The sequence below is a fragment of the Gilliamella sp. B14384G12 genome (assembly GCF_016101825.1).
Taxonomy (GTDB): domain Bacteria; phylum Pseudomonadota; class Gammaproteobacteria; order Enterobacterales; family Orbaceae; genus Gilliamella; species Gilliamella apicola_N.
In genome coordinates this window covers 230,687-288,357 of record NZ_JACFPU010000002.1, presented here as the reverse complement: position 1 = coordinate 288,357, position 57,671 = coordinate 230,687, and the positions used below count along the sequence as shown (strand labels likewise).

Annotated in this window: 47 protein-coding genes and 1 tRNA gene (2 of these 48 running past the window's edge); 30 read left to right on the top strand and 18 right to left on the bottom strand. The window is 32.5% G+C overall.

Going from position 1 to position 57,671, the window contains the following annotated elements; all coding sequences use genetic code 11:
- Both H3S73_RS03880 and H3S73_RS03875 read left to right on the top strand, forming a co-directional pair.
- Window positions 1-390, top strand: the 3' portion of a protein-coding gene (locus H3S73_RS03880) for a Bax inhibitor-1/YccA family protein (RefSeq protein ID WP_198235627.1). The gene continues 309 nt to the left of window position 1, outside the view; the window shows 390 of its 699 coding nt (coding positions 310-699); its start codon lies beyond the left edge, outside the window; the stop codon is at window positions 388-390.
- Between the two features lie 175 nt (window positions 391-565).
- On the top strand, window positions 566-2,392 hold the full coding sequence (locus tag H3S73_RS03875; RefSeq protein ID WP_198235626.1) for a sulfatase-like hydrolase/transferase: 1,827 nt from the start codon (window positions 566-568) through the stop codon (window positions 2,390-2,392).
- Window positions 2,393-2,465: 73 nt separating this feature from the next.
- Here H3S73_RS03875 and sppA read toward each other — a convergent pair whose 3' ends face one another.
- From sppA to pcnB, 6 genes are all read right to left on the bottom strand, one after another.
- Entirely contained in the window at window positions 2,466-4,301 is a 1,836-nt protein-coding gene (gene sppA / locus H3S73_RS03870) for a signal peptide peptidase SppA (RefSeq protein WP_039128182.1), read from the bottom strand.
- 27 nt (window positions 4,302-4,328) lie between these two features.
- Complete coding sequence (gene apaH, locus H3S73_RS03865; RefSeq protein WP_198235625.1) at window positions 4,329-5,147, bottom strand: bis(5'-nucleosyl)-tetraphosphatase (symmetrical) ApaH; 819 nt, start codon at window positions 5,145-5,147, stop codon at window positions 4,329-4,331.
- A gap of 4 nt (window positions 5,148-5,151) precedes the next feature.
- Window positions 5,152-5,949 carry a 16S rRNA (adenine(1518)-N(6)/adenine(1519)-N(6))-dimethyltransferase RsmA gene (rsmA, locus tag H3S73_RS03860; protein WP_198235624.1) on the bottom strand — a complete coding sequence of 266 codons (798 nt, stop codon included), beginning with the start codon at window positions 5,947-5,949 and terminating at the stop codon, window positions 5,152-5,154.
- Window positions 5,942-7,255 carry a peptidylprolyl isomerase SurA gene (gene surA, locus H3S73_RS03855; RefSeq protein WP_198235623.1) on the bottom strand — a complete coding sequence of 438 codons (1,314 nt, stop codon included), beginning with the start codon at window positions 7,253-7,255 and terminating at the stop codon, window positions 5,942-5,944. The genes rsmA and surA overlap by 8 nt, the downstream gene beginning before the upstream one ends.
- Window positions 7,256-7,340: 85 nt before the next feature.
- Window positions 7,341-9,698 (bottom strand): LPS assembly protein LptD, encoded by a 2,358-nt coding sequence (lptD, locus tag H3S73_RS03850; RefSeq protein WP_198235622.1) that lies wholly within the window; start codon window positions 9,696-9,698, stop codon window positions 7,341-7,343.
- Between the two features lie 74 nt (window positions 9,699-9,772).
- Window positions 9,773-11,107 (bottom strand): polynucleotide adenylyltransferase PcnB, encoded by a 1,335-nt coding sequence (gene pcnB / locus H3S73_RS03845; RefSeq protein WP_370528777.1) that lies wholly within the window; start codon window positions 11,105-11,107, stop codon window positions 9,773-9,775.
- Window positions 11,108-11,544: 437 nt separating this feature from the next.
- Here pcnB and oxyR point away from each other — a divergent pair, with 437 nt between their 5' ends.
- The 3 genes from oxyR (at window position 11,545) to H3S73_RS03830 (ending at window position 14,350) form a co-directional block, all read left to right on the top strand.
- Window positions 11,545-12,477 carry a DNA-binding transcriptional regulator OxyR gene (oxyR, locus tag H3S73_RS03840; RefSeq protein ID WP_198235621.1) on the top strand — a complete coding sequence of 311 codons (933 nt, stop codon included), beginning with the start codon at window positions 11,545-11,547 and terminating at the stop codon, window positions 12,475-12,477.
- Window positions 12,474-13,118, top strand: coding sequence for an HTH-type transcriptional repressor FabR (gene fabR / locus H3S73_RS03835; protein ID WP_198235620.1), 645 nt, complete (start codon window positions 12,474-12,476; stop codon window positions 13,116-13,118). Before oxyR ends, fabR begins: the two co-directional genes overlap by 4 nt.
- 194 nt (window positions 13,119-13,312) lie before the next feature.
- The gene (locus H3S73_RS03830; protein WP_198235619.1) at window positions 13,313-14,350 is read left to right on the top strand and encodes a hypothetical protein; all 1,038 of its coding nucleotides are present in this window, start codon (window positions 13,313-13,315) and stop codon (window positions 14,348-14,350) included.
- Window positions 14,351-14,410: 60 nt separating this feature from the next.
- On the opposite strand, the gene pntB is transcribed toward H3S73_RS03830, so the two are convergent.
- Together pntB and pntA are read right to left on the bottom strand one after the other, a co-directional pair.
- Window positions 14,411-15,799 (bottom strand): Re/Si-specific NAD(P)(+) transhydrogenase subunit beta, encoded by a 1,389-nt coding sequence (pntB, locus tag H3S73_RS03825; RefSeq protein WP_065737752.1) that lies wholly within the window; start codon window positions 15,797-15,799, stop codon window positions 14,411-14,413.
- Between the two features lie 15 nt (window positions 15,800-15,814).
- Complete coding sequence (gene pntA, locus H3S73_RS03820; RefSeq protein ID WP_086308484.1) at window positions 15,815-17,347, bottom strand: Re/Si-specific NAD(P)(+) transhydrogenase subunit alpha; 1,533 nt, start codon at window positions 17,345-17,347, stop codon at window positions 15,815-15,817.
- Between the two features lie 1,289 nt (window positions 17,348-18,636).
- Between pntA and H3S73_RS03815 the strand changes: the two genes are divergently transcribed.
- Together H3S73_RS03815 and H3S73_RS03810 are read left to right on the top strand one after the other, a co-directional pair.
- On the top strand, window positions 18,637-18,906 hold the full coding sequence (locus H3S73_RS03815; RefSeq protein WP_198235618.1) for a hypothetical protein: 270 nt from the start codon (window positions 18,637-18,639) through the stop codon (window positions 18,904-18,906).
- The gene (locus H3S73_RS03810) at window positions 18,900-20,288 is read left to right on the top strand and encodes an MFS transporter (RefSeq protein WP_198235617.1); all 1,389 of its coding nucleotides are present in this window, start codon (window positions 18,900-18,902) and stop codon (window positions 20,286-20,288) included. Before H3S73_RS03815 ends, H3S73_RS03810 begins: the two co-directional genes overlap by 7 nt.
- A 313-nt stretch (window positions 20,289-20,601) precedes the next feature.
- On the opposite strand, the gene H3S73_RS03805 is transcribed toward H3S73_RS03810, so the two are convergent.
- Together H3S73_RS03805 and H3S73_RS03800 are read right to left on the bottom strand one after the other, a co-directional pair.
- Window positions 20,602-20,808: a hypothetical protein gene (locus tag H3S73_RS03805; RefSeq protein WP_198235616.1), complete on the bottom strand. Its 207-nt coding sequence runs from the start codon at window positions 20,806-20,808 to the stop codon at window positions 20,602-20,604.
- A 30-nt stretch (window positions 20,809-20,838) separates the two neighbouring features.
- Window positions 20,839-21,135, bottom strand: a complete 297-nt coding sequence (locus tag H3S73_RS03800) for a hypothetical protein (protein ID WP_198235615.1) — start codon at window positions 21,133-21,135, stop codon at window positions 20,839-20,841.
- A 320-nt stretch (window positions 21,136-21,455) separates the two neighbouring features.
- On the opposite strand from H3S73_RS03800, the gene mukF reads away from it, so the two are divergent.
- The 7 genes from mukF (at window position 21,456) to H3S73_RS03765 (ending at window position 33,062) form a co-directional block, all read left to right on the top strand.
- Window positions 21,456-22,778 (top strand): chromosome partition protein MukF, encoded by a 1,323-nt coding sequence (mukF, locus tag H3S73_RS03795; RefSeq protein ID WP_198226354.1) that lies wholly within the window; start codon window positions 21,456-21,458, stop codon window positions 22,776-22,778.
- Between the two features lie 43 nt (window positions 22,779-22,821).
- Window positions 22,822-23,544, top strand: coding sequence for a chromosome partition protein MukE (gene mukE, locus H3S73_RS03790; protein ID WP_198235689.1), 723 nt, complete (start codon window positions 22,822-22,824; stop codon window positions 23,542-23,544).
- 2 nt (window positions 23,545-23,546) lie between these two features.
- Window positions 23,547-27,965: a chromosome partition protein MukB gene (gene mukB / locus H3S73_RS03785; protein ID WP_198235614.1), complete on the top strand. Its 4,419-nt coding sequence runs from the start codon at window positions 23,547-23,549 to the stop codon at window positions 27,963-27,965.
- Between the two features lie 376 nt (window positions 27,966-28,341).
- Entirely contained in the window at window positions 28,342-28,560 is a 219-nt protein-coding gene (locus H3S73_RS03780) for a hypothetical protein (protein ID WP_086326965.1), read from the top strand.
- Window positions 28,561-29,133: 573 nt separating this feature from the next.
- Window positions 29,134-29,355, top strand: a complete 222-nt coding sequence (locus H3S73_RS03775) for a hypothetical protein (protein WP_198235613.1) — start codon at window positions 29,134-29,136, stop codon at window positions 29,353-29,355.
- A gap of 310 nt (window positions 29,356-29,665) precedes the next feature.
- A complete protein-coding gene (locus H3S73_RS03770) occupies window positions 29,666-30,958 on the top strand; it encodes an HlyD family secretion protein (protein WP_198226360.1) in 1,293 nt (430 codons plus the stop codon).
- Window positions 30,951-33,062 (top strand): peptidase domain-containing ABC transporter, encoded by a 2,112-nt coding sequence (locus tag H3S73_RS03765; protein WP_232352922.1) that lies wholly within the window; start codon window positions 30,951-30,953, stop codon window positions 33,060-33,062. The genes H3S73_RS03770 and H3S73_RS03765 overlap by 8 nt, the downstream gene beginning before the upstream one ends.
- Before the next feature lie 667 nt (window positions 33,063-33,729).
- On the opposite strand, the gene lepA is transcribed toward H3S73_RS03765, so the two are convergent.
- Entirely contained in the window at window positions 33,730-35,526 is a 1,797-nt protein-coding gene (gene lepA / locus H3S73_RS03760; RefSeq protein WP_232352921.1) for a translation elongation factor 4, read from the bottom strand.
- Between the two features lie 132 nt (window positions 35,527-35,658).
- Here lepA and H3S73_RS03755 point away from each other — a divergent pair, with 132 nt between their 5' ends.
- Window positions 35,659-36,084 carry a MerR family transcriptional regulator gene (locus H3S73_RS03755; RefSeq protein WP_172397822.1) on the top strand — a complete coding sequence of 142 codons (426 nt, stop codon included), beginning with the start codon at window positions 35,659-35,661 and terminating at the stop codon, window positions 36,082-36,084.
- A gap of 207 nt (window positions 36,085-36,291) precedes the next feature.
- On the opposite strand, the gene H3S73_RS03750 is transcribed toward H3S73_RS03755, so the two are convergent.
- The 3 genes from H3S73_RS03750 to secG all read right to left on the bottom strand — a co-directional run bounded on the left by H3S73_RS03750 (window position 36,292) and on the right by secG (window position 37,873).
- The gene (locus H3S73_RS03750) at window positions 36,292-36,780 is read right to left on the bottom strand and encodes a hypothetical protein (RefSeq protein ID WP_198235610.1); all 489 of its coding nucleotides are present in this window, start codon (window positions 36,778-36,780) and stop codon (window positions 36,292-36,294) included.
- A 625-nt stretch (window positions 36,781-37,405) separates the two neighbouring features.
- Window positions 37,406-37,491: transfer RNA gene (locus H3S73_RS03745), tRNA-Leu, on the bottom strand.
- A 7-nt stretch (window positions 37,492-37,498) separates the two neighbouring features.
- The gene (gene secG / locus H3S73_RS03740; RefSeq protein WP_086326976.1) at window positions 37,499-37,873 is read right to left on the bottom strand and encodes a preprotein translocase subunit SecG; all 375 of its coding nucleotides are present in this window, start codon (window positions 37,871-37,873) and stop codon (window positions 37,499-37,501) included.
- A gap of 425 nt (window positions 37,874-38,298) precedes the next feature.
- Here secG and thiI point away from each other — a divergent pair, with 425 nt between their 5' ends.
- From thiI to trmL, 4 genes are all read left to right on the top strand, one after another.
- Window positions 38,299-39,750 (top strand): tRNA uracil 4-sulfurtransferase ThiI, encoded by a 1,452-nt coding sequence (gene thiI, locus H3S73_RS03735; RefSeq protein WP_198235609.1) that lies wholly within the window; start codon window positions 38,299-38,301, stop codon window positions 39,748-39,750.
- Window positions 39,751-39,881: 131 nt separating this feature from the next.
- Window positions 39,882-40,592 carry a response regulator gene (locus tag H3S73_RS03730; protein ID WP_198226372.1) on the top strand — a complete coding sequence of 237 codons (711 nt, stop codon included), beginning with the start codon at window positions 39,882-39,884 and terminating at the stop codon, window positions 40,590-40,592.
- A gap of 41 nt (window positions 40,593-40,633) precedes the next feature.
- Entirely contained in the window at window positions 40,634-42,013 is a 1,380-nt protein-coding gene (cpxA, locus tag H3S73_RS03725; protein WP_198226714.1) for an envelope stress sensor histidine kinase CpxA, read from the top strand.
- Between the two features lie 22 nt (window positions 42,014-42,035).
- Complete coding sequence (gene trmL, locus H3S73_RS03720; protein ID WP_198235688.1) at window positions 42,036-42,521, top strand: tRNA (uridine(34)/cytosine(34)/5-carboxymethylaminomethyluridine(34)-2'-O)-methyltransferase TrmL; 486 nt, start codon at window positions 42,036-42,038, stop codon at window positions 42,519-42,521.
- 154 nt (window positions 42,522-42,675) lie between these two features.
- Here trmL and efp read toward each other — a convergent pair whose 3' ends face one another.
- Window positions 42,676-43,242, bottom strand: a complete 567-nt coding sequence (efp, locus tag H3S73_RS03715; RefSeq protein ID WP_034882790.1) for an elongation factor P — start codon at window positions 43,240-43,242, stop codon at window positions 42,676-42,678.
- Between the two features lie 32 nt (window positions 43,243-43,274).
- Between efp and epmB the strand changes: the two genes are divergently transcribed.
- The 6 genes from epmB to nudC all read left to right on the top strand — a co-directional run bounded on the left by epmB (window position 43,275) and on the right by nudC (window position 47,922).
- The gene (gene epmB / locus H3S73_RS03710) at window positions 43,275-44,303 is read left to right on the top strand and encodes an EF-P beta-lysylation protein EpmB (RefSeq protein ID WP_198235608.1); all 1,029 of its coding nucleotides are present in this window, start codon (window positions 43,275-43,277) and stop codon (window positions 44,301-44,303) included.
- A 330-nt stretch (window positions 44,304-44,633) separates the two neighbouring features.
- A complete protein-coding gene (gene rpmH, locus H3S73_RS03705; protein WP_025314679.1) occupies window positions 44,634-44,774 on the top strand; it encodes a 50S ribosomal protein L34 in 141 nt (46 codons plus the stop codon).
- A gap of 11 nt (window positions 44,775-44,785) precedes the next feature.
- Window positions 44,786-45,142: a ribonuclease P protein component gene (rnpA, locus tag H3S73_RS03700; RefSeq protein WP_198226376.1), complete on the top strand. Its 357-nt coding sequence runs from the start codon at window positions 44,786-44,788 to the stop codon at window positions 45,140-45,142.
- Window positions 45,143-45,156: 14 nt separating this feature from the next.
- A complete protein-coding gene (gene yidD, locus H3S73_RS03695) occupies window positions 45,157-45,432 on the top strand; it encodes a membrane protein insertion efficiency factor YidD (RefSeq protein ID WP_198235607.1) in 276 nt (91 codons plus the stop codon).
- Window positions 45,432-47,060 (top strand): membrane protein insertase YidC, encoded by a 1,629-nt coding sequence (gene yidC / locus H3S73_RS03690; RefSeq protein ID WP_198235606.1) that lies wholly within the window; start codon window positions 45,432-45,434, stop codon window positions 47,058-47,060. Before yidD ends, yidC begins: the two co-directional genes overlap by 1 nt.
- A 58-nt stretch (window positions 47,061-47,118) precedes the next feature.
- Window positions 47,119-47,922: an NAD(+) diphosphatase gene (nudC, locus tag H3S73_RS03685; RefSeq protein ID WP_198226380.1), complete on the top strand. Its 804-nt coding sequence runs from the start codon at window positions 47,119-47,121 to the stop codon at window positions 47,920-47,922.
- 37 nt (window positions 47,923-47,959) lie between these two features.
- Here nudC and H3S73_RS03680 read toward each other — a convergent pair whose 3' ends face one another.
- The 3 genes from H3S73_RS03680 to hemB form a co-directional block, all read right to left on the bottom strand.
- On the bottom strand, window positions 47,960-48,760 hold the full coding sequence (locus tag H3S73_RS03680) for a hypothetical protein (RefSeq protein WP_198226382.1): 801 nt from the start codon (window positions 48,758-48,760) through the stop codon (window positions 47,960-47,962).
- Window positions 48,761-48,847: 87 nt separating this feature from the next.
- Window positions 48,848-49,618, bottom strand: a complete 771-nt coding sequence (locus H3S73_RS03675) for an IS1 family transposase (protein ID WP_198235605.1) — start codon at window positions 49,616-49,618, stop codon at window positions 48,848-48,850.
- A 382-nt stretch (window positions 49,619-50,000) separates the two neighbouring features.
- Entirely contained in the window at window positions 50,001-51,014 is a 1,014-nt protein-coding gene (hemB, locus tag H3S73_RS03670) for a porphobilinogen synthase (RefSeq protein WP_086327644.1), read from the bottom strand.
- A gap of 184 nt (window positions 51,015-51,198) precedes the next feature.
- Between hemB and rpsU the strand changes: the two genes are divergently transcribed.
- The 5 genes from rpsU to pitA form a co-directional block, all read left to right on the top strand.
- Window positions 51,199-51,414 (top strand): 30S ribosomal protein S21, encoded by a 216-nt coding sequence (rpsU, locus tag H3S73_RS03665; protein WP_034882800.1) that lies wholly within the window; start codon window positions 51,199-51,201, stop codon window positions 51,412-51,414.
- A gap of 130 nt (window positions 51,415-51,544) precedes the next feature.
- Window positions 51,545-53,326: a DNA primase gene (dnaG, locus tag H3S73_RS03660; protein WP_198235604.1), complete on the top strand. Its 1,782-nt coding sequence runs from the start codon at window positions 51,545-51,547 to the stop codon at window positions 53,324-53,326.
- Window positions 53,327-53,410: 84 nt separating this feature from the next.
- Window positions 53,411-55,252 (top strand): RNA polymerase sigma factor RpoD, encoded by a 1,842-nt coding sequence (gene rpoD / locus H3S73_RS03655; RefSeq protein ID WP_065737728.1) that lies wholly within the window; start codon window positions 53,411-53,413, stop codon window positions 55,250-55,252.
- A 67-nt stretch (window positions 55,253-55,319) separates the two neighbouring features.
- Window positions 55,320-56,291 (top strand): bile acid:sodium symporter family protein, encoded by a 972-nt coding sequence (locus H3S73_RS03650; RefSeq protein WP_198235603.1) that lies wholly within the window; start codon window positions 55,320-55,322, stop codon window positions 56,289-56,291.
- A gap of 69 nt (window positions 56,292-56,360) precedes the next feature.
- Window positions 56,361-57,671, top strand: the 5' portion of a protein-coding gene (gene pitA / locus H3S73_RS03645) for an inorganic phosphate transporter PitA (RefSeq protein WP_065737726.1). 204 nt of this gene lie beyond the right edge of the window; the window shows 1,311 of its 1,515 coding nt (coding positions 1-1,311); its start codon is at window positions 56,361-56,363; its stop codon lies beyond the right edge, outside the window.

Below are 57,671 nucleotides of genomic sequence, written 5' to 3'. Positions count from 1 at the left end.
GTTTATACTTCATCGTCAATAGCAAGTGTATTTTTTATTACCGCAGGTATGTTTGGAGCTTTGGCTTTTTACGGTTATACTACAAAGAGAGATTTGTCTGGCTTTGGTCGTTTCTTATTTATGGGTTTAATTGGATTAGTTATTGCGTCATTAGTGAATATGTTTACGCATAGCGATCCATTGATGTGGGCTATTACCTATATTGGTGTATTTGTTTTTGCAGGATTAACTGCTTACGATACTCAAAAATTGAAAGAATTAGGTGACGGTTTACCTCAAGACGATCAGAATATATTTAGACGTTATGTTATTTTAGGTGCATTACAACTTTATCTTGATTTTATCAATTTATTTATTATGTTATTAAGAATTTTTGCCGATAGACGATAATGATTTGAATCTAGAAAAAGGGCTCAATTAGAGCCCTTTTTTGTTAATATTTTATTAGTATTTATCTAGATAATGCTAACTTGTTAAAAAGTTTCAGGAAAGCACTACGTTTCAGTATAAAATACTGTAAGATTCTTTTGATGTTAAGTGAATGGATGGTCTACTAGTGAGTACTATGAAAAAATTATACTGTTTTGTTTTAATAAATATCTTCATTTCATCTCTTATTGCAGTACGTTTCTTTCTGGTTCCTGATGTAGCGTTTTCTTGGCTTGGTAGCACATTTTCAGTGTTTGCTGTACTTGGACATTTTTTTTCATTATATATATTGTTTTTTTTAATCTGTATACCAACCCTGTGGTTAAGAAAATATTTATGTTATGCCATTCTTGCTATTTTATTTAGTTTTATTCAAATAACATTATATGTTGATACAATTGTTTTTCAGCAATATCGATTCCATATTAATGAATCTGTTTTATCAATGGTATTATCAGGTCAAGTTGTTGATTTTTCTATAACAACGTATTTGTTAATGCTGGCGCTTATTATCGTTTCATTTTGTGTTGAATATCTTATTATCTATATTATTGATTTCCAAGTATCTAAACCTCATAATAAATCGAAAGTAATTTTATTATCCACACTGCTATTAATTGCTTCTTTATTTATTAGCCAGTTTGGACATATGGTTGGTTTTTATTATGCTTATTCTCCAATAATGGTTGTGAAAGAATATATTCCGCTTTATCGTCCATTGACTTCAAAAAAAATCATGAGTATTTTTGATAAGGAAGGTGCACGAAAAGTTGTTTATGATAAAGATAATATTAATGCAACTGTCGATTATCCTAAAAATCCGTTAGTGATTAACCCAGAAAATAAAAAACTTAAAAATATAATATTTATTGTTTTAGATTCATGGCGATATGATACTTTTAGTAAAGAAATCTCACCAAATACTTTTCAGTTTGTTAAGAATAATAATGGCATGATCTTTAATAATCATTATTCGACAGGTAATGCAACGCGTACCGGTATTTTTGGACTTTTTTATGGTATTCCAGGTACTTACTGGGATTCATTTTTACGTGGTAGCATTCCGTCCGTATTTATTACAACTTTACAGAAAGAAAATTATAATATTGGTATTTTTACATCAGCTAAAGTAACTGCACCTGAATTTGATCGAACTGCGTTTGTTACTATTGAAAACTTAAGAATCAGTAGTAAAGATGGCTCAGCATCTAAACGGGATAAACAAATCACTGATGATTGGTTAGCATGGTATAAATCGCGAGATATTTCAAGACCAACGTTTTCTTTTTTATTTTATGATGCGCCTCATGCGTATGATTTCCCAGATGATTTTTCAGTTAAGTTCAAACCTATTGGCGATCTTAACTATATGACATTGAACAATGATACAGATCCTTTGCCGATTTTTAATCGTTACAAACAAAGTGTCTATTATGATGATTATTTATTACAAAATATTTATGATGAACTTATTAAATCAGACTCTTTAAATGATACATTGTTAATTATAACAGGTGATCATAGTCAAGAAATGAATGATAATAAACTAGGTTTTTGGGGGCATAATGGTAATTATACTGATGCACAAACTAAGGTACCTTTTATTATTGTTGGTGCGACAGAGTTAGGTAATTTGATAAATAACAGTAATAAATTAACTAACCATGAAGATGTTGTCCCAACCCTAATGAAGCATTATTTATATGTTGAAAATGATATAAAGGATTATTCTACTGGATATGATTTATTCAAACCTATAACTGATCGTAATTGGTTATTAATGTCTAACTACAGTTCTTATGCTGTTAGAACACCAGATAATATCTATTTTGTTAATAGAATTGGTATTAGTCGTTATATGGATATACATAATCGTGAGGTTAACGAGGTACCAAATTACCAAAATATTCAAGAAGCGATGAAAAATATGAGTTATTTTTTCAGTCAAAGAAAAAATCATTAACATATTAGAACGGAATATCTAGCAACAAATGAAAAATTTTATCCGCCATATTCATGGCGGATAGTGATAAAAATTAACGAACATCAGCACAATTTAAGCAATAAATATAACGATTTTGGGTGTCGTTAAAATTATTCCATAAAGAGATATGTTGTTTTAGCTGTTTTGCTTCAGGAAGATGTTCAAATAATATCTCAGCTGTTGATTGCGGTAAGATAGCTATCATATCTGAATATAATGCATTAAACCAATTTACTTCAGATTTTGGCCAGTCAATTTTATAATCAGTTAAATTTGCTAATGTTGCAGCTATTTCAACGGCATCATCAAAATCACCTAACTTATCAATAAGCCCTATTTTGTCTGCTTCTGCTCCTAACCAGACTTGACCTTGTCCAATTTTATCTACTTGTTCCGTTGTCATTTTTCGCGCTTTTGCTACTAGCGAAATAAATGTTTGGTAGCCATTGTTGATGTTCATTTGAATTAATTGGTTTGTTTCTTCAGGCAAGTTTTTAGTTAAATTATTGCCTGCCAATGGTGATGTACTTACTCCATCACTATAAACACCAATATGAGATAAAGAGTTTTCAAATGTTGAAATAATACCAAAAATACCAATAGAGCCTGTAATTGTGTTTGGACTTGCAACAATATAATCAGATTCAGTTGAGATCCAGTATCCACCTGATGCAGCCATTCCGCCCATAGAAACAACGACAGGAATTTGATAACTACGTAAAGCTTCTAATTCACTACGAATCGCTTCAGATGCATCAACACTACCCCCAGGGCTATTTACTCGTAATACTACAGCTTGTATATTTTGCTTATCTAGGTTCTTACGAATTTCTTTAAGTTGCTGAACAATGTCTTCGCTTCCTGCTACATTATTGCTATTTTCACCATTGGTGATCGTACCATTGACAAATACAACAGCGATAAGTGGAGTATTACTCTTATTATTATCACCAACTAATTGTTCATTTTCTGATTTAAGTTGATAATCGTAAATACTAACTTCATGTTGATCAGTGAATTCTAATTCATATTGATGACTTGAAGCAATAACATCAACTAAGCCATTAGATAAAGCATATTGAGCCATATTACCATTAGCAGCTCTTAATTCTGATAGCATTGTTTCAGGTGCAGGGACTAATTGTGAATTGGCTTTTTTTCGTTGTGTTGAGATATCATTAAGGTAATTATCCCACATATGGGTTAACCAACGAGTTGTATTATTTCTCGCATCTTCCGACATGTCATCACGAATAAATGGCTCAATGGCAGATTTATACGTTCCTACTCTGAAAACATGTGTATTAACTTTTAAATTATCAAGTAGGGTTTTATAGTATAAGTTGTTTGCAGCTAATCCATATACGTTGACTGAGCCAAGAGGTGTTAGATAGATTTTATTAGCATAACTTGCTAAATAATATTGGCTCTGATTATAACTTGTTCCAAAGGCATAAATTGGTTTTTTAGCTTCTTTAAATTTGGTTAAATACTTGCCCACATATTGTAAAGAGCTCAGATCGGCACCAACAAAATTATCTAATTTTAAAATAATGCTTTTAATATTTGGATCGGTGGTTGCTTGGGCAATTTTTTGCGTTAATATAAACAAACTATTTTCGCGGGAAGTATTTACTTTTTTACCATAAATTTTATTTTGTAGTGCATAGATTTCATCATTGTAATTCGTGTTATCAACAATAACACCTTCAAGATCTAAAACCAATGAACCATATTGAGGAACTGTATCTTGCTTTTGAGCTTCATTTATTAAGCCAATACCGCCGAAGATAAGCAGAATAATAACTAAGAATATCAAATTAAGAAACGTTTCTCTTATTACATTAATCACTTTCCAAATAGATTTTATGACAGATAATGCAGACATAATAATAAGTCCTTGTTAATAATAACTTTAATTTTTCGTTTCAATATTACGTTTTTTGAAATATTTTTTATCTTCAAATCGTAAACATGTCAGTTTTCCTCCCCAACAACATCCAGTATCAAGTGCATAAATATTTTCTGGTGTACCTTTACCATTTAATGCAGCCCAATGCCCGAAAGCAATACTATATTGTGCGGGTATTTTACTTGGCAATAAAAACCAAGGTTTAAGTTTTATTGGTGCTTGTTCAGGTGATTTTTTAAAATAAAAATCTAACCGGCCATCTCCATAACAAAAACGCATACGTGTTAGCGCATTGGCAATATAACGTAGGCGATCCAATCCTTGTAAATCTGATGACCATTCATCAGGAAAGTTACCATACATTTTATCTAAAAATAAGGGATATGAATCACTAGATAGCATAACATTCAGATCGTGAGCGCATTTTTTTAGTAATTCAAGATCCCATTGTGGTGAAATACCCGCATGGGTCATGATTAATTTTAATGATTCATCAATTTGAACCAATGGCTGTTTACGTAGCCAGTTCATAAGTTCATCATAATCGGGAGCATTGATGACTTCATCTAAATTATCTTTCTTTTTAACAAGTGTAACACCAGCATATACTGATAATAAGTGCAAATCATGATTACCCAAAACCATACGAATTTTCTGACTATTTTGCTTAACAAATCGTAAAACATCTAATGATTTAGGTCCTCGGGCAACCAGATCCCCTGTTAACCATAAAGTATCTGAAGATGAGAATTTTGCTTTTTCAAGTAATCGCATGAATTCATCATAACAACCATGAATATCACCAATGAGTAAATTTGCCATAATATTATTTCCATGCATTTGCAAGTTGGCAATATTGTTGAACAGTTAGATTTTCAGCGCGTAAATTTGGATCAATATTGAGTTCAACTAATTGTTCGGCTGTAAACATATTGCCTAAACTGTTACGGATCGTTTTTCGGCGTTGATTAAATGCTTCAGTTGTTACACGAGAAAGTATTTTGACATCATTTACTTGATAAGGTTTTTCTTTATATGGAATCAACTTTACAACCGCAGAATCAACTTTTGGTGCTGGTTTAAATGATGTTGGAGGTACTTCTAATACTGGAATAATTTGGCAAAAATATTGTGCCATTACACTTAATCTACCATAGTCTTTACTATTAGGTGCGGCGACAAGTCGAGTTACTACTTCTTTTTGTAACATAAAATGCATATCAGTAATGATATTGGCATATTCAAATAAATGGAACATCAACGGTGTAGAGATATTATAGGGTAAGTTACCAAATACTCTTAATGGTTTACCTAATTGTTGCTTTAATTCATTAAAGTCAAATGTCAGAGCATCTTGTTCAATAACTGTCAATTTATCACTTAATAAAGGATTATCAATCAATCTACTGGCTAAATCTCTATCAATTTCTACAACCGTCAAATGGTCAACGTATTTACTAACTGGAACAGTTAATGCAGCTAGTCCAGGACCAATTTCTACTAGAGCTTGATCTGCTTTAGGCTGTATAGCTGCAACAATGCTTTCAATAATATAGTCATCGTGTAAAAAATTTTGTCCGAATCGTTTACGGGCGAAATGCCCTTGGTGTACACGATTATTCATGCTTATCTTCACCTGTAATGTTAATGTAGGCATCGCCTTTTAATTCTTGAATCCACACTTGTGCTTCCTCACTAAATTTACGATTAAATATCAATCGGTAAGCCCGATCTTGTTTAACTGCATTTGTGCCATCAGTTTGTTTGGTATCGAGTAATTGAATCAAATGCCAACCGAAAGATGATTTAACTGGCTGGCTGATTTCACCTTTTTTTAACCGAACTAGGGCATTTCTAAATCCACTGTCATAGACATCTGGGCGACTCCAACCTAAATTTCCTCCATTTTCGGCTGAGCCAGGATCTTCTGAATTAGCCTTTGCGGCTGCTTCAAAACTTATTGCACCACTGATTATTGATTTGCGAATATCATTCAATTTTTGTTTAGCTATTTCGTCTGTCACCAATACATTTGTTTTAATTAAAATATGGCGAGCATTCATTTCTTCAATAGTATATTTTTTGGGAGCTTCTGTGCGGGTATCATCTACTTTCAAAATATGTAATCCAACGCCAGAACGAATTGGGCCAATAATACTGCCTTTTGGTGCTCTAATGAGCCGTTCTTCAAAGATAGTTGGTAGCTCGTTGAGTTTATTCCAACCCATATTACCGCCTTTTAAAGCGTAATCATCATTTGAATATGTCGCTGCTAATTTTGCAAAATTTTCACCTTTTTGTGCCCGATTAAGGATATCATTTGCTTTGTTAATTGCATTATCAATTTGTTGTTTAGACGCTTTTTCTGGTACTGATATTAAAATATGACTAATTTTGACATCTTTATTGTTGGCTGGTTGTTCAGCAAGATTTTTAGTCAATGTTTCAACTTCTTTTTCTGAGATTTTAATTCTAGGTCTAACCTCATTCATTCTGGTCTGTTCAATTAACATGTCATTATGAATTCGCTCCCGATAACTGCTATAACTAATACCCATTATCGAAAGTTGACTTCTGAGTTCATCAATCGTCATACCGTTTTGATCTGCAATTCTGGCAATAGCATTGGTGACATCATCATCATTGATTGTGATCTTGGCTTTCGCTGCTTTTTGTAAAATTAAATTTTCAATAATTAAGCGATCCAGAATTTGTTCTCTTAATACTTTATCATTAGGTAGATTGCTCGCATCTGTACTGGCCTTAATAGATTTTAACATGTCGTTAATATCACTTTCCAAAATGACATTATTATTAACTACTGCAGCTACTCGTTCAATAACCTTAGGTGCGGCAACGGTTGATAATGGAGTAAGTAGTCCTATGGTTAAACTTAAATTTAAAGTAATCAATAGTTTTGTTAGTTTCATATTTGCGCTACTCATATTGTTTGTTACAGTATAAATATTACTGTATTAATTTAATTAGTTATATTAAGTAAAATTAATATATTCATTAAAATGTTGTTGTGTATGGTAGTTTACCAAAGTTTAACATTTTTGCTTTCGCATCACGGTTACGCCCTAAACCTTGTAATTCAAAATTAACCGAGAGTTTATTTTCGTATTTACTACTACGCGTAATTGAGTCCCAATCTGTTAACTTCCGCCCATATTGTATGGTCATTCCCCAGCAACAATCACTGTAATGTAACCCTATTGAGCTATCGGCCGTTTGCCCTAAATTGATGTCGTAATAGTATGAACCTACTGCATTGATGGTTTGTGACAATGGCCACGCCGTAACAAATCCAGCTTGTGAGATATCTTGTTTATAATTCTTATATAAAGAGTTTAAATCAACCGTATTGATATAATTATGGTTAGCATAACGATAAGATAGTTGTAATAATTTTTCACTTGATGGGCGATATTCAAATATTGCATTAGCTAAGGATACGGTATCAATTCGAGTATCATACTGTATCCCACTTCTGAAAATCATATCATTAGTAATCCGCCAAAAATTATCTGAAGCCCAAGTGATACTACCAGTATCCGAATTCTCGTCTAATCCAGTATTATGTTCACTGGTTTTTGATTTAGTAAAATAAGTAATCTGTCCTATGGATAAATTAAACTTCTCAACTTTATTGTTATCGTAAAAACGAGTTGTTACCCCTGTGGCTATATTATTAGCAGAAGCAATTCGATCTAATCCACTGTATGGTTGATCTCTAAACAGACCTACATAATCAAATTGTAATAAGGTGGAATCATAAGTTCCTATATTAGACTGATTTCGGTATGGAATATAGATATATTTTACGCGCGGTTCTAATGTCTGGGTATAACCATTAATGAAATTGAAGTCACGTTCAAATATAATTTTACCGTCAATACTAAATTTAGGTATAAAGCGGTTTACATTTTTATCTAACTGTTTATATCGATCAATATTTCTTTTTATATTATCTTGATTATAATGGGTTGCCATTATACCGGCTGAAGTTGTTAATATTGTCCAAGAATTAGTTAAAGTATAATTAATTGATGGCTCAATATGAGTGCGCCAAGCTTTAGGATTATTCTTTCCAGAGCTTATAAAATGAGATACTTGGGAAAATGTTTTAAATTTTAGCGGTCCAAAATCATAATTATAATAATTAATATTTAGTTGTGGTTGAGTTTGATACAATGAATCTTTCACGCCATCTTGAAAGGCTTGAAAATGTCTATAGCCCAAGGTAATATCCCAGTTAGGATCATTATAACCCAGTTTATAAAACTGAGTGAGATATCCTGCTGTTTGGGATGTATATCTAGAATCTAAATCTGCTAAATATTGATTATCACTTACACGTGTCGAATCAACAGTAAAACGCCAATTGTAATTAATTAATTCATCGTTTTTCCAATAGAATAACCAGCGATGACGATTGTCGTCATAGTTATCACCGTTTAATAACCTATCCCTATCTTCATCATATTTTGCATCATGTTGTAACCAATCGAATGCAAGTGTACCCAAACCAAGCTCATTTAAATAACGGAATTCAGTTTGCAATTGAATACCTCGACGTTGCAATACCCTTGGAGTGAATGTAACATCATAATTAGGTGCAATATTCCAATAAATAGGTAAAGCAAAATCAATACCACTGACGCTGTCATAACTTATATTAGGAATTAATAAACCAGAGCGACGCTTATTGCCTGTGGGTAATTGTAAGTAAGGTGAATAGAGTACAGGTACTTTACCTATACGAAATACTGCATTCCATACTTCAAGTAATTGTTCTTCATTATCGTGAATAATCGTTGAACCTTTAACACTCCAAGTACTGTCATCGACAGGACATGAGGTAAAACTGCCATTTTTTAGAATAATCAATCGATTTTTCTCAAGTTTCATCTCATCAGCATCACCGCGACCAAGTCGATTGACTAGATGATACTCCCCAGGACTAATTTGAGTATCGTTATTATTAAGATTCATTGATGCAGTATTGCCTTTTATATTGATCAAATTATCTTGATAATTAATATTGCCTTGTAAGATCGCCATACGGTTATTTTTATTCGTTGAGTCAATTGTGACTTTATTCGCTTGTACTCTGCGGTTTCCTTGTTCTATTGAAACATCACCTTGATAAATGACTGTATTTGGATAAATAGCCTCAAATTGGTTTGCTTCGGCATTAACTGGTAATGTGTTAATATCACCTTTAACTAAAGGCCGATCAAATTTAGGAACATTGGCAAGACATTGTGGATTATTACTTTCAGCTTTAGGTAAACCTATAGCGTAACAGCTATTAGACAATGAAAGGGTAACGGTAATTGCAATAAATGACGGCGTTAATTTTTTCATCAATGATTAAAGGTAGTTATGATTATTATATGCTAAACATTATAACGATTATTTACAAAAGTGCGAACGAAAAATTAATGTTTGGCTCTTCGCTTATTTGTTTTACTCAATTGCTTAACCATTGCTATTCTTTTGTCAACCGAAGTATGCTGAAATTCATCCCACCATTTAGCCAGAGCTAAAAGCTCACCTTTTTCGATGGATGCACGCATTTCTAATAAGTCATAAGCTGCACGGAATTTAGGATGTTCCAAAATTGCAAATGCACGTTTGCCTTCACGTTTTTTCATTCGTAATTGTAAACGCCAGATATCACCCATTATTGTTGTCAATCTTTTAGGTATTGCAATAATTCGGCATTGTTCACTTAGCACATCATTAATAGCCATTGAAAATGCATCATGAAATAATAAACCACTTTCAACACAAGTTAATTGTGTCTGTTCAATAATTGGATACCAAAAAAAAGCAGCAAATAAAAATGCTGGATTAATACGTTGCTTATTAGCTATGCGATAATCAGTATTTTTTAAAACTTGCTCAACCATTCTTTCTAAATAGCTATTATTATTTTGAGTAAATAGCCGTTCAATGACTGGAAATAGCTGCTCAAAAAGATGGTACTTTTTTAATAATAGATAAGTGTTATATCCGTTGCCTGATTGTAATAATTTCAGCGATTCATCAAAAAGTCTTGCTGACGGTATATTTTTTAACAAAGGTGCAAGAAGTTTAATTGGTTCAGCGGTTGTAGGTTCAATTTGCATATCAAGCTTAGCGGCAAAACGAATCGTTCTTAACATTCTAACTGGATCTTCTCGATAACGAATTTTGGGATCACCAATCAAGCGAATGATTCCATTTTGTAAATCTTTTAAGCCACCACAATAATCACGTAATGTAAAATCTTTTATACTATAATAAAAAGCGTTCATTGTGAAATCACGACGAACGGCATCTTGTTCAATTGTTCCGTATACATTATCACGCAGTAACATTCCCGATTGGGAACGTTTGGCGATATTGTTTTGTTCATCTTGGTTGCTGTGTTCACCACGAAAGGTTGCTACTTCAATAATCTCTTTACCAAACATAATGTGTGCCAAACGAAACCGTTTTCCCACTAAACGGCAATTGCGGAATGTTTTTTGCACTTGTTCTGGTGTCGCATTGGTTGCGATATCAAAATCTTTGGGTGTTTTACCAAGTAAAAGATCACGAATACACCCACCAACTAAGTAAGCTTCATACCCTTGTTTGTTTAATCTATAAAGAACTTTTAATGCATTTTCACTAATATCTTTACGTGAAATATTATGTTCATTGCGAGAAATGGAAATATACCGAGATTTTTTTTGTTCTTCAATGTGAAACATTTTACGGCAAAAGCGAGAGACATGTTTAAAAATAGTGCACCTCTGAAAGTGTATTTACTCAAGTGATATTGCGCGAAATTATATCTCAATTACTTATAACTTTCCATTTTTCTTCATTTGTTAACTTTAACTATAGTAAAATTAAATATTTTATGATTTTAGTTTAATATTGTATTTAAATTTTTAAACATAATTATCAACAATAGCACTTTATATAGTACAATTAGCAATATTGCTGTAGAAAGCAACATTATCTATTTACATGTATTTTATGTGTAATTTTACTATCTAATTATGATTAACTAACCTATATTCAAAGATTTTTAATTTATTGAAAGAAATAGTTTGTATAAATAACATGATAAATATGTGAGTTATATTTTTAATATGTTAATTTTTTCAAAACAGAATTAGTCAATAAAAATCGTTTGAGTATATACCATTAACTGATAACTTATTTTGGGGACATTATGAATATTCGTGATTTGGAATATTTTGTTTCGTTAGCTGAATTTCGTCATTTTCGTAAAGCTGCTGATGCTTGCAACGTGAGTCAACCAACTTTAAGTGGGCAAATCAGAAAATTGGAAGATGAACTAGGCGTAATGTTACTAGAACGTACTAGTCGCAAAGTTTTATTTACTCAAACAGGAATGATGCTTGTTGAGCAAGCAAAAGAGATATTACGCAATATTCAAATCCTTAAAGAGATGGCTAGCCGCCAAGGTGAAGAGATGTCTGGGCCGATGCATATCGGTTTAATACCAACTATTGCCCCTTATTTATTACCACATGTAATAACGGTACTACATGAATCTTTTCCTCAACTAGAGCTTTATTTACATGAAGCACAGACTGCTAATATTGTCGCTCAACTTGAAAGTGGTAAGTTGGATTGTGCGATAATTGCGCAAGTAAAAGAAACAGCGCAATTTATAGAATTACCGTTATTTAATGAGCCAATGTTTTTAGCTGTTCCAGCAAATAATGAGTTAGCAAATAAACAAACAGTTAAACTCTCTAATTTAAAAGGTGAAAAATTCTTAATGTTAGAAGATGGGCACTGTTTACGTGAACATGCTATGGGATATTGTTTTCAAGTAGGAATTGACGAAGATAAACAATTTAAAGCAACCAGTTTAGAAACCTTGCGTAGTATGATTTCTGCTGGTCGAGGAATAACCTTGTTTCCTGAGCTAGCGGCTCCAAATGAAAGAATACGAGATAATATTTGCTATATTCCATGTACTGACCCTGTCCCAGTACGTAGTATTGCTTTGATTTATAGACCTGGTTCACCTTTGCGTTCACGATATGAAACAATTGCAAAAACGATTCGTGAACATATGCCAAAAGTATTTGCTGAAAAAGAACGTTTATTAACATCAACAAATTTAAAATGAAAAATATTAAAACAAATGGTGTACGCGCACAACAGAAACAGAGAACTCGTCGGTCATTAATTGATGCAGCTTTTAATCAATTGAATGCAGAGCAGGGGTTTGCTAGTTTGAGTTTGCGTGAAGTTGCGCGGGAAGCTGGTATTGCGGCAACATCTTTTTATCGACATTTCCGCGATATGGATGAATTAGGTTTAGCAATGGTGGATGAAAGTGGTTTAACCCTTCGCCAATTGCTGCGCCAAGCACGAAAACGTATTGAAAAAGGTGGTAGCGTGTTGCGTACTTCAGTAACAACGTTTATTGAGTTTATAGATAAAAATCCCAAAGTTTTTTTACTATTACTTCGTGAAAAAGCTGGGACTTCATCGGCCTTTCGGTCAGCCATTGCGCGTGAAATTCAACATTTTATTGAAGAATTGGTTGACTATTTGGATAATGCTAACCAAATGCCTCATCATTATAACGTAGCACAAGCAGAAGCAATGGTAACCATTGCTTTTAATGCAGGAGCAGAAGCGATTGATTTTGATATCATTCAACGTCAAAAATTAATCGAAGATCTTATTTTCCAGCTTCGAATGGTTTCACGTGGTGCCTATTATCTTTATCACAAAGAATTAATTAAAGAAGGAAAATTTTAATTATAAGTTTTTATACTCAAACGTATAGTTAACCTGAAACTTTTTGACAAGAATTAAATTACCATTCTGTTTATTCATTGCGTAGCCTAATAAAATAAACTATTGATTAACAATTTGTTAAATTTATTATATCGTTAATTAAGCGTAATTGTTAAAGTTAAAAATAGCTGCATATTTTAATAGGAATTAATTTAATGGTTAAACTATACTTTTTGCTTAATTTTCTTATTTTATTTTTTCCATTTATCTGTTCTGCATCAGAAAATATAGGTTTTAAGAAAATTCATTATGATAAACAAGATGGTAGACCTATAGATATTGCCGTTTGGTATCCTACTAACAATAACCATGGCGCTGTTACTATAGCTGAAAATGCTATTTTTTATGGTCATGAAGTTATTCCTGATGCTGTACCGAAAATCAGTACGACTAAATATCCATTAGCTTTGCTTTCACATGGTTATGGTGGAAGTTGGCAAAATCTAAGCTGGCTTGCTAATGAACTTGCTTTAAAAGGTTATATTGTTGCTGCTCCCAATCATCCAGGAACAACAATATTTGATCGCAATATTGAACAATCATCTAAACTATGGTTACGTCCACAAGATTTAAGTAAAACAATTGATGCTTTAATTAGCAATCAAACATTTTCAAATATTGTTAATTTTAATCAGATTGCCGCTATAGGGCATTCTCTCGGTGGTTGGTCTGTAATAGCGCTTTCTGGCGCTAGATTTTCGACTAATTCCTTTAATCAGGATTGTAAGATACATTCTTATTTGAAAGGTTGTCATTTGCTATCTGAACTTGGTTTAGCAAATTCAGAGCTGAATAAAAGTATGTTAGACCCAAGAATAAAAGCTTTCATATCTTTAGATGCTGGTTTGACAAGAGGATTTACAATTGAAAGCTTGCAAGAAATTAAAATACCTTCACTTATTATTGGTGCAGGCGTTGATCTAGATGATACAAATGCTCAACTTGAATCGGGCTACTTTCAACAATTTTTAGTAAAGTCATCTTCCACTTATATTACTATTCCGGATGCAATGCATTTTAGTTTTATCCAAATGTGTAAAACTAATGCAATAGAGATATTAAACCAAGAAAAACATGGTGAAGGAATTATTTGTAAAGATGGAGGAATTCGCCAAAGAAGTGAAATACATAGTGAAATCACACGTCTTGTAGTTAACTTTTTGTCAGATATATTTTCAAATAATAAAAATTAATGCTCAAAAAAACTGCGACAAAAGTCGCAGTTCATTTAGCATGTTTATAATAGTTAATTATTATAAATTTTGTAATACTTTCTCAACACTATCTTTGGCATCGCCAAATAACATATAGCTATTTTCTTTAAAGAATAGTGGGTTTTGCACGCCAGCATAGCCGGTATTCATTGAGCGTTTAGAAATAATCACTGTTTTTGCTTTCCAAACTTCAAGAACAGGCATACCTGCTATAGGGCTATTAGGATCTTCTTCAGCCGCTGGATTAACAGTATCATTTGCACCAATAACCCACACAACATCGGTATCAGGGAAGTCGTCATTGATTTCATCCATTTCAAGAACGATGTCATAAGGTACTTTTGCTTCTGCTAATAATACATTCATATGACCCGGTAAACGACCAGCAACAGGATGGATACCAAATCTTACTTCAATACCCATTGCACGCAATTTTTCAGTAATATTACTTACTGCACCTTGTGCTTGAGCTACAGCCATACCATAGCCAGGAACGATGATAACAGAACGGGCTTCTTTTAATGTTTGTGCAACTTCAGCAGGTTGCATTTCACGATACTCACCTTGTTCTTCATCAGATGAACTCGCTGCGCTACCATCGCTCCCAAATCCACCAGCGATAACACTGATAAATGAACGATTCATTGCTTTACACATGATATAAGAAAGAATTGCACCAGAAGAACCCACTAACGCACCAGTTACAATTAGAAGATCGTTTTGTAACATAAAGCCTGCCGCTGCTGCCGCCCAACCAGAATAGGAATTAAGCATTGATATAACAACAGGCATATCCGCACCACCAATTGATGCTACAAGGTGGAAACCGAATACTAGTGCAATAATTGTCATGATAAGTAAACAAACTAGGGCGCCTGCACCAGTTTGTGCATTGATAAATGTAAACATCAAGATAACTGATACAACTATTGCCGCTAGATTTAGATAGTGTTTATTTGGAAGAGATAATGGTTTTGAACTAATTTTACCATTTAACTTTCCAAAGGCTACAATTGATCCAGAGAAAGTAACTGCACCGATAAATACACCTACAAAAATTTCAACTAAATGAATTGTTATTTCATTCGCTGCAACTGTGTGTGGATCTAAAAAGCTGTTTATACCAACAAGAACGGCTGCCATACCCACAAAGCTATGTAACAAAGCAACCAATTCAGGCATTTGTGTCATTTCAACATTTTTCGCTAGATACAAACCAATAGCAGCACCGATAATCATGGCAATAATGATCCAGTGTAATCCACCATTTATGCTGGCAATTGCTGCGATAAGAGCTATTGCCATACCGATCATACCGTAGATGTTTCCTGATTTAGCTGATTCTTGATTGGAAAGACCTCGTAAACTGAATATAAAAAGTAATGCAGCAATAACATAGGCTGCTTGAATAATTCCGTTACTTAACATTATTGATTCTCTCCTTTATTTGCCGCGTTGGAACATTTTTAGCATTCTTTGGGTAACAAAGAATCCACCAAAAATATTAATACTAGCAATCAAAATAGCAATAAATGCAATTGCCGTAGTTAAGCCATTATCATCACCGACTTGTAATATAGCCCCAACTAATATAATTCCGGAAATAGCATTGGTTACAGACATAAGTGGTGTATGTAGAGAATGGGTAACATTCCAAACTACGTAATAACCAACAACGCAAGATAGCGCAAATACAGTAAAATGTCCTAAAAAGCTTTCAGGTACTGAGTTTGCTAACCAGAAGTAAGCAATAATGATTAACGCTAAAATCCCATATTTTTTCTGAGGATCCATTGGTTTTGGTTCTGGTTTTGCAATAGGTTCGGCTGCTTTTTTCTGAGGCTGAGCCGATACTTGAATTGGTGGTGCAGGCCAAGTGATTTCTTTATCTTTGACTACCGTTACACCACGGATAACCACATCTTCAAAGTTAATATCAATGCTGCCATCTTTTTCTTTAGTAAGCAGTTTTAATAAATTAACGATGTTAGTCCCATAAAGTTGAGATGCTTGAGCTGGCATACGATTAGCTAAATCAGTATAACCAACAATTTTTACATTATTGTCTGTTTCAAATACTTCGCCTGGTTTTGTTAACTCGCAGTTGCCTCCCGTTAAGGCTGCTAAATCAACGATAACGCTACCAGGTTTCATTGATTCAACCATTTCTTTCGAAATAAGTTTTGGTGCTGGTTTTCCAGGGATTAATGCTGTAGTAATAATGATATCTACGTCTTTTGCTTGTTCAGCAAATAATGCCATTTCAGCTTCAATAAAGGCAGCAGACATTTGTTTTGCATAGCCGTCACCAGAACCGGCTTCTTCTTCGAAATCTAACTCTAAGAAGTCAGCACCCATACTATTAATTTGTTCTGCAACTTCTGGGCGTGTATCAAATGCACGAACAATTGCACCTAAACTAACTGCTGCGCCAATTGCTGCAAGGCCTGCAACTCCTGCACCAATTACCAAAACTTTTGCTGGCGGTACTTTACCTGCAGCCGTTACTTGACCAGTAAAGAATCGACCGAATTGATTTGCTGCTTCAATAACAGATCGATAACCAGCAATATTAGACATTGAGCTTAATGCATCAAGGGACTGAGCGCGTGAGATACGTGGAACACAGTCCATAGCCATAACAGTTATATTTTTAGCTGCAAGCTTTTCTAAAAGTTCTTGATGTTGGGCTGGATAAATATAGCTAATGAGAGTTAATCCCTCTTTCATTAGTAAAATTTCTTCATCTGTTGGTGCATGAAATTTTAAAATAAGGTCATTTTGCCAAATATCATGATTATTTTGAATTGTTGCTCCAGCATCAATAAATGCTTGATCTTCAAAATGAGCAGCGTGTCCTGCGCCTTGTTCTACAGAAACTGTAAATCCAAGTTTTAACAGTTGTCCAACTGTTTGGGGAGTTGCTGCAACTCTAGCTTCATTGGCTAACCGTTCTTTGGGTATACCTATATGCATTGCATTTCATCCTTATGTTAAAGTGAGTTGGTAATAGTACTTTGATTCTAGCATAAAATAGCGTCAGAGCGAGTAAGTAATTTATTTTTTATCATTCAATCCACATTATTATTTTTTATAATATTATATGATTATCTCGATAAATACGTTAAATAGTAAAAAAGCAATTGTAGATATAAAATATCTGTTTGTTTATTTTTAAGTCAAAATTGTTACTTTTTTAAGATGTTTTTCTATTTTTAAAGCAATTAACCATATTTAAGCTTTGTTCTGTTTGCTTCTGTTTTACTTCATAAGATATGATAATTAATATTCTTTTAATGATTCAATTCAGATCTAATCTAAATTAGATATTTAGAAGAAAAACAAAAAACAAAGTGAAAATATGAATAATAGCATGTGTGTTTTGAGGCATTTAATTAATATTAGCATTGTCGCTCTAATATTTAGAGCCATTAAAAGGTAGTATGGTAATATTAGTTAAACAAATATGACAAACCAAGCTGGTAAAGCATACTAATCTATCTTTTGTTATTAGTTATGTTAAAGAGAAAGTTTATTTTGTTATCTAAATTGAAACAATTTAATTTATTTAATTTGGACATAATCTTCTCATACTAGCAAAAATTAATACGTTTAATTTATATCAATCTAAGAAAGAATCGATAAGTAATGCAGTTATTTATGTTTCAGATGAAAGTATGATTGCCATTTATCTTAGGGGAATTTCAAAATTACTAATAAAAAAATTGTAATCTTAGAACCTTATTTAAAAAAATCTGATATTTTATTAGTTCAACTTGAAAATATTATTAATACTGTTTTTAATGCAATGAAATTACCTAAATCTGTAGGAGAAAAAGTTGTATTTAATCCTACTCCACACTCTAAAAATATCATTCAACTATTATCCCAAAACATCACCGAGGCGAGTTTAATGTGACTAATTTAGATACAGCAAAACTTGTTGCTTAAAAAATATATTCAGTAGGTATTCAACCCATTATTTTTACTTTAGTTAGTAAAGATTCACTGATTTTTAATGGTAAAGATCATCAATACATTAACGCTTTTTAGCCATAACTTTAGATATAACAGGTGCAAAAGATACTTTTTATGGAGCGCTTTGTGTCTCACTAGCAAAAGGCGAATCACTTTACTACTCAGCAAGTTATGCTTCTATTTTTGCTTCTTTGACAATAAATAGTGAAGAAGCTCTCAATATGCCGTTTCATCAAAGTTTACTTCAAAAAATGGCTAATAAATAAATTTACTAGAGGAAACGATTTATGACAAATCAGCCGAAAAAAATTATTTTAGATTGTGATCCCAGTCATCATGATACTAACGCGATTTTATTGGCACAGGGTAATCCTAATATTGAATTAATTGCTGTTAAACCCTTTGTCAGAAAAGTCGACAGAACGCTAAATATTAATAGTGATTCAGAATTAGATGTTCAAGTACGACCAGAAGCATCTATACAATTAGGCTCAAAATATTCAATTGATTTAATTCTTGATTCTTTAGAACGCTCCTGTGAGGTAAATGTATGTTAGATCAAAGTAAGGAAAAGAAAAATATTATAACATTAATGGTTGCGTTACTTGCAGCTTGTGTTGCATTTCAACTTAATGCAAGCATGTTAAGTCCAGTATTAGTAACAATAGCTAAAGAGTTAGGAACCAATGATGCAGCTGTTGGTTTATCGCAAACCTCTTTTTTTACTGCTGCCGCTTTATTTTCACTATTCTTACCTCGTTTGAGTGATATAAAAGGTCGTAAAAAAGTATTAACCTTTATGTTGCTTATTATGACATTAGGTACCATACTTGCAGCACTAGCACCCAATATAGAAGTATTGTATGCAGCCCGAATCATACAAGGTGTATCAGGTCCTGTTGTACCACTCTGTTTATTAATGCTTAGTTATGAAGTTAAAGATGCCAAACAATATGGTATGTTAATGGGAATTATTACAGCTGTAAATGGTGGTATTGCTGGTGTTGATGCAATTGCAGGTGGCTTACTTGCTACATATTTTGGATTCCGTTCAGTATTTTGGGTTATTGCTGTCGTTGCTGCTATTTCTACCTATTTTGTCTATCGTTTTGCTCCAGAATCAAAACCGTCAGCTGGAACTAAAATGGATTGGATAGGTGTTCTATTCATTGTTCTTACTATTGCAGCTTTGCTATTAGCACTTAATGAGGCTGGTAATATTGGCAATGCCAATTGGCTTTATGTCACTGGACTCACATTGTTTGCTATTGTTTGTTTTATGTTATTTTGGCGTACCGAAAAACGCAATAAACAACCTTTGGTTACAATCGAACATTTAAAAAGAAGAGCGACGTGGGCTTTATTATTAACCACAACATTAACCATGACAGGTATTTTTGCGATAGTAAATGGTTTAGTTATGTCAATAGCACAAAATCATGAAATAGGTTTTGGACTTGATCCTGATTGGGCTTCACTTATTCTTCTTACTCCATATGCATTAATTGGTTGGTTTATTGGCCCATTCTCAGGTCGTTTAGCTCCAACGATGGGATATAATAAAGTATTAAAACTAGGTTTATTGGGTTGTATTATTGGTATTTTAGTAATCATGTTTTATGGTATTCATTCCTTAACAATTTTATCTATTTGCGTTATAGCATTAGGTATTTTTTATGCAGGAATGGCTAATATTATCTTAAATGGATTAGGTATCGTTTTATCGCCATCAAATAATCCAGGGTTTTTACCTGGTATGAATGCTGGTGCATTTAATCTAGGTGCAGGTTTAAGTTTTGCATTGTTACCCGCTATACAAATGGTAAATGCAAATACATTAACGGGTTATTTCAACGGTATGTTATTGGGATTAATTATTACCATTTTAGCTTTACTTTGTAGCTTTCTAATTCCTAGACCTATTAATGCAGAGTTATAAAAAATATTAAACTTTCAGCGAATCCTAGATAATACTATCTAGGATTTTTAACTCTGAGTGCATTTAATAAATAGTCTCTTTATTGGTTTACTGCTGTTTAATGTTTTTCGAAAACTTATATTCTACTCTTCTGATATTAAAGTAAAAACTAATGTTGTGAAGAATTTATCTTGGGTAGCTAACTTGCTATTTTTAATTGGAAAACCAATTTCAACACCAATGACATTTAAACCTTGGTTAGGAACAATAATATCAACTTCTCCGTTATTATCGGTTTTTATAGTTTGATCTAAATTATTTACTACATCAATAATTACAGGAACATTTGCAAGAGGTTGACCGTCTTTATAAACAGTAATAGGTAATGTGTCCCCCCACGTTTTAATTTAGTTGGATCAATTTTAGGTACAATTTGTAATGGAATATCTTTAATGATTTTAGGATTAGTAACAGATGATAAATAATTTACACTATATTTTATGGTATGAGTACCAGTAGTGGCATCTTGGACTTGATTCATGGGTAAATTAACATACTTTCCATCTGCATTTTATGTCCAGTATCCATAATCAAAATCAATTGTCACAACTGATATTTTGTCGGATGGCTCAATGGTCACATAGTTACTGTGTTCTTTTTTTATGATAGATGATGGCATCCAATCGTTTGTGTAGGCATGAATTTGTTTTACCGTATCTGGGTTATAACCGTTATCCAATGGGCCTTCACCTAAAATAATCTGTTTTTGATCAACTCGATTGGCAATCCAGATACCATGGGCAGAGGCTGTTTGAGTTATAAAGCAAGTAGCAAATCCTACTAGAGTTAAAAGAAATATTTTACGCATATATTCACCTTTATTTTAAATATAAGTGATAATGATTATCATTATTTTTTTGATGTTTGGTAATGTTAAGCTGAGCATGGGTGATGGATAGGATAAATTTGATAAAAGCAATATAGAATCTAAAATGAAGCTAGATAAATAAATGTTCACTTACTGTTTATATTCAATCACCTAATGATAAATCTTAAGTTTGGTTATTTTTAACTATTACAAATTGTTATATAATCGGTAATATTTTGTCTTTAAAACTATATATTGCGTTTATTAAACTTTTTAAGGTACTTTTACATAAAACGATACGTTAATCTAAGGAAACCTCTATGATGGATTTTTCCCAATCAGTACCTGAACTGGTCTCTTGGGCAAAAAAGAATGATTTTTCAATTACGTTACCTGTTGAAAGGTTAGCTTTTTTATTGGCTATTGCTGTATTAAATAGCGAGCGTTTCGATGGTGAAATGACTGAGTCGGAATTAATTGATGCTTTTCGGCATGTTTCACAGATTTTTGAACAAAGTGAAGATACTATCACTGTAAGAGCCAATAATGCCATTAATGATTTAGTGCGTCAGCGTTTAATTACACGTTTTGCAAGTGAAATGACTGATGGTTATTCGATTTATCGTTTAACTCCCCTTGGAATAGGGATCTCTGATTATTATATTCGACAGCGTGAATTTTCGTCACTCCGTTTATCCATTCAATTATCTATTGTGGCACAAGAATTGAAACGTGCTGCAGATGCAGCAGTCGAGGGAGGAGATGATTTACATTGGCATCGAAATGTCTTTGCCCCTTTAAAATATTCGGTTGCTGAAATTTTTGATAGTATTGATATAACACAACGAGTTATGGATGAGCAACAAGCTGAAGTTAAGCAAAATATATCTGCTTTATTAAGCCAAGATTGGCAAGCAGCAATTAGTAGTTGTGAAGAATTGTTAACAGAGACATCACAAACACTTCGTGAGTTGCAAGATACTTTAGCTGCAGCAGGCGATAAACTACAAGCCAGTTTGTTATTAATTCAAGATGCAACGCTTGATAATCCTGAACTTGATAAAATTAACAATGTAGTACTAGATTTACAAAGTAAATTAGATCGAATTATTGGTTGGGGGCAAAAAGCGATAGACCTTTGGATAGGTTATGATAGACATGTTCATAAATTTATTAGAACAGCGATTGATTTAGATAAAAACCGTGTATTTTCTCAACGATTACGTAAATCAATTCAGAGTTACTTTGATTTACCATGGTCTCTTACGTTTGCAAATGCTGATCGTTTACTTGATATGCGTGATGAAGAACTCGCATTACATGAAGCAGAAGTTACAGGTGAATTACCTTCAGAACTTGAATTTGAAATGATTGAAGAGATTCAAGAACATATTATTAAACATATTGAACAAAATTTATTGATTTTTAAACAAGAAAATAAACCACTTGATATTGGTATTGCAATTTGTAGCTATTTAGCACAATTTCCACGCGAACAACATTTTGATATAGCAAGGTTATTTATCGATCAGGCTATTCGACTTGGTATTGCCGAAGATGATTTGCTCGGTATACCTAACGAATGGAAACCTATTAACGATTATGGAGCTAAGGTACAAGCACATGTCATCAACAGATACTAAAGATTTTGAAACACAACAAACAGCACATCATCTTGATGAAGTTATGGGACGCATAGCGGCAAGTTCACAAGCATCCATTGATAAATATATGCCAGTTAAATTGGCGCAAGCAATTGCAAACCCAATTTTTCCTGAGCTTGATAGTACTTTGCGTTCTGGGCGTCATATTGGCATTGATGAGCTTGATCATCATGCATTTTTAATGGACTTTCAACTAGAACTTGAACAATTTTACCAACGTTATAATGTTGAATTAATAAGAGCACCAGAAGGTTTTTTTTATCTCCGACCTCGCTCAACAACGTTAATTTCTCGCTCGGTATTATCTGAGTTAGAAATGCTAGTTGGCAAAGTGCTTTGTTACCTTTACTTAAGTCCAGAACGATTAGCTCATGAAGGGATTTTTACGTTGCAAGAGTTGTTTGATGAACTGATATCATTAGCTGATGAAAGTAAATTGCTTAAATTAGTTAATCAGCGATCTACTGGATCTGATTTAGATCGTCAAAAGTTATTTGATAAAGTCAAAACTGCTTTAAATCGATTACGTAGACTTGGTATGATTTTCTTCATTGTTGGTAATGACAGTAGCCGTTTTCGCATTAATGAATCAATTTTTCGTTTTGGTGCAGAAGTTCGTAGTAGTGATGATGTGCAAGAAGCTCAATTGCGTTTAATCCGTGATGGTGAAGCAATCAAGATAGAATCATCACTTACCTTAGATGATAATAGTGAAGACCAAGATGTTAATGAGGAGATAGAATAATTATGATTGGGCATGGTAAGTTTCACTCATTGACACTGATAAACTGGAATGGTTTTTTTGCTCGAACCTTTGATTTGGATAAATTGGTTACAACTCTTTCTGGTGGTAATGGTGCGGGTAAATCAACCACAATGGCAGCTTTTGTTACTGCTTTAATTCCTGATTTAACTTTATTACATTTCAGAAACACAACTGAAGCAGGGGCAACATCTGGTTCACGAGATAAAGGTTTACACGGAAAATTAAAACCTGGTGTCTGCTATTCTATGCTTGATGTAATTAATTCTCGTAATCAACGTATAATTTGTGGAGTACGTTTACAGCAAGTAGCTGGTCGAGATAAGAAAGTCGATATTAAACCTTTTTTGATACAAGGTTTATCTGTTGGTATTACTCCAACAGAATTAGTCACTCAACGTTTAAACGATAAACAAGCACGAATCCTTTCATTACCTGAGTTAAAAGAAAAAATTGAGGGAATGGATGGCGTAATTTTTAAACAATTTAACTCAATTACTGACTATCATTCGGTGATGTTTGACTTTGGTATATTACCAAAGCGTCTGCGTACATCGTCCGATCGTAGTAAATATTATCGCCTGATCGAAGCTTCTCTTTATGGTGGTATTTCAAGCGCTATTACCCGCTCACTACGTGATTATCTATTGCCCGAAAATAGCGGTGTACGTAAAGCTTTCCAAGATATGGAGGCCGCACTACGTGAAAATCGAATGACATTAGAAGCTATTAGAGTTACGCAATCTGATCGAGATTTGTTTAAACATCTTATTACCGAATCGACTAACTATGTAGCTGCTGACTACATGCGTCATGCTAATGAACGTCGTGTGCACATTGAATCCGTGCTAGGCTTACGCCGAGATATGTTTAAAACACAAGATCTGCTTTTAAGTAATCAATTCCGCCAAGTTGAAATGGCGAAAGAGTTGAAAGAATATCAAGAAGCACAAAGCGATTTGGAAACTGATTTACAAGCAGCCAATGATCATCTAAATCTTGCACAAACGGCATTGCGTCAACAAGAAAAGATTGATCGCTATCAAGCAGATTTAGATGATTTAAATGTAAAGCTTGAAGAACAAAATGAAGTAGTACTTGAAGCTAAGGAACAATATCAAATTTATCGTGATCAATTTGAACACACAGAACAAGAAGTTGATGAAATAAAAACACAACTGGCTGATTACCAGCAAGCGCTTGATGTTCAACAAACCCGAGCTATTCAATATCAACAAGCACTGCAAGCTCTTAAAAATGCGCAGTCTTTATGCCAATTACCTAAATTAGGTCTTAGTAATATTGAAAATCATTTTGAGGAGTTTGATGAAAAACAAAAAGAGATAACTGAACAAGTATTAGAACTTGAGCAAAGACTCAGTGTTTCTGATGCTGCGATCAATCAATTTGATAGAGCTTATCAAATTGTTGTCAAATTAGTAGGTGATGTGGTTCGCAGTGATGCATTTGTTGCAGCCAAAGAAGCATTAAGGATATGGCCGTCACAATGTTATCAAGCTGATCAAGCTGAACATTTACAATTACAACTAGATGAATTAGAACAACGTTTTTTTGAGCAAAAAGAAGCAGAATCATTATTAACCCAATTTTGTAAACGTATTGGACGTCAAGTTAATTACGATGATCTGGATGAATTAAAACAAGCGCTTGAAGTACAATTAGAAGAAAGTGCGGAGCTAGCTCATGAATCAAGTGAAAAACGAATTGAATTTAGACAAGAACTGGAACAAATTCAAGCGAAGATTACTGAATATCGGCAAAAAGCACCTACATGGTTAAAAGCGCAAGATGCTTTAATTTCTTTGCAAGAACAAACTGGTCAAACATTTACTCATAGCCAAACGGTCACACAACATATGCAGCAATTGCTTGAACAGGAACGCATACTTGTTACTGAACGTGATCAAATCAATTCTAGACGTAATCAACTGGATATACAAATTGAACAACTTAATCAACCAAGTGGGGTTGATGATGGACGATTATCGGCATTGGCAGAACGATTTAATGGTGTATTACTATCTGAAATTTATGAAGATGTCACTATTGATGATGCCCCTTATTTTTCAGCAGTATATGGTCCATCAAGGCAAGCTATTGTGGTGCCCGATTTATCCTTAGTAAAAACACAACTTGAAACTCTTACTGCAAGTGAAGAAGATTATCCTGAAGATATCTATTTTATTGAGGGTGACCCATCATCATTTGATGATAGTGTATTTGACTGTGAAGAAATGGATAAAGCAGTATTGGTTAAAACGGGGGAGCGCCAGTGGCGTTTTTCTAGCTTTCCTAAAGTACCATTATTTGGCCGGGCTGCGCGCGAGGTTCATCTTGAAAAATTATCAGTTGAACGAGACCAACTGCATGAACGTTATGCAACTGTATCATTTGACTTACAAAAGTTACAACGAATTGAGCAAAATGTTGGGCAATTTATCGGTCAGTATTTAGCGGTAGCTTTTGATATTGATCCTGAAGCTGAAGCACAAAAATTAGCAACTAGGCGTACTGAAATCGGACGTCAGTTATCATCACAAGAAAGTATTGATAAACAAAATCAGCAACAAGTATCAAGCCTTAAAGAACAATTAACTATCGTTAATCGACTTGTTGCACAAATGCATTTATTGGCTGATGACGATCTTGCAGATCGAGTTGATGACTTGCGTGAACAATTAGCAGAAGCACAAGAAGCAGTACAATATGTCAGTCGGAACCATAATACAGTTTCAGAGCTGGAGCCAATTGTTGCAGTTTTACAAAGCGATCCTGAACAAAATGAAGCTTTACGCGAGCAATACAACACCGTAAAAGCGCAACAACAAACTATTCGCCAACAAATATTTGCGTTAACTGAAGTGATGCAGCGTCGATCTCACTTTAGTTATGAAGACTCGGCTGGTATGTTAGGTGAAAATACTGATTTAAATGAAAAATTGCGTTCTCGATTGGAAGTGGTTGAAGCACAAAGAACTGAATCTCGTCGTCAAATGCAGCAATATCAAGATAAATATAATCAGTATAATCAGACATTTGCCTCATTAAAAAGTGCTTTTGAAACTAAGCGAGATATGCTTAATGAACTACAGAATGAGATAGAACAAATTGGTGTAAAAGCCGATGCGATTACCGAAGAGCGTGCCAGAATACGACGTGATGAAATTCATCAAAAACTTAATAATAATCGTCAGCAATGTACCTCACTTGAAAAACAATTGATTGTTTGTGAAGGCGAAATGACACAAATGCAAAAACGTTTGACCCAAACATTACGTGATTACAAGCAATTACGTGAACAAGTGGCACAAGCTAAAGCTGGGTGGTGTTTAGTATTAAGATTAGTCAGAGATAATAGTGTTGAACGTCGATTACATCGCCGGGAACTTGCTTATCTAAGTGCTGATGAGCTACGTTCTATGTCGGATAAGGCATTGGGTTCACTACGTTTGGCTGTGAATGATAATGAACATCTGCGTGATGTATTAAGGCTATCCGAAGATCCAAAACGGCCTGAGCGTAAAATTCAATTCTATATTGCAGTTTATAAACATCTGCGAGAACGAATTCGTCAAGATATAGTGAAAACTGATGATCCAATTGAAGCTATTGAACAAATGGAAATCGAATTATCTCGCTTAACTGAAGAACTTACTTCGCGTGAGCAGCAATTAGCGATAAGTTCCAAAAGCGTGGCAAATATTATACGTAAAACTATTCAACGTGAGCAAAATCGTATCCGCATGTTAAATCAAGGTTTACAAGCAGTGGCATTTGGTCAAGTTAATGGTGTACGTTTAAACGTAAATGTTCGTGAGGCCCATTCTTCATTATTAGCTGCTTTGTCTGATGAGCAAAGTGAACATCAAGATCTGTTTAGCAACAATCGAATCACTTTCTCAGAAGCTTTAGCTAAACTGTATCAACGCTTAAATCCACATATTGATATGGGGCAACGTACTGCGCAGAATATCGGTGAGGAGTTGCTTGACTATCGAAACTATTTAGAGATGGACGTTGAGGTTAATCGTGGCGCTGATGGCTGGTTACGTGCCGAAAGTGGTGCTTTATCAACTGGTGAAGCGATTGGTACTGGTATGTCAATTTTATTGATGGTAATTCAAAGCTGGGAAGAAGAATCTAAGCGCCTGCGTAATAAAGATATTTCACCATGCCGACTATTATTTTTAGATGAAGCCGCTCGTCTTGATGCTAAATCAATTGCAACGCTTTTTGAGCTATGTGAACGATTAGAAATGCAGCTCATTATTGCAGCACCTGAAAATATCAGCCCAGAAAAAGGGACTACATACAAATTAGTTCGTAAAGTTATTAATAATCAAGAGCATGTTCATGTTGTTGGATTAAAAGGCTTTGCTTAATAATATTGCTGGTGATTGCCAGCAATATTTTATTTTTTAAGAAATTTAGTCGTATATGATGTATGCTAAAGTAGAAAAATATTTTATCGTTTAATTTTGTATTTATGCAAAAAATAGTTCTATTTTTGTCAAAAAATATATTTTTTTTATTTAAAAAAGTTAAGGTTAAGTAAAAAAAATATCATTTCCCTTAAAATACTTATAATTAATCAAAAGGTTATTTATTTTCATGTGAAAATTAACTGTAATCATAATTGACTTGATTCAAATTTTATTTTCTGTTTAAATATTTATGAGTTTAAACAGTACCATGTATTAATGGTATTTTTTAGATTCTAGTATTGAAAATAACTATTGTGGAAAAAAGGAACACATTATGAAAGAATTAAATTTAGTAGAAGTAGAACAAGTTTCTGGTGCTGGCTGGATCGCTGATGCAGGCGGTGCTTTAGGTGCTGGTATTGGTGCTGTTGTTGATGCAGCTCATCATAACGTAAGCACTGCTGGACAAGATTCAGGTAGATTATTAGGCCAAGGTATCGGTCAAGTTGTTGAAGCTATTATCGGCTTACCTTTCCCAACACTTCGTCCTTAATTAATGTCTTAAACGGGAAGCGATGATTCGCTTCTCGTTTTATTGTTAAAAATCATATAGGAATGAAATATATACCTTAAAGGTAAAATTTAGCGTTTTTATTTTGAAATCATTAATAATTGTTAAATTAAAATATCAACTAACATGTTAAATGGTTTATTTCTATATGGATTTTATTAGATATAAATTATCCATGAATATGAAAGTAAAAATTTTGTCATTATTTCCTTATTTATCATCAATTAATTTGAAAAGGAAAACATGTATATGAAATTATTTTTCTTGTTTACCTTCATACTATCAAAAAAATAACAACCTCCTTTTGTGCTTACCTAACATTAATTTTTTATCTATAAAAAGTTAATATTAAGTAAAAATAATCATTAATTTTAAAACATTTATGCTCAATTAAACGTTCATTTTTTTCATGTGAAAATTATGCGTAATAATAATTGACTTGATCGATATTTTATTTTCTGTTTAAATGATCATGAATTTAATTGATACCATGTAATAATTGGTGTTTTTTAATTCAAATTTGCAAAAAATTATTATGGAAAAAAGGAACATATTATGAAAGAATTAAATTTAATTGAAGTTGAACAAGTTTCTGGAGCTGGTTCTATTATGGATGCAGCAGGTGCTTTAGGTGCTGGCATTGGTGCTGTAATTGATGCAATCAATAATGATTTAACTCAATCTTCCCAAAATGCAGGCCAAATATTAGGCGAAAATATTGGTAAGATTGTAGAAACTCATTTAGGTCTACATTTTCCAGGTTCTGTTCGTTTTTAATTAATATTGTTTAATATAGTTAAACGAGAAGCGATTGTTCGCTTCTCGTTTTGTTTTAAAAAATGATCTAGTTATTTGAAAATAAACAAAAAGTTAATTAAGAACTTATTTTATTTGGTTGGTCATATATTATGGAATCGATCTGATTTTTAAGTAAATTATATTCAGTAATAGACTTATTAATATATTTTAAACGTGATTTTTTTATCAAAATTAAAATTCATATAATTGAATAAATTATTGAAATAATTAAATAATAAAAATTATTATTAACAACTAAGTATAAAAGTACAAACAGGTAAAATATTTTATGGAAAATAATGGATTGTTTCGTCAAGAAGCTATTAATTACCAGAAAGCAAAATGGATGGGAAAAGCATTATTAATAAAAGGGTATTCTGCATGGTTTGTCTTTTTATTATCGATTGTTTTTATTATCGTTTTAGTACTTGCTGCCATATTCGGTACTTATACTAGACGAATTAATGTACCTGGTGAAATAACTACACAACCAAGAGCGATTAATTTATTTTCAACACAGCAAGGTTTTATTATTAACTCTCATGTAAAAGTAGGCGATAAAGTTAAAAAAGGTGACCCCATTTATGATTTAGATGTTAGTCAAACTACGCAGTTAGGTAATGTCACTCAAAACACAATCGAATCAATTAATAATCAAATCAATAATATATACGAAATTATCGAAACTCTAAAAGAAAATAAACTAATCACATCAAATGCATTGAAACAACAAATAGATGAATATAATAGATTTCATCAAGATTCATTATTACTCGTCAAAAATGCAGAAAAAGGTATGAGTGAAATGTTTGAAAGCATGCAAAACTATGCTGATTACCAAAAAAAGGGACTTATTAATAATGAACAATTCAATAATCAAAGATATTTATATTATCAGCAACAAAATTCTTATCAATTTTTACAAAATCAAATAATACAAGAGAACTTAAGTATCATACAACTCAATAGCGAATTAGTTACAAAAATAGCTGATTTTGATAACAAAATATCTGAATACCAATTTCAATTAAATGCTCTACAACGTCAATTAACAGAAGTAAATGCTAAAGGAACATTAATTATTAGCGCTCCTAGTGATGGGCGAATTGAATCACTTAGTGTAACAGACGGTCAGATGGTAAAAACAGATGATAGTCTAGCACAACTTATCCCTGCTAATGCTGATAGTTACTATTTAGTTCTTTGGGCACCTAATGAAAGTGTTCCTTATATTTCAGTTAATGATAAGATTAATATTCGTTATGAAGCTTATCCTTATCAAAAATTTGGGCAGTTTTCTGGTGAAATTATGTCAATATCCAATGTGCCTGCCTCTAGCCAAGAAATGTCAACGTATAGTAGTTCGCCATTATCTCAAAATAATATTAATTATCAAGCTTACTACAAAGTAATGGTTTCGCTGGATAAACAACAAATGGTTAAATTTAATAGTAAAATTAAATTAACAAATGGAATGAAAGCTGACATTACTCTATTTTTAGAAAAAAGACCTATTTATCAATGGATGCTATCACCTTTTTATGATATTCAGAAAAGTATTACAGGACCAATCAATGAATAGAAATCAGTTTCAGCATATACTTCAAAGTTTACATTTTGGTTGGAAAAGAAAAATACCACAAATTATACAGACAGAAGCAGCTGAATGTGGTCTTGCATGTTTAACTATGATTTGCCGTTATTATGGGATGAACGTAGATTTATTTAGTCTAAGGAATCAAATTGGCGTGTCATCACATGGAGTAACTCTTGCTACATTAATTAATATGTCAGCTTCTGTACATTTAAGAAGCCGTCCACTTTCCTTAGATTTAAATGAGATAAAACAGTTAAAAACCCCTTGTATTTTACATTGGGATCTCAATCATTTTGTTGTATTAGTTGCGGTTAAAAAAAGTAAATTTATTTTACATGACCCTGCATTTGGTCGCCGTGAAGTAGGTCTTAATGAAATGTCAAAACATTTTAGTGGGATAGCGCTTGAGTTGTGGCCAGATAAAGAGTTTAAACCTCGCACAGAACGCAGTCAACTTAGTTTGATTAAAATGCTCTTTCAAATTGATGGTTTAAAAGGGTTTTTAGTTAAAATTCTATCACTATCTATCATTATAGAATCCATTAATTTATTGCTACCCGTTGGAACTCAATTGGTCATGGACCATGTAATTATGGCAAAAGATCATAGTTTACTCGGATTAATCTGTGTAGGATTACTGTTTTTTATATTATTTAGAACATTTATTGCTATGTTACGTTCTTGGTCATCATTAATTATGGGATCTTTAGTCGATATTCAATGGAAAGCAGGTCTTTTTGGTCATTTAATGAAGTTACCATTAGCTTATTTTGAAAAAAGAAAACTTGGTGATATTCAGTCTCGTTTTTCATCCTTAGAAATAATTTGTAAAACACTAACTAATAATATAGTAAAAAGTATTATTAATATTTTGATGTCAATTGGTGTTTTTATCATGATGTTTTTGTATGGGGGCTGGTTGGTATGGATTGTCTGTGGTTTTACTCTAATATATATAATATTACGTGTTGCAACCTATCAGCGTTATCGACAAGCATCAGAAGAAAAAATAGTGAAAGAGGCAAAAGCTAATTCCCATTTTATGGAAAGCTTATATGGTATTGATACCTTAAAATCACTGAAACTCACTGAGTCAAGGGCTCAATATTGGCTCAATATGAATATAGATACAACTAACGCAAATATTCGTCTTACTAAATTAGAAATGATATTTAGTGGTGTTAACACATTGATTATGATGATTGAGCAAACGTCAATATTGTGGATTGGTGCTGCACTTGTTATGGATGATAAGATGACGCTAGGTATGTTTATCGCATTTACTGCATATCGAGCTCAATTCTCAGAACAGGCTGCAAATTTGATAAATATGGTATTAGATTTGAAAATGCTAAATTTACATACTGAACGACTAACCGATATTGTGTTAACTGATACTGAAAATGATATTGAATCAAAATACTCATTCCCTAAAGATATTCCTGTTGAATTTGAATTGCGCGATATAGCGTATCAATACGATAATCTTTCTAAACCTATTTTTACTAATATAAACATGAAAATTCGAGCAGGTGAAAGTGTTGCAATTATTGGTCCATCAGGTGCGGGTAAAACAACATTGATGAAAGTTATGAATGGATTACTTACACCTACACATGGTGAAGTTCTTATAAACGGAATTGATATTTATAAATTTGGTGTCAATAATTATAGAGATATTATTGGTAGTGTATTACAAAATGATAAACTTTTTGCTGGTTCTATATCGGATAATATTTCAAGTTTCGATACTGAAAAAAATTATGAATGGCTTGTTGAATGTGCAAAATATTGCAATATTCATAACGAAATTATGAGTATGCCTATGGGATACGAAACGTTAGTGAGTGAGTTAGGAAATAGCTTATCTGGTGGGCAAAAACAACGGTTGCTAATTGCAAGAGCATTGTATCGTAAACCTTGTTTATTATTTCTTGACGAAGCAACAAGTCATCTAGATGATGATAATGAATTTACAATTAATAAGGCAATATCTTCATTAAAAATAACGCGTATTATTATCGCTCATCGAAAATCAACAATAGAAAGTGCTGATCGTATTGTTGATATTGGTTCAGTAAACCGTTAAAAATTAGCAAGTAAAATAGACAAAAATAAATAATGAGAAGCAAAAATTTTCACATATAAATAGGTAATAAAGTTTTTTAAAATTAAAGAAGTAGTTTGAGATGATAAAATACTTCAATTTATTAACAATAATATGTGATTTATAATTTTGGATGACAAAAGAATTAAAGCTAGTATAAACATTGTTACTACCATGTTTAATTAGAAAATTTTCTGCAATAGTAATATTCCTGATATTTTTCGCTTCTCATTTTCACTTCTCTATTTGCAGAAAGTTGCACATTAAAATTAAGAGTAAAAAAATTATTTAAGTTAGTTTATTCTGAATATTGAGATTCAATAATTAAAAAAATAGTTATTTAAGTTTTTTTGTTTTAGTTATGTTCAGAATACTAAGTCTATAGAATATGATAATTATCTAAATACAAAAATAAAGATATAGTAAGAACACAGTAGCTAATACCACAGGTATATAATGTCATCATTAATTTTCTGTTATCGAGAACTTTATATTGTTGTGTTAAGTGGGATTACATAAAAAATAATTTATATTATGTACGATAAAAAGTTTTGCCAACGATTGTCAGCAAAACTTTCTTTATCCGAGTTTATTAGAAAATAACAAAATATTAAATTATATACAATTAATACAGCAACTATTAGTATTATCAATGAATATCCAATACCGCATGAAATGCTTCTTGTGGGATATCAACACTGCCAAACTTACGTTGCCTAATTTTATTTTCCTTAATATTTTTAGCTATCTTTTTCTTTTTGGATGCAGATCCGGAATAGCCACGTCCTGTTACACTTTTACGTAATGGTGGAATGTCTTCCCTTGCAATGACTTTATTTTCAACTACTGATTGTACTGGCATTGGGTAGAGTTTACGAGGTATAACATGTTTCATTTTTTGAACTATTTGTTTACCGCGTTCAAAGCTCTTATCTCTTGGCAAAATAAAGGAAAAAGCATCGACAATTTCATCATTCAGCCAAATATCCATTTTAACCAAATCAGTTACAATATAACATCGGTCTCGATAATCTATTGATGCATATCCATGAGTAATTGATTTAAGTGAATCATAAAAATTATAAGCAATTTCTGAAATTGGCAGTTTAAATGTCAACTCGGCCATTTTATTATTCAGATAAATCATATCGACATAAATACCGCGTTTTTCCTGACAGAGTTCCATAATCTCGCCAATATTTTCCATAGGAATAATAATTGCTGCATCAATAAATGGTTCTTCAATATACTCGATCTTTTCAAAACTCGGCAGTAACATAGGGTTGTTAACGCTAATAATTTCACCATTTTTTAACGTTACACGATATTCAACGCTAGGAAATGTAGATAGAATTTCGATTCCATATTCTCGTTCAAGTCTTTCTTGAATAATTTCCATATGCAAAATACCTAGAAATCCACATCGAAATCCCGCTCCAAGTGCCATTGAATTTTCTTGTTTATAAATGAATGCTGAATCGTTAAGCGATAATTTTTCAACGGCATCTTTCAGTTTTTCTTGATCTTCATTTTTTATTGGAAATAGGCCGGCATAAACCATTGGTTTAACCTCTTTATAACCAGGCACTGCATTGGTATCAGGTTTATTGGGTTCAATTAATGTATCACCCACTTTTACATTTGACACAATTTTAATATTTGTAGAAATAAATCCTACTTCACCAGCCATAAGTTCTTCGACCGATTTCATGGCAGGTAAAAATACCCCTACTTGTAACGCTTCAAATTCAAGCTCACTTTTGAGCATTTTAATTTTCATCCCAGTACGAATTGAACCATTAAAAATGCGAACATGTAGCACAACACCTCGGTAGACATCATAATGGGAATCAAATATTAATGCCTGAAGAGGTTTATCTTTGTTGCCTTCAGGTGCAGGAATATTTTCAATGATGGATTCTAAAATGTTGTCAACTCCAATCCCAGTTTTAGCCGAAGCTAAAATAGCATTGTCTAAATTTATACCCTCAAGTTCTTCAAGTTCCTTAATTACACTTTCAGTATCAGCATTTGGCATATCAATTTTATTAATAACAGGAATGATAGTTAAATGTTGTTCTTGAGCTAATTTCAAATTTGCAATAGTTTGTGCCTGCACGCCTTGGGTAGCATCAACAAGTAACAATGCACCTTCACAAGCAGCTAAACTCCGTGAAACTTCATAATTGAAATCTGTATGGCCAGGGGTATCAATTAGATTTAATTCATATTCAATACTATCAGATGCTTTATAATACATACGAACAGTTTGAAGCTTAATAGTAATACCACGTTCTCTTTCAAGATCCATGTTATCTAATAATTGCTCTTTCATATCACGTTCAGAGACCGTATTTGTCATCTCAATTAATCTATCAGCTAGAGTCGATTTACCGTGATCGATATGGGCAATAATACAAAAATTTCTTATATTATTTGGGTTCATTTTAATTTCTCCCATACTTTTATTAAATATTGGCGTGAACTATAATGGTTAGAGTAACTCTAAGTCAAGTTTATCAAATCATTATGATTAATAAGCTATTTAATTGATTTTTATGAATACATGGGTATAAATATGGTAAATATAAATGACTGTATTGCATCAATAGCTCAAAATGGTGAACTAAACCAAACACCTAAGTATACAGTGACTAAAGCAGCTAAAATGTTAGGCCTATCAGTACATACACTAAGGTATTATGATTCATTGAAATTATTTCCATTTCTACAACGCGATCAGAACGAAAAGCGACTTTTCTCTGATGCAGATTTGCAATGGGCAAAATTGATTGAATGCTTACGTAATGCGAATATGTCAATTAAAGAGGTACAACATTATGTTAAGTTATGCTTACAAGGTGATGAAACATTGGATGAACGTCTAACTATCATTAATCAACAAGAAAAGATTTTAATTGATACCATAACTGAACTAAATGAGCAATTAGCATTATTAAGGTTTAAGAAAAGTTATTACAAAAAGAGTAATAATCTTAAATAAAAAAATAAGTTATTATTGATAAAATTTATAACTAAAAAGAGACGAGACCTTTTATATTGTATCTTTAAGTATAATTGGTTAAGAATAAATAATTTTTAGTTTTTTAAAAGGTATAAGCTAATATAATTGATAAAAATCAGCTTAGAACTCAGTCATTATCTCAATTATATTAACTTATTTATCTTATTCGAGAATCATAAGGTAATTTTAGAAATTACTTAAGTCAGATTGCCAAAGAATATAAGGATCATAGTCGTCATCACCATTTGGTAAAGCTCCTGTTTTCGGAGGAAGCATAAAATCAGTAGTGACTAGTTGATTGTTATCAATATAGTCTATTTTCCATTCTAATAAATCTTTTTTATTTTCTGGTTTATCAAAGTTAAAGGTAATTTTGGAAAGTGAATTATGATAAAGGAATTGTCGCCAACATTCATCAGAATCTTTAACACAAAATTCAACACTCAACGGTTGATATTTTTTACCATCTTTAAATAATACAGGTATTGCCTTTTGCTCTTGGTTATCGACAAAAAATGATAAAAAAACATTATCAGCCAACTGAGCTTTATACTCTGTGTATTGGTTATTATTTTGTGACTTAGGTTGTTTTTGAAAACTACTTTGGTTTTCATTAGCATAACTATGACTGCAAAATAAACTACTTAACAATAATATTGATATTAATTTTTTCATAATATATTCCATTGATGAGTTTAGTAATTATTTTGATAAAAAAAGAGAATAAAGACTAATAGAAAAACTATTAAATGAACTTTTATAGCATAGCCGAAAATAGAGGTGATATATACTTTTTTATATTTTTCTTTCGCTTTTTTAATAATAATTGATTTCTTATGATTTAAACAAAAAAATAAACCTTTATAAAAAGTATCATCAATTTATATCTAAAAATAAGGATAGGTCATATTTCAAAAATTTACTAATGGTGGTTTATATTCTAAAAATTAATTATTCTAAATAAAATAATTTTTAGATGTTATGTTTTATTAGTGATAATTGCTAAGTAAAAAATATAATAGTATGTTTAATAACATGATTAATTTAGTATTATATATTTTTATTTGTTGACAAAATAACGTTTTGATTTGGATATTAATTAACGAGGTGGTTATACGTACCATAGTTACACGATTTTTAGTTATATTGCATCCGTATAACTATTCATATACCTAAAAAATTTGGTTGTAAATGTGTATCTTACTGATGCTTAATGAATAACAGAATAGACGTTAAGCCTTGTGTTTGTTAGTTTTGATGTGTTTTAAAGAATTTAAAAGAATGTTTCTGTTTATTGATTTGGTGCCGTGGGCGGGACTTGAACCCGCATGCCCTTAGAGCACTACCCCCTCAAGATAGCGTGTCTACCAATTTCACCACCACGGCGCCGTTTTTATTCAGGAATATCTGATGTTGGATTTATTTGTCCAGGTTGAACAACAGGATCTGTTGTTGGAGTAATGCCACTCTCGCTTTGCTGAGTTGTTACCGGAGCAGTATCTTCGAGATTATCAAATTCACCAGTTGAGGTGATGTGAGCACGACTACCTAAATTAGATAAAACAATACTTATCACAAAAAATAATATACCTAATAAAGTTGTTGTGCGAGTCAAAAAGTTCCCACTTCCTGATGAACCAAATAAAGTTGCTGACGCACCCGCACCAAAAGAAGACCCCATATCGGCGCCTTTTCCTCGCTGAATTAAAACTAATACGATTATTGCTAGTGCAATGATCAAATAACTTATAATTAAAAGTCCGTACATTTCAACCTGTCAATTTTATGTTTTATACAACAGAATTTATTGAAGCGAAATATTAACGAAAGACAGAGCAACAAGCAAGTAAAATTTAAGGTATTGTTGGTATAATTTGAGTTTCGACGTTTTAAAACTATTATCAATATTAATTTTTATACAAAAAAATTATATTCGTTTACTGTTTTTAATCGGTAGGGTAGTTGATTTATAGAAATTCTTTATTTTTAGATACAAAATAAAACTTTATTACATCAATTATGATCAAGTTACAGTAATAAATATCATTTTAAATTAATATTTTCAAATGATTTGATATAACAAATTGTTTTTCTAATCCATTTTAGATTCAATATTTGTTGGATTAAATTGTATGTTTTTTTAGAAAAACAGTATAATGACCGCTATTTTTATTTAGAACATATCTTAGTTTTATGAAATTTATTGTTAAACTCTTTCCTGAAATCACGATTAAAAGTGATTCCGTTCGTTTACGTTTTATCAAAATATTAACTAGCAATATTCGTAATATATTAAAACATCATATAGAAGATGTTGCTGTTATTCGTCATTGGGATTTTATTGAAGTTCGTCCAAAAATAGCAAATAGTGAATCCTTAATTCTAGAACTACTAACCCGAATCCCAGGTATTCATCATATTCTAGCTGTCGATGAACTAACTTATGTCGATATGCATGATATTTTCGAAAAAGCTTTAAATTACTATGCCCCTTTAATTGAAAATAAAACTTTTTGTGTAAGGGTTAAACGCAGAGGAAAGCATGACTTTACTTCAATTGATGTTGAACGTTACGTTGGTGGTGGACTTAATAAATATGTGCCTTCAGCTAAGGTAAAGCTAACACGCCCTGAGGTTACGGTTAATTTAGAAATTGACAATGATAAGTTATTACTTGTTAAAGGTCGACATGATGGTATTGGTGGTTTCCCAACTGGTACTCAAGAAGATGTTATCTCACTGATTTCTGGTGGATTTGACTCAGGTGTATCAAGTTATATGCTGATGCGACGAGGTAGTCGAGTTCATTACTGTTTTTTTAATCTTGGAGGAAAAACTCACGAAATTGGTGTAAAACAGATGGCTCACTATTTATGGGAACGTTTTGGAAGTTCACATAAAGTACGTTTTATTGCTATCAATTTTTCAGATGTTGTTGGTGAGATTTTGGAAAAAATTGATGATGGACAAATGGGTGTAATCTTAAAAAGAATGATGATCCGTGCCGCATCTAAAATAGCTCAGCGTTATAATGTACAAGCTCTTGTGACAGGTGAAGCTCTTGGTCAAGTATCAAGTCAAACATTAACTAATTTACGCTTAATTGACAATGTTAGTGATACATTGATTTTACGTCCACTAATCACTCACGATAAAGAAACCATTATCAATCTTGCTCGACAAATCGGCACTGAAGATATTGCTAAAACCATGCCTGAATTTTGTGGTGTAATATCTAAAAGTCCAACTGTCAAAGCCATTAAAGAAAAAATTGAAGCAGAAGAGTTGAATTTTGATTTTTCAATACTTAATAAAGCTATAGAAGATGCAGAAAACATTGATATTCGTGAAATAGCTAAACAATCAGACACAACAATTCAACAGGTTGAAACCGTATCGACTCTTAATAACGATCATATTATTATTGATATTCGCCCATCAGATGAACAAGAGGATGATCCTTTACTATTAGGCGATAATGTTGAAATTAAAATAATTCCTTTTTATAAATTAGCCTCCCAATTTGGTGATTTGGATCAAAGCAAGCAGTATTTGCTTTATTGTAACCGTGGAGTGATGAGTAAATTACAAGCACTTTATCTTATTGATCAAGGTTTTTCTAATGTTAACGTATTAAAATTGTAGAACTTAACAATTATTTACTATATTGTTAGTATTGATAGCATTTTTTGCATATATAATAATTTGGCAAAGTGTGAAACCTTGATGTAATTCGATAAAAATAAATATGATATATGAGTAAACAGAGGATTGTAATGAACAAATTACTTGTAGTGGATGATGATCCAGAAATCGCCTCGTTGTTATCCGAGCTTCTTGAACTAGAGGGGTTTGAAGTTGAAACGGCGAATAATGGCGTGCAAGCTTTAGAGAAGTTTGATATGTCATTTGATTTGGTTCTGCTCGATATAATGATGCCTGAAATGAATGGATTAAATGTGTTATCTCAACTTAGAAGCAAATTTACTGTCCCTGTTATTTTTTTAACGGCTAAAGATAATGAATATGATAAAATTATTGGGCTTGAACTTGGTGCTGATGATTATATTTTAAAACCTTTCAATGATAGAGAACTTATAGCTAGAATCAACGCGCTATTACGTAGAACGCGCTGGGATAATTTAGTTAATGAAACAGATGATCTTCCTCAACAGTATACAGTTGATAAATTGGTATTAAATCGAAAACAGCAGTCAGTTTATTATGATAATAAGTATATAGAATTAACTGGTACGGAATTTCAAGTATTACTTAAATTTCTTGAAAATGGTGGTAAAATCATATCTAGAGATACGTTGAGCGAAACAGTCTTAGGTAAGGAATTTATTCCGCTTGCTCGCTCAATTGATGTCCATGTATCTAATTTAAGGAAAAAACTTCCTCCTCGTAGTGATGGTTTACCGTGGATTAAAACCTTACGTTCTAAGGGATATTTATTTGTTATTGATAATCATGATGATGTATAACGAAATCAGTATAGTTTTAAATTAGGTGTGGTGATATGTGGATTTTTGATCGTTTAACTGTTCGAATTTTCACTATCTTCCTTTTGACGATAGCTTTTTTTTTAGCATTAATCATTTTATTACCAAATTTAGATTCTAGAAACTTAACTTACATTGCAAATAAAGAGCGAGAAACCGGTAACGAGTTAGCTAAACAAATAGAAAAAGATCTATCCAATGTACCTAAAGATAGCTTTCGTTGGTGGATGCGTTTTATTGTTGTAATGGATACTTACCAAAAATCTGGTCAATTTTTATTTATTGTCACTCCAAATGAGCAATATATTACTGCCGACACCAAGAATATTGATTTAGTTAGAAATTTTAGCGAAATATCACATAATATTTCAGATCCAGCTAAGAAGATTTATGATTTCCAAGAAATTATAGGACCATTTTTGGTTCATTATGCTGATGAACCATATCAATTATATGTTTTACAACCAGCATCCGATGTTCAATCTCAATTTGTTAATTTACTTTTTGATCATCCTCTATTGTTATTAACACTAATGATGTTAATCAGTTCTCCTTTTTTACTATGGTTATCATGGAGTATCGCTAAACCTGCAAGAGGATTAAAAAAAGCGGCAGATCAGGTTGCTAAAGGTAATTTACAAGAGTGGCCTGAGCTAGAAAAAATAGGATCTACTGAATATAAAGCAACAGGCGCTAGCTTTAACCATATGTTAAGAGAACTTAAACGGATGCAAGAAGTACAACAACGTCTATTTTCCGATATTTCCCATGAACTTCGTACTCCTTTAACACGTTTACAACTTGCAACATCTTTATTACGACGTAAACAAGGCGAAAGTAATGAAGTTATACGTATCAATAATGAAGCATTAAAGCTTGATTCTATGATTGGTGATTTATTGTCATTAGCAAGACAGCAATATGATAATAATGAAATTCGTCAATTTAAGAAAATTAATCTATTATTCAAACAAGTACTTGATAATGCTACATTTGAAGCAGAACAAATAGGGAAAAAGTTTTTAGTGACTAACTTTCCAACTAGTCATACTATTTTATGTTATCCTATGGCTTTATGTAGTGCTCTTGAAAATGTTATACGTAATGCATTCCGCTATTCTAATCATGAAATCGTTGTTAACTTTATTGCGCAGCAAAATCAGATAATAATTAGTATTGACGATGATGGAATTGGTGTAGCTGACAAGGAACTTGAGCAAATTTTTAGACCATTTTATCGTACTAGTGAAGCGCGAGATCGTCAATCCGGAGGAACTGGTTTAGGGCTAGCTATTGTTGCTAATGCCATCATGCAAGATCATGGCAATGTTAAAGCAGAGAAAAGTCATCTTGGAGGACTTAGAATTGTGATAGTATTACCAATTCAGAAATATAAACAATAGAAGAGAAAGTATTGTGTCAAACATTGCCTTAAATATCGTTTTATTTGAGCCAGAAATTCCAGCTAATACTGGTAACATTATCCGTCTTTGTGCTAATACAGGTTTTAATTTGCATATTATAGAACCAATGGGATTCTTTTGGGATGACAAAAAGCTGAGAAGAGCAGGTCTTGATTATCAAGAATTTGTCAACGTAACGCGTTATAAAAATCTTACTCATTTTTTAGAGATAAACCAACTTAACCTAATCACACAAGTTTATGCATTAACGACTAAAGGTCAAAAATCTCATAGTGAAGTGAATTTTAAGTATAATGATTTTTTGTTGTTTGGTCCCGAAACTAGAGGTTTACCTGCATCAGTTCTTGATGCATTACCGCAAGATAAAAAGATTCGTATTCCTATGTTAGCTAATAGTCGAAGTATGAATTTATCTAATTCTGTTGCGGTGGTGGTTTATGAATCATGGCGCCAATTAAATTATTTTGGTGCAAAACAATTTAATTAATTCATTATTAACAATGAAGTTATCACAATTAATATAAAGATTAATCTGTTGTCATTGAATTAAATGTATACCATTTAAAACTACTTAAAACAAAAAAGAGGTTAACGTAACCTCTTTTTTTGGTTAATAATATTTTTGTATAAAACCACCATCATTATTTAACACGTGATACATATTCACCTGAACGAGTATCCACTTTAAGCACTTCACCAATTTGTACGAATAATGGTACACGAACAACCGCACCAGTTGATAAAGTTGCTGGTTTTCCGCCTGTTCCTGCAGTATCACCTTTTAAGCCTGGATCGGTTTCAATAACTTCTAATTCAACAAAATTTGGAGGTGTAACAGCGATAGGTTGACCATTCCACAATGTTAAGATACATTCAGCTTGATCAACTAACCATTTTGCATTATCACCAACGGCTTTAGCATCGGCAGATAGTTGTTCAAAAGTATCATTATTCATAAAATGCCAGAATTCACCATCAGTGTATAAATATGTTAAATTCATATCAACAACATCAGCGGCTTCAACTGATTCACCTGACTTAAAAGTTTTATCAACTGTTTTGCCTGAAAGTAGTTTTTTAATTTTTACTCGGTTAATTGCTTGTCCTTTACCAGGCTTATAAAATTCATTTTCAACAATTACACAAGGCTCGCCATCTTGCATTATTTTAAGACCAGCTTTAAACTCATTTGTACTATAAGATGCCATAAAAGCTCCAACTATCATTCTGAATTACAAAAATGAGTCATATTATACAGCAAAAAATTGAACAACCAAATAATAAAGATGAATGGATATTAGATCTAAACAATGTCGTGACAGATATCAAGGAACTTTATTCTTATTTAGAATTAGATCCTAATTCCATTTCAATTACTATGTTACAAGCGAAAAAACAATTTCCGCTTCGTGTTCCTATAGCTTTTATAAATCGAATGAAAAAGGGGAATTATAAAGATCCATTGTTATTACAAGTTCTTTGCGATGATCATGAAATGATTAATGTAGATGGATACAGTAATGATCCTTTGGATGAACAACAAAATACTATTCCAGGATTACTACATAAATATCATAATCGTGCTTTATTAATTACTAAAACAGCTTGTGCCATAAATTGTCGTTATTGTTTTAGGCGACATTTTCCTTACCATGAAAACCAAGGAAATAAAAAGAATCTTAGCATTGCGCTTGATTATATTACCAATCACCCAGAACTTGATGAAATTATTCTTTCTGGAGGAGATCCTTTAATGGCTAAAGATCATGAGATTGAATTTTTGATAAAAGAATTAGAAAAGATACCTTACATCAAACGGTTACGAATTCATACTCGTTTAGCCGTTGTGATACCATCACGAATTACATCAACACTTTGTCAGCTATTTGCTAAAAGCCGATTACAAATTATCATGGTTACTCATATCAATCATCCAAATGAAATTGATGAAAATGTAGCTAAAGCTATTTCACTGTTAAAACATCAAGGTGTAACTATGTTTAATCAAAGCGTTTTATTAAAAAATGTTAATGATAAAGCCGAAACATTAGCGCAATTATGTAATAAACTATTTGATATTGGCATTTTGCCTTATTACATCCATTTACTTGATAAGGTGCAGGGGGCCGCTCACTTTATGGTAAATGATGAGAAAGCCAAACAAATAATGAAACAACTAGCAGCTCAAGTTTCAGGATATTTAGTGCCTAAATTAGCGCGTGAAATCGGTGGTGAAAAAAGTAAACGTGTCATTGCATTTAATAATTAAGAAATTTAATTTTCGTATCTCTTTTTTGGAGTTGTTTTTGATACATGATATCAGCCTATAAAGAAGATAAATTAATCTCATAAACTATTATTTTGCTGATTATTTATCGACAATAAGGATTAAAATATATGTTTAAATTAATAGGGTATGTATCAGTTTTTTATATAATTGTATCTTAATCAGGAGTTAATGGATTTCTTAAAAATTTATCTGTTAAAATCTCATTGACGACAAAGGAAATAAACACTATAATTCCGACCTCTTTAATTAATGCTGTGGAGTTTACACTCTACAACCTTGTTGATAAATTAGATTTGGATATAAATCGTCATGAAACGCACATTTCAACCATCAGTATTAAAACGCAATAGAACTCACGGTTTCCGTGCTCGTATGGCAACAAAAAACGGTCGTCAAGTTCTTGCTCGCCGTCGTGCTAAAGGCCGTGTTCGTTTAACTGTTGCTAGCTGATTTAAAGTTGAGTGATTAAATTCACTTATCCTCGGGAGTTGCGATTGTTAACTCCCTTTGATTTCAGTTATGTTTTCCAAGAATCCATCAGAGCTGGATCTCCTTTCCTTACGCTTGTTTCACGTAAAAATAATTTAGCACATGCTCGTTTGGGATTTGCCATAGCTAAAAAGCAGGTAAAGCGTGCCCATGAACGTAACCGTATCAAACGGCTTGTGAAGGAATATTTTCGTTATCATCAACATCAATTCCCTAATATTGATTTTATTCTAATGGCTAAATCTCCTGTTATTGACTTAGATAATCAACAAATAGTTGAGATATTTGATAAACTATGCCAACGAATCATAGCCAAGCAAAAAATTTAAATAAATTAAAATTAATGATAAAAAGGCATGTTTGTGCATTTAATTTATTGATAATTAATATTTTTATATTTTTTATTCGGATATATCAACGTATCCTTAGTCCCTTATTTGGTCCTAAATGCCGTTTTACGCCGTCATGTTCACAATATGCTGTAATTGCATTAAGACGCTTTGGAATAATAAAAGGTGGTTGGCTAATGCTTAAACGTGTATTAAAATGTCACCCTTTACATGAAGGAGGAGAAGATTTTGTTCCTCCTAAAATTAAAACCAATAGAGAAAAACACTAATGGGATCTCAACGTAATATTTTAGTCATTGCTTTACTTTTTGTATCTTTTTTTATTTGGAAAGCGTGGGAAGAAGATCATGCTCCCAAGCCGCCTGTGATTAACCAGTTAACACAACAGCTAGGGGAAGATAATTCAACTAATAGTGCCGTGCTTGGTAAAACAATCACTGTAAAATCAGATGTATTATTACTTACTATCAATACTTATGGCGGCGATGTGCAAGCTGCTCAATTATTAAAATATGAGCAAACACTTCATTCAGGTACTCCTTTCCAATTATTAACATCAAGTCCTGATTTTGTTTATGTTGCTGAAAGCGGTTTAACTGGTAAAGATGGCCCTGATAATGCAATTCAAGGATCAAAACGACCAGTATATCAAACAGAACAAACCGAATACGTATTAGCTGATGGACAAGATGAATTGCGTGTACCACTGACTTATCAGGTTAATGGTGTTAGCTATACTAAATATTATATATTACATCGAGGTAATTATGCTATAGATGTACAATATGACATAAATAACCAAAGTGGAAGTCCTATTGATGTTTCGATGTATGGTCAATTAAAACAAACTATAGAGTTACCTAAAGGTACTGTGACTGAAGGTGGCGGAGGGTTAGGCCTAAATGCTTTTCGCGGTGCGGCTTATTCTAGTTCTAACACTAACTATAGTAAATATAGTTTTGATGATATAAAAGATAAAGCTTTAGATGTAAGTACCCAAACAGGTTGGGTTGCAATGCTACAGCACTATTTTGTAACGGCATGGGTGCCAGCTCAGGATCAAAACAATTTATTTTATTCTCGGGCTACAGCTAACAAATCTCAAGCAACGATTGGTTTCAAAGGTGAATCAACTATTATTCAACCAGGTAATAGTCAAACTATTGGTGCAAAATTATGGTTGGGACCTGAAATTCAAGACCAATTGAAAGAGACAGCCAATCATCTTGATTTAACCGTTGATTATGGTTGGTTATGGTTCTTATCACAACCACTATTTTATTTGTTAAAATTTATTCATAGTTTTGTAGGTAACTGGGGCGTTGCAATTATTATTATTACTTTTATTGTCCGTGGTATTTTATTCCCATTGACACGTGCACAATATCGTTCAATGGCAAAAATGAAGTTATTACAACCTCGTATAGAAGCATTGAAAGAACGTTATGGTGATGATAAACAAAAAATGAGTATGGAAACCATGGCGATTTATAAACAAGAAAAAGTAAATCCATTAGGTGGTTGTTTGCCAATATTTATTCAAATGCCAATTTTCTTATCACTATTCTATATGTTAGGTAATGCTGTAGAGCTACGTCATGCCCCATTTGCGCTTTGGATTTATGACTTATCCGCACAAGATCCTTATTATATTTTTCCTTTATTAATGGGCGGTACCATGTTTTTAATTCAGATGATGTCTCCAACACCAGCGGCTGACCCATTACAAAAAAGGTTAATGACTTATATGCCATTAATCTTTACGGTATTCTTCTTATGGTTTCCAGCAGGTTTAGTTTTATACTATATCGTAAGTAACCTATTTACAATTGCCCAGCAACGCATCATTTATTGGGAACTTGAGAAAAAAGGACTTCACGAGAAGAAAAAGAAATAATATTGATAATAAAGGAGGTTAAGACCCTCCTTTTTCGTTGTTTTTGGTGTAAATTGATATGAATATACAGCAACAAATAAATTTGAATGGTAATGAAACAGGTTATTGGTTTGTCAGTAAAAATGGACGACTATGGTTACCAAATGGTGAAGTTCCTGTTGGAAATGCCAGACAATTAGGTTTTACAAATCTAATTGCCCAACCTATTGGTGAGTGGAATGGTCAAACAGCTTGGCTTATTTGCCGAGAAATGAAAACAGCAATGAGTTCAATTCGAACTTTGCTTGGTAATAATGAACAATCATTATTTTATATGGCTGGACGAGCCGTTCAATTATCAGAGTTTTATCGTTCTCATAAATATTGTGGTTATTGTGGGCACGAAATGCATATTAGTACAACAGAATGGTGTTGTATGTGTCGCAACTGTAATGAACGCTATTATCCACAAATTTCGCCATCTATCATTGTCGCTATTCGCAATAAAAATAAAATATTATTGGCAAAACATGTTAGGCATAATCAAGATAGTTTATACACTGTTTTAGCTGGTTTTATTGAAATTGGTGAAACGATGGAAATGGCAGTTAAGAGAGAAGTATTTGAAGAAGCAAAAATAACAATTAAAAATATTCGTTATGTAGGTTCGCAGCCTTGGCCATTTCCTAATTCATTGATGATGGCTTATTTGGCAGACTATGAAAGTGGTGAAATTCATGTAGATACTAGCGAGTTAGTTGAAGCAAATTGGTATCATTACTCTCAGTTACCTAAGATTCCCGAATATGGGACTATTGCTCGGCGCTTAATTGAAGATACCATTATACTTTGCCGAGAATATGATGAGTATGGTAATGATTAATCATATTCTCTTTAGTATTAAAAAATAATAAATAAATCTATTGATATTCAATGGTTCTTATTAAATTAACGGTTTTTGACTCATTACCAGTCGTTACACAGATTGCTTTTGTCCAATCTCGGTTTTCATTATAATCAGAATAAGTACAAGTTTCAGTTATTTCAACTTCTTGTTCGTTTTTGTTATTAATTATGATGTCACCATTCGATGATAGTTTAAATGACTTAGTGATAGTTTTTTCTAATTGATTATTATCATTGTAAATAATATCTTTTTCTTGTACTAACACAGGAAATTTGGTTTTTTCATTAACTGGAATATAAGCATTATATAAAACCATCTCAACTCGATCTTGTTCATAAATTATTTTGCTATTAAAAATAATATTATTTTCTGCAAAGTGAGATAAAGTTGTTTCTACTAAATGGCCTTGCTCATCAAATTCAGAAATAGCAACGATATCTCCATTACTATTTTTCATGCCAAGAATGTTTTTTGCATTGTCAAAGGTAATTCCATATTCATTTCTAGTTTCTTTCATCCCGTAAATGTATTTGGCTTTATCATAATTGATTTCACCATATAATCCTTCTAAATTATAATTATCTACATAGCCTAAATTATTATAGTTAATTAATTTATTCGATGAACCTTCAATTTTTTGCTGTTTAAATAATTTGTTATCTGGTAATAATTCTGGTTCTGTATGAAAAAGATAACTGTTAATAACCGCAATTTGAGTTGGGTTTCTATTAGTTAGTTTTTTGTCATCACAACCACTAATTAATAATATACTGCTACATAAACTTATATTTAAAAGAGAAATATATTTTTTCATAACATTATCTTCCATTATTAGTATTATTGTTTAAAAATATTTAGAGTAGAACATCAAACTATAACTCATCGTACTATGTTTACTGTTTTAATGACCTTTACACCAAATAGATAGGGCTTCACAATTCCAATTTATCATCATTTCACACCATACAGCTCGCCATCGCCTTACGGTATTGTTCGTCAATTTTAGTTTTTTTTCTATTTGTGTATTGTCTTGCCCATCTATAAGTAAATCAATAAAGCTCAACCATAATTCAGATTTGGGTAAACGGTTTAGTTTAGTATTGCTTAAAAGATTAAAACTATGTCGACATCGTTTACACCGGTAACATGTTCGTTTGCCTATTTTGACCGTTTCTGTTGAGTTACAGTGTAAACAAGGGGGTGTTTGCGTATTAAGTAAAGTATTTATTTTTGATTTGATATAATTATGTTGTTCAATTAAGATTGGATTTAAGGTTGTCTGTTGTTTATTGATATACCATTTATATAATGATAAATAATGTAGCTTTAAGTAATTAATTATAGCATGGTCACGGCGCATTATTTTCTCAGTTGAACAGTCAAATATATTTGCTATTGCCTGATAACTGTAATTTTTTATACGGCTAACAAAAATGGTTTCTAACCAATTAAAAGGTGTTAGACGGTTGAAAGGTGTATTTGTTGCTGCCGTAAAATATTTATAGCAAGCTTTACAACGATAAGTGGTAGTTGGTTTTGAACGGATTAAATAAAATTCCTTTTTATCACAAAAAGGACAAACCTCAACATGTTGTGAAGCTATTCTCTCTAAATCATTACGAAAATCATTAAGCTCTTTATGTAATTCATTCGGTATGAGTTCATAAATCATTTTTCATTCCTTTGTCACTAATCTGATGAAATATTACCAAATTTTTACATAAACATATAGTTTTCCTGAAACTTTTTTACATGCTTTATGAAACACAGGTTGTTAATTTTATATTGGCATTAAATCATTTTAATTATTAATATTTACAATTGATAGACAAAATAATTATGAAAAGAGTGATGCTATAAAATTCAAATCATGATAATAAAATTGAACTACCATTAGTCACTTGTGGAAACTTGAAAAAATTTTTATATTTAATAGCTAATTTTGTAAAAAAATAGAATGAATAAATCCAATAAAATAAATGAGGTCTTTTACTTTTTTAATAAAAATCCCCACTATATAAATATGGGGATTTTTATTGTGAGTTCATTAAATCTTATTGTTTTTGAACTAACCATTCGGCTACTTGTTTAGCGAAATAAGTTAATATTCCATCTGCACCAGCACGTTTAAAGCAAAGCAAGGATTCCATGATTACGGATTGTTTATCTAACCAACCATTTTCAATTGCTGCGCACAGCATGGCATATTCGCCAGAAACTTGATAAGCAAATGTTGGAACGGCGAAGCTCTCTTTTACTCTTCTAACCATATCAAGATAAGGCATACCTGGTTTTACCATGACCATATCAGCCCCTTCGCTAAGATCTTGATAAATTTCTTGCAAAGCTTCATTACTGTTGGCGGGGTCTAGTTGGTAAGTTTTTTTATTACCGCCTTTTATATTGGGAGCGGATCCAACGGCATCACGAAACGGACCATAAAAACTTGAAGCATATTTTGCTGAATACGCCATGATTTGAGTGTTAACAAAATTATGCTTTTCTAACTCATCGCGAATTGCGCCGATGCGTCCATCCATCATATCACTTGGCGCGATAATATCTGCACCAGCTTGGGCTTGAATTAACGCTTGTTTAACAAGAATTTCGACAGATATATCATTTTGCACATAACCATGTTCATCAATAATACCATCTTGTCCGTGCGTTGTGTAAGGGTCAAGGGCTACGTCAGTTAGAATACCTAACTCAGGAATTTCTTTTTTTAATGCTCGAATCGCTTTGGGTACTAATCCATTTTCATTATAAGCTTCCTGTGCGAGTAATGATTTTTTTGCAGGTTCAATGGCTGGAAATAATGAAAGAACAGGGATACCTAGTTTAGCCACATATTCAGCTTCTTTTAATAGTATATCAATACTCATTCGATTAACGTTTGGCATGGATGAAACAGGTTCAGTGATATTGTTTCCTTCAACGATAAAAACAGGATAAATTAGATCATTAATCGTTAGCTGATTTTCTGCAACTAAACGGCGACTAAAATCATAAACACGATTGCGGCGTAAGCGGCGCTTGGGGTACTGACCGGTAATAAACGATGACATAAAAATACCTATCTATATTAATAAAAATGGTTTTATTATCTAATTGAGTAGGGAGATTAGCAAATTAATTTGTTATGATACAATAATTGGATATTTTACTTTACAACATATATCCATTAGAGGTAAAATTGCGCACTAATTTTTAGTCCTTTGTGATATTAAACAAATTTGAGGTGAGAGGCACATGCCAGTAATTAAAGTACGTGAAAATGAACCTTTCGATGTAGCATTACGTCGTTTTAAACGTTCTTGCGAAAAAGCAGGAGTTTTAGCTGAAGTTCGTAATCGTGAATTTTACGAAAAACCAACTACTATTCGTAAACGCGCAAAAGCAGCTGCTGTTAAACGTCATGCTAAAAAATTAGAAAGAGAAAACGCTCGTCGCACTCGTCTATATTAATAGTTATACTAAAAGTTTAAATTGATATAAAATTCAATTTTATCTATTTTTTATAAAAAATTTTTACAAGCCGTACATATATATACGGCTTGTTGTCTTTGCGTATAGTGCCAATATCGGTTGAATTATCATGAAAGGTCTTATTCCTCGCGATTTTATTTTAGACTTGATTGCTCGCACAAGTATACTTGATGTGATCAGCAAACGTGTCAAAATGAAAAAAAAGGGGAATAATTACTTTGGTTGTTGTCCTTTCCATGATGAGAAAACTGCCTCTTTTTCATTGAATGAAAAAAAACAGATCTATTATTGTTTTGGTTGTGGGGCATCTGGTTCGGTTGTAAATTTTTTAATGCAATATGAACGTTTGTCTTTTCCCGAAGCTATTGAAGAATTAGCTAGTATGCAAGGAATTCGAGTTCCTTATACGGATAATGAGAATAACCAAATAGATCAATCAAAACAGATTGAATCTCGAAATATTCGCCGTGATCTGTATACGTTAATGGCCAAAATAACCAATTTTTACCAACAGCAATTAGCATTATCAACCTCGATTGATGCACATAAATATCTAGAACAACGTGGGCTAAATACGGAAATTATAGCTAGGTATAAAATTGGTTACGCCCCTAATTCAAGCCAATTAGCTTTTCAAACTATTGTAAAGACAAAAAACGAAGCAGAGTTATATGATAAAGCAGGGATGTCAGTTAATAATGATAGAGGTAATCGATTCGATCGCTTTCGCGGGCGAATCATGTTCCCAATTCGTGATAGACAAGGTAATGTGATCGCCTTTGGTGGAAGAACTATCATTAATGACTCGGCAAAATATTTAAACTCACCAGAAACGCCTATTTTTCATAAAGGTTTTCAGTTATATGGACTTTATGAAGCTTTGGAAGCCAATCGTAACCCTCTACAATTAATAATTGTAGAGGGTTATATGGATGTTGTATCTCTGGCCCAATATGATATTGATTATGCGGTAGCAGCTCTAGGGACAGCAACATCAGAAGAACATATTAAACTTCTATTTAGAGCTACAGATTCTGTTATCTTTTGTTATGATGGAGATAATGCAGGAAGGAATGCTGCTTGGCGAGCATTAAATGTTTTATTACCCTGCTTGATTGATGGTAAAGAGATAAGCTTTGCTTTTTTACCTCAAGATGAAGACCCAGATAGTTTTGTACGTAAAGTCGGTAAAACAGGTTTTGAAGATTACCTGAAAACCGCACCAAACCTGTCTAAATTTTTATTTGATGAATTACTAAAACAAGTTGATTTGAAAACACCGGAAGGGAAAGCTAAATTAAGTTCATTGGCGCTTCCTTTACTTGATCAAATAAAAGCAAAGGCTTTCCGATTAAATTTATTACAACAACTTGGGCGTTATTTAGGATTACTTGATTTGTCTCAAATAGAGCAATTGATGCAATCTAATCGCCAAAAATATGAAAGTAAGGTTCCAGAAACTGCACCAATAGCACAAATGAAGTTAACAACAATGCGTATTTTGATCGGTTTATTACTTCAATATCCTAATCTTGCGCAGCTTGTTTCCGATATTAATGCTATTGGTCAAGTGAAAATGGCTGGTATTGATATTTTTATTGAACTACTTGAATTATGCCAGCGCTATCCTAATATAACTACTGCACAAATATTAACTGAGTGTTTAGAAAGGCCGTTTTATAAGCAAATTAGTCGTTTATCAACCTGGGAGTTTCATTACCAAGATGATGATATAGAATCTATTTTTAAACATACTTTAAAAGAGTTATATGATAATATACTCGCCCAAAGACAAGATGAACTAATCGCAAAAGAGAGAGTCTCCGGCTTAAGTACCGCAGAGAAAAAAGAATTAGCGACATTAATACTTGTTTTATCAAAAAAAGACTAAATATATAGGGTATACGTAGATAACAGCTAATGTTCTACATATATAATATACACATGACCAAATAACTAAAAGTGGATACCTTTTATGGAGCAAAATTCTCAATCACAGCTAAAACTCCTAATTATTCGTGGTAAGGAGCTAGGATACCTAACCTATGCTGATGTCAACGATCACTTGCCTGAAGAGATTATTGATTCAGATCAGATTGAAGATATTATCCAAATGATTAATGATATGGGGATTCAAGTTCTTGAAGAAGCCCCTGATTCTGATGAGTTATTACTTTCAGATAATGTCCCTGATGAAGAAGCCGTTGAAGCAGCAACAGCATTAGTATTATCTAATGTTGAGTCAGAAATAGGTCGAACAACCGATCCTGTTCGTATGTATATGCGAGAAATGGGAGCGGTAGAACTTTTAACTCGTGAAGGTGAAATTGATATTGCCAAACGTATTGAAGATGGCATTAATCAGGTTCAAACTTCAGTGTCTGAATACCCAGAGGCGATTACTTATCTACTTGAGCAATATAACTTAGTCGAAAGTGGAGAAGTTCGTTTATCTGATTTAATTACCGGTTTTGTTGATCCAAATGCGGAAGAAGTAACAGAAGAATTACCTGAAGATTTAGAAGATAGTGAAACCGAGATCGAAATAGACGATAGTGACGATGAAAATGAAGATGAGGATGGTGATTCATCTGCAGATGAAGATGTTTCGATTGATCCTGAAGTAGCTAGAGCAAAATTTGCTGAATTACAAGAACAGCATAATAAAACTTCTGAAGCTATTAAAAAATATGGAAGAGGTCACAAAAAAGCACAAAAAGAGATCGAAAATTTATCAGAGATTTTCAAACAATTTCGTTTAGTAGCTAAACAGTTCGATATACTTGTCAACAATATGAGAAGTATGATGGATCGTGTAAGAGCACACGAACGTGTAATTATGAAGATCTGCGTTGAACAATGTAAGATGCCGAAAAAACAATTTATGAATTATTTCACTGGAAATGAAAATAACATGGATTGGTATAATAAAGCATTAACTTCGAAAAGTGCTTTTGCGGCTAATTTAAAAGATTTCGAGGAGCAAATTGCTGCACAAGTTAACTTGTTGCAACAAATTGAAACGGAAACTAATCTTTCTATTGAGCAAATTAAAGATATTAATCGTCGTATGTCTATTGGTGAAGCAAAAGCACGACGCGCTAAGAAAGAAATGGTTGAAGCAAACTTACGTTTAGTTATTTCTATAGCAAAAAAATACACTAACCGTGGATTACAGTTCTTAGATCTGATTCAAGAAGGTAATATCGGTCTAATGAAAGCTGTAGATAAGTTTGAATACCGTCGAGGTTATAAATTCTCAACTTATGCAACTTGGTGGATTAGACAAGCTATCACACGTTCAATTGCCGACCAAGCAAGAACAATTCGTATTCCAGTACATATGATTGAGACGATCAATAAGTTAAATCGTATTTCACGCCAAATGTTACAAGAAATTGGTCGCGAACCGACACCAGAAGAGTTATCTGAACGTATGCAAATGCCAGAAGATAAAATTCGTAAAGTGTTGAAGATTGCTAAAGAACCAATTTCAATGGAAACACCAGTTGGTGATGATGAAGATTCACATTTAGGTGACTTTATTGAAGATACCGCACTAGAGCAACCATTAGATGCAGCAACATCTGAAAGCTTGCGCAGTGCAACACGTGATATCTTATCTGGTTTAACGCCACGCGAAGCAAAAGTATTACGTATGCGATTTGGTATTGATATGAATACCGATCATACGCTTGAAGAAGTTGGTAAACAATTTGATGTAACACGTGAACGTATTCGTCAAATTGAAGCTAAAGCGTTACGTAAATTACGTCATCCAAGTCGTTCGGATGTTCTTCGTAGCTTCTTAGAATAAGTGTTCTTACACGTAAACTATATCGCCACTATTGTGGCGATTTTTTTAGCAAAAAAGATTGGTAACTATGAATATACTCCAACGTTTGAAGATTGATCCATTCTTATTGACTTTAATTTGTGTTGTTATTACTGCAAGTATTTTGCCTTGTAAGGGACAAACTAAAATATTCTTTGAGCACCTTACAACTTTTGCCATTGGATTGTTATTTTTTATGCATGGCGCTAAACTTTCTTTTCAATCCATTATTATTGGCATAAAAAATTGGCGATTACATTTGTTAATATTTGCAACGACCTTTGTGGTTTTTCCTATCTTAGGCGTTATGATGCAATTTTTAGTGCCAACTTTTTTATCGCAAGAATTTTATTTAGGCTTTGTGTACCTTTGTGTTTTACCTGCAACAGTACAATCAGCAATAGCATTTACTTCGATAGCAAGAGGGAATGTAGCTGCTGCAATTTGTAGTGCCTCAGCATCAACATTATTGGGTGTTTTTATTACTCCTATTTTAGTTGGGTTACTAATGAATACTCAAGCTGTTGCTTCAATGGATATAGTCGATGCAATTACCTCAATAATGTTAAAATTGATGTTACCTTTTATTATTGGTCATTTATCGCGTCGCTTTATAATCAAATGGATAGAAAAATACAAAAATATCATTTCTAAAACTGATCGTTTATCAATTTTATTGGTGGTTTATGTTGCTTTTAGTGATGCAGTTATTAATGGCATTTGGGCACAAGTTGGTCTTTTATCGTTATTAAACATAATATTTTTCTCAATTGTATTATTAGTTATTGTTTTATTGATTACGACCTATAGTGCAAGACTATTTGGTTTTAGCAAAGAAGATGAAATTACAATCGTATTTTGTGGTTCAAAAAAAAGTTTAGCTAGTGGTATTCCCATGGCCGGTGTTATTTTTCCAATGTCGATTATGGGAATTATGATTTTACCTTTAATGATCTTTCATCAGATTCAATTAATGATCTGTGCTTTTTTAGCTGCCCGCTATGCTAAACGAAAAATGTAAAATTTGTTTTGCTCATTATCCTATTCTAAAGGATAATAGAGTCGTTAATTAACAACAGAAAGATCTATTATGTTTCATCTATTTTCTGATTTAGAATTTTCAACTATTGTATTATTAGTCTTTGCATTGTTATTTGTGCTTTTTTACGAGGCTATAAATGGATTTCATGATACAGCCAATGCTGTTGCAACGGTTATTTATACCAGAGCATTGAAAGAGCAACTTGCCGTTTTTATGGCAGGAGTGTTTAATTTCTTCGGTGTGTTGCTTGGTGGCCTTAGTGTTGCTTATGCGATTGTGCACTTATTACCAACCGATTTATTACTCAATGTAAGTTCTACACATGGGCTTGCAATGGTATTTTCTATTTTATTCGCAGCAATTATTTGGAATTTAGGAACTTGGTATGTTGGCATCCCTGCATCAAGTTCTCATACCTTAATTGGTTCCATTATTGGTGTGGCACTTGCTAATGCATTTATTATGGATACATCAATTATTGATGCGCTTAATATTCCAAAGATGATTCAAATCTTTTTATCATTAATTATTTCACCAGTAATTGGTCTTGTTGTTGCTGGTTTAATGATTTTTTTACTACGTAAATATTGGACACGTAAAAGTCAAAGCAAAAAAAGTAGTAAAAAAAGAGAACGTATTTTCATGACACCAGAGCAGCGTGAAAAACTCTATGGTAAGAAAAAGCCTCCATTTTGGATTCGCATAATGCTTATTATATCAGCAGCCGGTGTAAGCTTTTCACATGGTGCTAACGATGGGCAAAAAGGAATTGGTTTATTAATGTTAGTGCTAATGGGCATTGCTCCCGCAGGTTTTATTGTTAATATGAGTGCTTCAACTTATGATATTACCAATACTCGCAATGCTATCCACAATATTGAAGACTATTTTGTTACTCATAATCAAGATTTAACAACTGTAATTGGCTCTCAATCTACAGTTGACTCTAACGTGCCTATCAGCGATTTAAATCAATATCATTGTGATTATTCGCGTTCTTTTATTACATTAAATATTGCTAATAATCTATTTAATAAAATGAATGATTATGAATCTCTTACTGTTGAGCAACGTTCACAAGCTAGACGTATACTACTTTGCTTGTCCGATACTGTTTCACATGTTGCTAAACAACCAAATATTTCATCAGAAGATAAACAATATTTAAAATCGGTCAATAATGACTTACTTAAAACAATTGAATATGCACCTATTTGGATCATCATCTCAGTGGCTTCAGCGCTTGCTATTGGTACTATGATTGGATGGCGTCGGGTTGCTGTTACCATTGGTGAAAAAATTGGTAAAAAAGGGATGACTTATGCTCAAGGTGTTTCGGCGCAAATTACCACAGCACTT

What these genes read in the sequence shown, in the direction of transcription:
- H3S73_RS03875 (WP_198235626.1), top strand. Translation starts at nt 566, where the DNA reads ATGAAAAAATTATACTGTTTTGTTTTAATAAATATCTTCATTTCATCT.
- sppA (WP_039128182.1), bottom strand. Translation starts at nt 4,301, where the DNA reads ATGTCTGCATTATCTGTCATAAAATCTATTTGGAAAGTGATTAATGTA.
- apaH (WP_198235625.1), bottom strand. Translation starts at nt 5,147, where the DNA reads ATGGCAAATTTACTCATTGGTGATATTCATGGTTGTTATGATGAATTC.
- rsmA (WP_198235624.1), bottom strand. Translation starts at nt 5,949, where the DNA reads ATGAATAATCGTGTACACCAAGGGCATTTCGCCCGTAAACGATTCGGA.
- surA (WP_198235623.1), bottom strand. Translation starts at nt 7,255, where the DNA reads ATGAAACTAACAAAACTATTGATTACTTTAAATTTAAGTTTAACCATA.
- lptD (WP_198235622.1), bottom strand. Translation starts at nt 9,698, where the DNA reads ATGAAAAAATTAACGCCGTCATTTATTGCAATTACCGTTACCCTTTCA.
- oxyR (WP_198235621.1), top strand. Translation starts at nt 11,545, where the DNA reads ATGAATATTCGTGATTTGGAATATTTTGTTTCGTTAGCTGAATTTCGT.
- fabR (WP_198235620.1), top strand. Translation starts at nt 12,474, where the DNA reads ATGAAAAATATTAAAACAAATGGTGTACGCGCACAACAGAAACAGAGA.
- H3S73_RS03830 (WP_198235619.1), top strand. Translation starts at nt 13,313, where the DNA reads ATGGTTAAACTATACTTTTTGCTTAATTTTCTTATTTTATTTTTTCCA.
- pntB (WP_065737752.1), bottom strand. Translation starts at nt 15,799, where the DNA reads ATGTTAAGTAACGGAATTATTCAAGCAGCCTATGTTATTGCTGCATTA.
- pntA (WP_086308484.1), bottom strand. Translation starts at nt 17,347, where the DNA reads ATGCATATAGGTATACCCAAAGAACGGTTAGCCAATGAAGCTAGAGTT.
- H3S73_RS03815 (WP_198235618.1), top strand. Translation starts at nt 18,637, where the DNA reads ATGACAAATCAGCCGAAAAAAATTATTTTAGATTGTGATCCCAGTCAT.
- H3S73_RS03810 (WP_198235617.1), top strand. Translation starts at nt 18,900, where the DNA reads ATGTTAGATCAAAGTAAGGAAAAGAAAAATATTATAACATTAATGGTT.
- H3S73_RS03805 (WP_198235616.1), bottom strand. Translation starts at nt 20,808, where the DNA reads ATGAATCAAGTCCAAGATGCCACTACTGGTACTCATACCATAAAATAT.
- H3S73_RS03800 (WP_198235615.1), bottom strand. Translation starts at nt 21,135, where the DNA reads ATGCGTAAAATATTTCTTTTAACTCTAGTAGGATTTGCTACTTGCTTT.
- mukF (WP_198226354.1), top strand. Translation starts at nt 21,456, where the DNA reads ATGATGGATTTTTCCCAATCAGTACCTGAACTGGTCTCTTGGGCAAAA.
- mukE (WP_198235689.1), top strand. Translation starts at nt 22,822, where the DNA reads ATGGGACGCATAGCGGCAAGTTCACAAGCATCCATTGATAAATATATG.
- mukB (WP_198235614.1), top strand. Translation starts at nt 23,547, where the DNA reads ATGATTGGGCATGGTAAGTTTCACTCATTGACACTGATAAACTGGAAT.
- H3S73_RS03780 (WP_086326965.1), top strand. Translation starts at nt 28,342, where the DNA reads ATGAAAGAATTAAATTTAGTAGAAGTAGAACAAGTTTCTGGTGCTGGC.
- H3S73_RS03775 (WP_198235613.1), top strand. Translation starts at nt 29,134, where the DNA reads ATGAAAGAATTAAATTTAATTGAAGTTGAACAAGTTTCTGGAGCTGGT.
- H3S73_RS03770 (WP_198226360.1), top strand. Translation starts at nt 29,666, where the DNA reads ATGGAAAATAATGGATTGTTTCGTCAAGAAGCTATTAATTACCAGAAA.
- H3S73_RS03765 (WP_232352922.1), top strand. Translation starts at nt 30,951, where the DNA reads ATGAATAGAAATCAGTTTCAGCATATACTTCAAAGTTTACATTTTGGT.
- lepA (WP_232352921.1), bottom strand. Translation starts at nt 35,526, where the DNA reads ATGAACCCAAATAATATAAGAAATTTTTGTATTATTGCCCATATCGAT.
- H3S73_RS03755 (WP_172397822.1), top strand. Translation starts at nt 35,659, where the DNA reads ATGGTAAATATAAATGACTGTATTGCATCAATAGCTCAAAATGGTGAA.
- H3S73_RS03750 (WP_198235610.1), bottom strand. Translation starts at nt 36,780, where the DNA reads ATGAAAAAATTAATATCAATATTATTGTTAAGTAGTTTATTTTGCAGT.
- secG (WP_086326976.1), bottom strand. Translation starts at nt 37,873, where the DNA reads ATGTACGGACTTTTAATTATAAGTTATTTGATCATTGCACTAGCAATA.
- thiI (WP_198235609.1), top strand. Translation starts at nt 38,299, where the DNA reads ATGAAATTTATTGTTAAACTCTTTCCTGAAATCACGATTAAAAGTGAT.
- H3S73_RS03730 (WP_198226372.1), top strand. Translation starts at nt 39,882, where the DNA reads ATGAACAAATTACTTGTAGTGGATGATGATCCAGAAATCGCCTCGTTG.
- efp (WP_034882790.1), bottom strand. Translation starts at nt 43,242, where the DNA reads ATGGCATCTTATAGTACAAATGAGTTTAAAGCTGGTCTTAAAATAATG.
- epmB (WP_198235608.1), top strand. Translation starts at nt 43,275, where the DNA reads ATGAGTCATATTATACAGCAAAAAATTGAACAACCAAATAATAAAGAT.
- rpmH (WP_025314679.1), top strand. Translation starts at nt 44,634, where the DNA reads ATGAAACGCACATTTCAACCATCAGTATTAAAACGCAATAGAACTCAC.
- yidD (WP_198235607.1), top strand. Translation starts at nt 45,157, where the DNA reads ATGATAAAAAGGCATGTTTGTGCATTTAATTTATTGATAATTAATATT.
- yidC (WP_198235606.1), top strand. Translation starts at nt 45,432, where the DNA reads ATGGGATCTCAACGTAATATTTTAGTCATTGCTTTACTTTTTGTATCT.
- nudC (WP_198226380.1), top strand. Translation starts at nt 47,119, where the DNA reads ATGAATATACAGCAACAAATAAATTTGAATGGTAATGAAACAGGTTAT.
- H3S73_RS03680 (WP_198226382.1), bottom strand. Translation starts at nt 48,760, where the DNA reads ATGAAAAAATATATTTCTCTTTTAAATATAAGTTTATGTAGCAGTATA.
- H3S73_RS03675 (WP_198235605.1), bottom strand. Translation starts at nt 49,618, where the DNA reads ATGATTTATGAACTCATACCGAATGAATTACATAAAGAGCTTAATGAT.
- hemB (WP_086327644.1), bottom strand. Translation starts at nt 51,014, where the DNA reads ATGTCATCGTTTATTACCGGTCAGTACCCCAAGCGCCGCTTACGCCGC.
- rpsU (WP_034882800.1), top strand. Translation starts at nt 51,199, where the DNA reads ATGCCAGTAATTAAAGTACGTGAAAATGAACCTTTCGATGTAGCATTA.
- dnaG (WP_198235604.1), top strand. Translation starts at nt 51,545, where the DNA reads ATGAAAGGTCTTATTCCTCGCGATTTTATTTTAGACTTGATTGCTCGC.
- rpoD (WP_065737728.1), top strand. Translation starts at nt 53,411, where the DNA reads ATGGAGCAAAATTCTCAATCACAGCTAAAACTCCTAATTATTCGTGGT.
- H3S73_RS03650 (WP_198235603.1), top strand. Translation starts at nt 55,320, where the DNA reads ATGAATATACTCCAACGTTTGAAGATTGATCCATTCTTATTGACTTTA.